Genomic DNA, 57379 nt, shown 5'->3' on the forward strand with positions numbered 1-57379 from the left:
GGGCGATGCAGGATCAGCTCAACGGGCGGCCGAGGGAGACGCTCGGTTGGAAGACGCCGGCCGAGGCGCTACAATCGGAGCTGGCAAACGCCAACCGTGCAATGACCGCCTGACGCCGCCCGGGGATAATGTCACATTCCGCGATGCGTCAAGGCTTCGGCAGACGTATTGGAATGTGACATTATCCCCGTCCCCCTGTCACGTCCCCCTGTCACGTCCGCAGCCTCTCTGGCGCGCCCGCCGTTGCCCGGCCGTTGCCGGAAACCTCCCGCAAGCCTGGCGTCGCTGTGCTATGATGGCTTCCGTAAATGATACTAAAACTATACCAATTAAAGGAGCCACCATGCCCCAGCAGATCGAACTGAAGGTTTCCGGCATCGACGTCGCCATCGCCTACGCCAACGAGTGCGACCAAACGGTTACGCAGCGCGAGATCGAGGCGTACATCGACCGCGCGCACGCCCAGCATCCCGGCCAGGTGCTGCAGTCCCTGAATCTGGACGTCGACGGCGAGGACGTGGGTATCACGTATGGGTTCGAGGCCGTGCCGTTCGACCGCATCCGCCGCATCACGGGCTACCTGGTGGGTACGATGGACCGTTGGAACGATGCGAAGACCGCCGAGGAATCAGATCGCGTCAAGCACGGCCTCGCTCGCGAGGACCGCGCCCTCACCTGCTCGAACGGCTGCTAGCGTTCCCGCAGCGCGCGCGAGCCCCGAGAAGCGGCCGCCCGGCTCCCTCCGGACAGGCGCGCTCTCGGGGCTCGTCGTTTTTTCTGCGGCCTCGCGCGCGGCGCAGGCGAGGGCGGCTTGATTGCTAGCCGAGGATGCGGGCGAACTCCTTCTCGGCATCTTCCTGCAGCTTCTTGTCTATGGCCACGTAGGCGTCGAGCAGCTTGTCGCCGGCTTCGGTCAGGGTGGATCCGTGCGCGCCGTCGCGGTCGAGCAGCTGGATGCCCAGCGCCGCCTCGGTATCCTTCACGATGCGCCACGCCTTGCTGTAGGCCATGCCCATGCCCTTGGCGGACGCGTTGAGCGAGCCCGTCTCGCGCACGCCCAGGCACAGGTTCGCGATGCCGCGCCCGAACAGCGAGCCGCTCTCGGATTCGGGGTTCATGATGGACAGCCTGATCGTCGGCTTCAGGTTCGCAAGTTCGCTCATAGTCTATCCTCGTCCTTTTCTGGTCATGTCCGCCGTCGCTGCGGGGACCGTCAGTCGTTGCGTGCGGGCGTCGTCGCGTCCAGCTTCTCCAGGAAGCGCGCGGCGGCCGCCTCGATGCTGTCCGTGCCTCCCTCTATCACCTCGCCGAAGCGGACGGGCAGCGCATCGAGCTCGGCCAGGCCGCCGGGGATGTCGTCGTGCCCCGTCTCGCGCGCGATGAGCTGGTTCAGCGCGCAGCCGGAGAGCGCGGCAACGTCGTCGGGCAGCGGCGCGCCCGGCTCCAGGCCGTGCAGCGCGCGGTACACGTTGTCGCCGAACTTGGCCCAGTGCGCCGTGCTGGCGATGAGCACGGGATTTTCGCCCCGGAGGTTCTCGGCGGTCTGGTAGGCGACGGCCGTGTGCGGATCCAGCAGGTAATCGTGCTCGTCGAGCACGCGCTTGATGGTATCCAGGCACGTGGCGTTGTCGATGGAGTCGGGGGCGAACAGCTCCCGCACGCGGGCGAACGTTTCCTCGTCCACGCGGAAGCGGCGCTGCTCGCGCAGGTCGGACATCCAGCCGGCGATGGCGGCGGCGTCGCGCCCCGTCAGCTCGAACAGCTGGCGCTCCAGGTTCGACGACACGAGGATGTCCATCGAAGGGGAGGGCGTCAGCACGAAGGGGCGCTCGGAGATGTCGTAGGTGCCCGTGTTGATGAAGTCGGTCAGCACGCGGTTCTCGTTGCTGGCGCAGTACAGCATGCCCAGCGGCACGCCCATGCGCTTGGCGTAGTAGGCGGCCAGGATGTTGCCGAAGTTGCCCGTGGGCACGCACACGTCCAGCTCGTCGCCCAGTCCCAGCTTGCCGTCGGCCACCAGTTGAGCGTAGGCCGACACGTAGTACACGATCTGGGGCATGAGGCGCCCCCAGTTGATGGAGTTCGCGCTCGACAGCGCAACGCCGTGCTCTTCCAGCAGCTGCTCCGCGAACGCTTCGTCGCCGAACACGTTCTTCGCGCCGGTTTGGCAGTCGTCGAAGTTGCCGCGCACGCCCCACACCTGCACGTTGCGCCCGCGCTGCGTGGCCATCTGCTTGAACTGGATGTCGCTCACGCCGCCGTCAGGGTACATCACGCCTATGCTCACGCCGTCCACGTCGCGGAAGCCCTCGAGCGCGGCCTTGCCCGTGTCGCCCGACGTGGCCACGAGGATGAGGAAGTCGTGGTCGAGCTTTCCCTGCTCGCGCAGCTGGGCGGCGCTTGCGGAGAAGAACCGCGGCAGGCACTGCAGCGCCATGTCCTTGAACGCGCTCGTGGGGCCGTGCCACAGTTCCAGCACGTGGGTGTCGGCCGTAAGCGACGTGATGGGGCAGATACGCTCGTCGTCGAAGTTGTCGCCGTAGGCATGGGCCATGAGCTCTTCGATGGTTTCGGCGGGCAGGTCGACGTCGAACGCCCGGTAGATACGCGCCGCGCGCTGGGCGTAGGGCAGCTGCGCCAGCGCCGCGATGTCCTCCAGGGAGAGCTCCGGGACGCGCTCGGGCACGTACAGCCCGCCGCCCGCCGCCAACCCGTCGACGACGGCTTCCGTGAACGTGACGGGCCGGGGTCCAGCGCCCCGCGTGTCGATGTAGAGGTTCAAAGCCTTGTCCTGCGCTTTCTGGTCGAATTCGCACGTTTCGATTATCCATCCTAAGTATACTATGTTCCGAAAACAACCGGCGCGTCGCGAGACCCTGTTTTTCTTCCTGAAAACTCGATTTGACGAGAACCTGTTCGGCACATCGCCCGAGTATTGGTTGAACTTGCAGCGCGACACCGATTTGTGGGAGTCGCTCGACCTCCATCGCGATGATCTTGAGCGCATAGAGCCGCTCGCCTTGGGCATGGTGGGCTGAGCCTCTTTCGCCCGCCCGACCGCCTTGTTTCCGCTGTGCAACGGTTCGCCTCCGCACCCGCGCGATGCCGCTGTCGCGTCCTACCCTGGTGCTCGATAGCGCAGGCAGGGCAACCGATGAAGGCGAGGCGAGGCGGATGGGCGGGCATGACGGCGAACACGAGGATGTGCGGGACGGCTCTTCCGGAAAGGACGCCTCCGGGGGCGGCATGGCGATGCACAGGGCGAACCTCAAGCGGCGGTTCTTCGCGAGCCTCGTGCTCACGGTGCCCATCCTGCTGCTGTCCTCGCCCATGGGGATGGCGCTCCCCATCACGCTCGCGTTCCCCGGCTCGGACTGGGTAGTGGCGGCGCTCGCCACGGTGCTGTTCGTCTACGGCGGCATGCCGTTTCTGCGCGGGGCGGCAGGCGAGCTCAGGCGCCGCCAGCCCGCCATGATGACGCTCGTGGCGCTCGGCATCACCACGGCCTACGCCTACAGCATCTACGCCTTCGTCCAGCGCTCCGTCCTGCATGCGGAGGGCATGCACATGGACTTCTTCTGGGAGCTGGCCACGCTCATCGTCATCATGCTCCTGGGCCACTGGGTGGAGATGCGGGCCGTCATGGGCGCGGGCGACGCGCTCAAGGAGATGGCCGAGCTCCTGCCGGCGCAGGCCCACGTGGAGCAGCCGGACGGCTCCTTCGCCGATGCGCCGCTGTCCGAGGTGCAGGTGGGGCAGACCGTCATGGTGGAGGCGGGCGAGAAGGTGCCCGCCGACGGCGAGGTCGTGCGCGGCGCCTCGCAGGTGAACGAGGCGCTCGTCACCGGCGAGGCGCGCGACGTGGCCAAGGGGGCAGGCGACTCCGTGTTCGGCGGATCGCAGAACGGCGACGGCACGCTGTACGTGCGCGTGACCGGCACGGGCGACTCGGGCTACCTTGCCCAGGTCATGAAGCTGGTGTCGCAGGCGCAGCAGGAGAAGTCGCGTGCCGAGGTGCTGTCGGACAAGGTGGCGCGCTGGCTGTTCTACGCCGCCGTGGGCGTGGGCGTCGCGGCCTTCGCTGCGTGGCTTGCCGTGACGGGCAGCGTGGGCGACGCGCTCACGCGCATGGTCACGGTGTTCGTCATCGCGTGCCCGCATGCGCTCGGGCTGGCCATACCGCTCGTGGCCGCGCGCTCCACGTCCATCGGCGCGCGGCACGGCCTGCTCGTGCGACGCCGACGGGCGCTCGAGGTGGCGCCGCGCGCGAACGTGGTGATGATGGACAAGACCGGCACGCTCACCGAGGGCGACTTCCGCGTGGCGGAGGTGCGTGCGGTGGGAAAGCCGGGCTCCGGCGACGGCAAGGGCGATAATGCCGGAGGGGCCGCCGGCATTATCGCCGGCAATGACGGGAAAAACGGCGGCGCATCCGCCGACGACCGTGCCGACGACCGCGTGCTCGCGATCCTCGCCGGGCTCGAGCAGTCCTCGTCGCATCCGCTCGCGGCGAGCATCGTGGCCGCCGCGCGCGACCGGGGCGTGCGCCCCGTGCCCGTGCGCGACGAGCACGCCGTGGCCGGCGTGGGCGTGGAGGGCACGCTCGAGGATGGGCGGAAGGCGCTCGTTGCGAACGCGCGCCACCTCGACGAGCGGCGCATCGTCTACGACCGCGGCCTGTTCCAGCAGCTCGCAGGCCGCGGCCTCACGGTGAGCTTCCTCGTGATCGACGGCGTCGTGGCCGGCGTGGTGGCCCAGGGCGACGAGGTGAAGCCCACGGCGCGCGAGGCGGTGCGGCAGCTCAAGGAGCGCGGCATCGCGCCCGTCATGCTCACGGGCGACAACGAGGAGGCCGCGCGCGCCGTGGCCCGCGACCTCGGGATCGACGAGTTCCACGCTGGGCTCGTGCCCCAGGACAAGGTGCGCCTCGTGCAGAAGCGCCGCACGGCGGGCGACGTGGTCATGATGGTGGGCGACGGCATCAACGACGCGCCCGCCCTCGCGAAGGCCGACGTGGGCGTGGCCATCGGCGCCGGCACCGACGTTGCCATCGACTCCGCCGACGTCGTGCTCGTGAAGAGCGACCCGGAGGACATCGTGCGGCTGCTCGACCTGGGCACGAACACCACGCGCAAGATCAAGCAGAACCTCTGGTGGGGCGCCGGCTACAACATCGTGGCCATCCCGCTCGCAGCCGGCGTGCTGGCGCCGGTAGGCATCCTGCTGAGCCCCGCCGTGGGCGCCGTGCTCATGAGCCTGTCCACCGTCATCGTGGCCGTGAACGCGATGACGCTCAAGGCCGGCGACGAGGGGTAGGGCCCGGTGGTGTACGCCTCCCGAAAATCGCCTACGGGCCGTTGAGCGGATGCAGACAAAAAAAGAAAAGTTAACCAAGGCTTCCATTTCATGAAAGTTTGCTATAGAATACTTATTGTTATACGAAGCTAACTGATGGGAGCACAGATGGGCAATGCAACGGTAGCGGGCATGGGCGGGCAGGCGGGCGTGCAAGCCCGCGCGCATGCCGGTACGGGTATCGCATGCGCCGATGCGGACGCGGTTCCCAGCGCCTCGTGCCGACAGATGCCGCTTTCGTTCCTCGGGAGCGGCGAGACGGCCACGATAGCGAAGGTGCGCGGCAGGGGCGACCTGCACCACCACCTGGAGAACCTCGGGTTCGTGGAAGGAGCGCGCGTCACGGTGACGGCCGAGGCTGCGGGCGACCTTATCGTGGAAGTCAAGGGCACGCAGGTCGCGCTCAACAAGCAGATCGCGTCCCGTATCATCACGAACGCCGCCGCCTAGGCGCTGCGGTGCGGCGGGGCGCTTGCACGCTGCTTGCAGTTCGCTTGCATGCTCTTGCAGTTTGCTGGCGTGCGGACTGCCGGCTTTCGCCGCTGTTCGTTTTTTCGTACAAATGTTTCACGTGAAACATTCGGAAGCGAAAATTCGGGCAACCGAGAGCCGAATGGTCGACGGTCCGCTTTTCCGGACGCCCCAAAGCTCTGCATGGTCGCAGGCGCCAAGGTTGCAGGTTCGGCCCGCATGGCCAGGTCGCGCATTCGGTACGAGTGCCCAGATCTGCAGGTTTCGCATTCCCTTGAGTTGGCAGAAGAGTTGGCAGGAATCGGGTGCCGGAGGCACCTGGCGAGGAAGAAAGGATCGGCATATGACAGAAGGGCAGGGTAAGACGCTGCGCGACGTCGCCATCGGCGAGTCGGTCACGGTGCGCCGTCTGACGGGCGAGGGAGCCATCAAACGCCATATCATGGACATGGGCATCACGAAGGGCACGGACGTGTTCGTGCGCAAGGTGGCTCCGCTGGGCGATCCCATCGAGGTCACGGTGCGCGGCTACGAGCTTTCGCTGCGCAAGAGCGAGGCGGAGAACATTTTGGTTTCGTTGGCCTGACGGCCGGCGAAACGACGCTGCGGCTTTCCGTGGCACTCCATCTTGCCACGCTGGCTTGAGCTCACGTGCAAAAGCACGCTCGCCCAACCCGTCACGCCAATCTGGAGCACCACGAAAATCCTCGCTGAACTCGATGGACCGGCGGCTTCGTTTTCGCGCGTCGCGCGAACAACCGGAGCCCTGTTTTTTGAGACATAGTTAGTTACAGTTAACTTCACGACGAGGGGACCGGCAATCCCCTTGCAGCGTGAAACGTGTGCAGGACGATGTCGGGAAAGCATCGACCTGCGCAAATGGAACAAGGAAGCCTGCCCGATGCCCAAGGCAACGGGTAGGGACAAGTGGGAAAGGCAGAACATGGGAATTCGCATAGCGCTTGCCGGCAACCCGAACTGCGGCAAGACAACGATGTTCAACGACCTGACCGGCGCCTCGCAGTACGTGGGCAACTGGCCGGGCGTGACGGTCGAGAAGAAGGAGGGCACCTACACGCGCGACAAGGACGTGACCATCACGGACCTGCCGGGCGTCTACTCGCTTTCGCCGTACTCGCCCGAGGAGGTCGTGACGCGCGACTACCTGCTCGACGGCCGCCCCGACGCGGTCATCAACCTCGTGGACGCCACGAACTTGGAGCGCAACCTCTACCTGACGACGCAGATCCTCGATCTGGGCTTGCCGGTAGTGGTGGCGCTGAACATGATGGACCTGGTGGAGAAGAACGGCGACAAGATCGACGTGGCCAAGCTCTCCAAGAAGCTGGGCTGCCCCGTAGTGGAGACCTCGGCGCTCAAGGGTCGCGGCATGGAGGACCTGCTGAAGACCGCCATCGACGCGGCGAAGAAGGGCACGCCGGCCGCGTCTGACCTGCGCTTCACCTCCGAGGTGGAAGAAGCGCTGGGCCGTGTCATCGACGTGCTGGGTACGCGCGTGACCCCGAACGTGGCGCGCTGGTACGCCATCAAGCTGCTGGAGGGCGAGCAGAAAACCATCGACAAGCTGGGCCTGCCTGCCGGTGACCTCTCGGCCGTTGCAAGCATCCGCGAGGCGCTCGAGAACAGCCAAGACGACGACGCCGAGAGCATCGTCACCGGCGAGCGCTACGACGCCATCGGCGACGTGGTGTCGGAGACGGTGAAGAAGTCGCTCAAAGGCGCCACCACCACGCAGAAGATCGACCGCGTGGTCACGAACCGCTGGCTCGGCATCCCCATCTTCATCGTCATCATGACGCTGGTGTACTACATCTCCGTATCCACCGTGGGCACGCTATTCACCGACTGGGCCAACGACGGCGTCTTCGGCGACGGCTGGCTCTACACCGGCACCGAGCAGTACGACGAAGCGGTCGGCGTTTGGGAAGAGAACATGACAGCCGCCGAGGAAGCCGGCGCAAGCGAGAGCGAACTGGCACTCTTAGCCGAAGAGGAGCCCGATCCCGCAGAGTTCGGCTTCTACCTCCCAGGCCTCACCCCCGTGGCCACCGAGGCGCTGGAGTCCATCGGCACGGCGCCGTGGCTCACGAGCCTCGTCGTGGACGGCATCATCGCCGGCGTGGGCGCGGTGCTCGGCTTCGTTCCCCAGATGATCGTGTTGTTCCTGTTGCTGTCCGTCCTGGAGGCCTGCGGGTATATGGCGCGCGTCGCGTTCATCATGGACCGTATCTTCCGCAAGTTCGGCCTGTCGGGCAAGAGCTTCATCCCCATGCTCATCGCGTCGGGCTGCGGCGTCCCCGCCGTCATGGCCACGAAAACCATTGAGAACGAGAAAGACCGTCGCATGACCATCATGACGACGACCATGATCCCCTGCGGCGCGAAGCTGCCCATCATCGCGCTCGTGTTCGGTGCCATCGCCGGCGGCGATGCGGGCACCACCTGGTGGATCGCGCCGGTGTTCTACTTCCTGGGCGTCATCGCTATCATCGTGTCCGGCATCATGCTGCGCAAGACCAGGATGTTCGCCGGCGAGGCCACGCCGTTCATCATGGAGCTGCCGGCCTATCACGTGCCCGCCGTGAAGAACGTGGCCCTGGCCACGTGGGAGCGCGTGAAGAGCTTCATCGTGAAGGCCGGCACGATTATCTTCCTGTCGTCCATCGTCATCTGGTTCCTCATGAACTTCGGCTTCTACGAAGGCGCGTTCGGCCTTCTCGACACGGAGATGGAAGACTACATCCAGTATAGCCTCATGGCCGGTCTGGGCAACGCGCTGGCGTGGGTGTTCGCGCCGCTTGGCTTCGGCAACTGGGAGTCCGCCGTCACGTCCATCACGGGCCTCGTGGCCAAGGAGAACGTCGTGGCCACGGTGGGCATCCTCACCAGCCTGGGAGACGCCGGCGAGGCCGATCCGTCCATGTGGATGGCGTTCGGCGCCCTCATGGGCGGCAGCGTGCCGGCGATCATGGCCTTCTGCGCCTTCAACCTGCTGTGCGCCCCGTGCTTCGCCGCTATCGGCACCATCCGTCGCCAGATGGCGAGCGCGAAGTGGACCTGGTTCGCCATCGGCTACATGACGGTGTTCGCGTGGGCCGTGGGCCTGATGATCAACCAGTTCGGCATGCTGCTGGGCGGTGGCGAGTTCAGCGTGTGGACTGCCGTGGCCGTCGTGGTGCTGGTGGGCATGCTGTTCCAGCTGTTCCGCCCCCTGCCCGAGTACAAGGACAAGGGCGGCGCGCCGCAGGCCGAGGCCGAGCAGGGTGTTGCGTAAGGCTCCTGCAGGAACCGAACGGCGGGCGCATCCTGCGCCCGCCGTTCGGTGCGTTCGGACGCGAGCGCGTGAGGATATTTCTCGCGAATCATCTGTGCGAAAAGCAATGCGCCGGAAAGCGGCGCCGTGGAAAGGAGGCGGCTCGTGCTGCCATTGGAGATAAGTCCGGCAACCGTCATCATCGGCCTTGTTATCGTGGTGTTGGCCGTGCTAGCCGTGCGACGCCTGGTGCGCCGCGGCACCTGCGACTGCCACGACCACGGAGGAGGCCCGGCGAAGGGCGGCTGCGCGGCAGGAGGCTGCGCTGGGTGCACCGGGTGCGGAGTCGCAGATGCCCTGGTCGCCGACATTGAGCGCGCCGCCAAGCAGGGAAGCGCTCGGTAGGCGCTCGGCAGGCGCAGGGAAATCCAATATATGGAGGAATTGTAAACCAAGGAAAACTTTGCCTTGACCATACGTGTAAGTTAGCATAGACTAACAAATGTCAGAAAGCGACAGCGAAACTTTCCCGGCGCAAGGCAGGCGCCAAAGGGGAAGGCTCGAGCTCTCTGCCTCCTCTTCTTGCTGACACGGCGGCGAAGGCTCCTCTCGTCTGGTCATTCGCCGCACAGCATCGCCGACGGGGGATCCCCCCCCCTCTTCCCCCGTCGGCACTCCTCCCTTTCAGCCTCTTCTCATCTTCGCCTTCGGCGTTCTCTCGGATCTGCGTTTTCCTGTGGCAGGCTGTCAAACTTCGCGGCCCACCGTTTCGAGTGCGACCGGCCGCGACACTTTCCGCCTCCCGGCGTGCAACGCTCGGGGACTACCGGGGGGGGGCTGATGCCGCCCTTTCGGAGGGGGCGAGGGGTGTGGTACCATGGGCGAGGCGCGAAGGAGGGTTCCTGTGGAAAAAATGTCCATGTCGCACGAAGATTATCTCGAGGCCATCGTCATGTTGGGCGGTACGACGGAGGCGTCGGTCCGTTCGGTCGACATCGCGACGAAGCTCGGCGTGTCCAAAGCGTCGGTCAACAAGGCCGTGACGTCCCTGAAGGAGAAGGGCCTGGCCGACCAGCCGTACTACGGCGACATCACGCTTACCGAAGAGGGCTACGCCTATGGAACGTCGGTGCTCGACCGCCATCACATGCTGTTCTCGTTCCTCACGAAGGCCCTCGGCATTCCCGAGGAGCAAGCCGAGCGCGAGGCGTGCCTCATGGAGCATGCCATCAGCGACGAGTCGTTCGAAAAATGGAGTTCTTATATTAAGAAGCTCGATCTCTAGCCCTTGAGAACGCCGCCCTCGAGCGGCGTTTTTTACGGTTTCACCCGCGCTTCGGGCCGCGATTCAACGGTTTCTCAACGGGCCGGCTGTGCGCCTGCGTCCGGTGGCGGGGCCCCTGCTTCTGTGGTATCCTTGAGCAAGCTTCTGGCATTACACCCACCATCAACGAACCACGATGCTAAGAGGAGCGCACTCCATTGGGCAACCAGGCGAATATACTTTCGTTTGACGAGGTGAAACGCGATTCGGGCGCAAGGCGCTCGTCTGTCGCTGCGCCTTTGCGGCCCTCGCGGAGGCGCCCTGCCGGCAGCGTGGAGCAGGGCGTTTCCGCATCGGTGCGCCCGGCCGGGCGCGCGGGCGCCTCTGCCCGTTACGCGGCCTCGCGGCCCCTCTCGGATGCCGCGCGCATCTCCGGCACCGCACCGCGCACGGCTTCCCTCGCAAATCCTGCCCGGCCGCGTTCTATCGTCGATGATTTCCCCGCCTCCTCGGCGCGGGCCGCCGTTACCGCGTACGCCGACCGCGGTTCCCGCATCGAACCTGCCGGCACCGCGCCGCGCCGTCGCCGGGGCGCCCATGCCAGGCAATCCTTCGTCGACCTCGACGAGCCCGACGAGCGTTCCGCTGATCGCGGCGAGGCGGAGGACGAAGCCCCCGATAAGCGCTCGCGCCTGCAGGAGTTCCGCCGCAGGCGCCAGAAGGACCGTGCCGACAAGAAGTTCGACAAGCAGTTCGGCGGCAGCCGCGCAACCGATGCGCCGGCCGCGGGATCGCGCGCGGCCGTGTACAAGGGCGAGATGGGCTCCAACCACAAGCGCGCCGCGCGCATGCAGAACGACGCAGCCGGCAAGGCGCGCACGTTCTCGCTCGCATCGCTCAACCCGCTCGCACTGCTCTCCTCGGGAAAACAGTCGCCGAAGGCCATCGCCGGCCTCGGTTTTGTCGCCTGCCTTCTGCTCACGTGCTGGTTTTTGTACACTCCGACGCAGCAGCTGTACCACTCGGTGCGCGAGCACGACCGGCTCCAAGCGGAGTACGCGGCCATCGAGCAGCGCAACGCCTCGCTCGAGTCCGAGGTGGGCACGCTGCAGACGGACGCCGGCATCGAGGACCGCGCGCACGAGCAGTTCGGCTGGGTGCCGGAGGGCGAGCAGACCGCCAACGTGCACGGCCTTGCCGCCGACGCCGGCAACGACGAGGGCTCGAACTTCACGGCGAACATCGTGGCCGGCAGCGTGGAGGCGCCCGAGACGTGGTACTCGCCGGTGCTCGACGCCCTATTCGGCGTGAAATAGCCCCGTATTCGCGCGCGTCCGGCCCGCACGGGGCGGCCCGTGCGACCGAAGCATCCAAGGAGGAAGCGACCCTATGGCAACCCATCTGACGGATCCCGCGCCTACCTGCACGGCCCCCGGCACGCTGCGTCCCGGCCGCTATGCCGCCATCGACATCGGCACGGTGACGTGCCGCATGCTCGTGGCCGACATCGACGAGGCGGGAGCGCTGCACGAGCTGCGGCGCGAGTACGCCATCACGAACCTGGGCGAGGGCGTGGACGCCTCCGGCGTGCTGAAACCCGAGGCCATGCAGCGCGTGGCCGACGTGGTCGCCCGCTACCAGGCCATCCTCGACGCGTGCGAGCCGGAGGACGGCGGCGGCATCACCGTGACGGCCGTGGCCACGTCGGCCTCGCGCGATGCCCGCAACGCCGACGAGTTCGTGGCCCTGCTGGCCGATGCGGGCATCACGCTGACCGTCGTGCCGGGCGAGCGCGAGGCGGCGCTGTCGTTCGCGGGCGCGTCGTGCGACTTCGCGGGCGAGCGCATCCTCGTGGTGGACGTGGGCGGGGGCTCGACTGAGCTCGTCGCCGGGCGGGCAGGCGAGGCGCCCGTTCAGGCGCATTCGTTCGACATCGGGTGTCGCCGCGTGACCGAGAAGTTCCTGGAGGCCGATCCGCCTTCCGACGAGGAGCTCGGCCGTGCCCGCGCGTGGATCGCCGAGGAGATGCGCTCCTACTTCGACGACCTGGGCGCCGGCGGGTTCGCGCCCGAGCGGGTGGTGGCGGTGGCCGGCACGGCCACGAGCGTGGTGGCGGTGCACGAGCGCATGGCGGAGTACGACTCGTCGCGCGTTCATCGGTCCGTGGTGGAGCGCGCCGTGCTGAACGAGGTGTACGCCCAGCTGGCCAGCGTGGGCCTGGACGAGCGCCGCCGCACGGCAGGCCTCGATCCCGGCCGCGCCCCCGTGATCGTGGCGGGCCTTGTGATCTTGCAGGTGGTGCTGGACCTGGCCGGCATGCCGTCGTTCACGGTGAGCGAGTCCGACATCCTTCACGGCATCGTGCTGGAAGCCGCGCGCGCGGCCGTGTAGCATGCGTTGCGGCCGCCTTGCCCCGTCCCGCTGGCGCCGAAAGTTTGCTACCATATACCGTGCGCGCCGCCTGTTCGGGGAAGAGGCGCGCGAAGGCGGAGCTACGTGGGGACGTGGCGGAATTGGCATACGCAGCGGACTTAAAATCCGCCGGCCTCGGTCTTGTGGGTTCGAGTCCCACCGTCCCTACCATTCTCCCGGCCGCCCTCGCCGCTTAGGTGCTTTTCGCGGCCCTCAAGGCTCCATGCACCGGTTTCGCATACTCCACCCCAGCCATGCAGTTTTCACGTAGATGATGCTGCCGGTCGCCTTGCCTGTTCATAGTGCGCGAAAACCTTGTGGTACGATTGCTCAAGCTGTCGCGGCGAGCGCGATGAGCGCGTTTTGGGGCAGAGCCTATCCGTCGAGCGAAGAAAGCGTTATGGACAACATCAACGACATCATCGCGGCCATCGAAGAGCCGCCCGAGACCTTCGAAGAATACCTCACCCGCTACGCCGCCCAGGTGGGAACGCTGGTGAACTCGTACATCCCCCAGGGATCGCACCCCGACATGGACCGCTACCTGTACGAGCCGCTCAACGCGTACAGCCAGAACGGCGGCAAGCGCCACCGTCCGCTCATCTGCTTCGCGGCCTGCCGTGCGGTGGGCGGCGACATGGCGCGCGCCACGAGCGCGGCGGCCGCCATCGAACATTTCCATACGGCGGCGCTTATCCATGATGACATCGCCGACGAGGCCGAGCTGCGCCGCGGCGAGCCCTGCCTGCACCTCACCGAGGGCATGGGGCTGGCCATCAACATGGGCGACCTTGCGCTTTCGTTGGTGAACGGCACGGTCATCAACGACCCGCTGCTCGACGATGCCACCAAGGTGCGCGTGGTGAACGAGCTCATAGAGATGACGCGCCGCACCATCGAGGGCCAGGCGCTCGACATCGGCTGGGCGCGCGACGGCCGCTACGACATTACCCCCGAGGACTACCTCGTCATGGCCACTCACAAGACGGCGCATTACTCCGGCGCCGTGCCGCTGGCCATCGGCGCCATCATAGGCGGCGGCACCGAGGCCGAGATCGAGGCGTTGCGCAACTACGGTCTGGACACGGGCCTGGCGTTCCAGATCCAAGACGACCTGCTGAACCTCATAGGTTCCGAGGAGTCCACGAAGAAGGACTTCCGCAACGACATCACCGAAGGCAAGCGCACGCTCATGGTGGTTCACGCGCTGCAGCACTCCGACGACCGCGACCGTCTCATCGACATCCTGTCGTCGAAGGAGAAGGACCAGGCCGTGCTCGCGGAGGCTGTGGACATCATGGAGACGTCGGGCAGCATCGAGTACGCCCGCAACTACGCCGAGAACCTCACGAGCATAGCGAAGAACCGCCTGGTGGACATGGTGCGCCCGTCCTCCTCGCGCGAGCTGCTCATCTCCATGGCCGACTGGTTCGTGAACCGCTTGAAGTAACGGGTTCCGCGGGCCGACGGCCCGCGCCCTCCCTACAGAAAGCAGCTTGCCACGATGACGATGGCGGTGGTCAGCAGGCCCGACACGGCAATGCTCACGCCGCTCATGGCGCCTTCCAGCTCGCCCATCTCAAGCGCCTTCGTCGTGCCCACCGCATGGCTGCACGTGCCGATGGCCACGCCCTTGGCGATGCCGTCGCGCACGCGGAACAGGCGCGCCATGAGCGGCGCGGTGATGGCGCCCAGGATGCCGGTGACGATGACGGCCGCCACGGTGATGGACGTCACACCGCCCAGCTGCTCCGACACCGCGATGGCGATGGGCGTGGTCACCGACTTGGGGATGAACGACAGCGCCAGCGCGTCGTCGAGCCCCAGCAGCTTGCATAGTGCATAGGCGCTGGTCATCGAAACGATCGATCCCACGAGGCATCCGGCGAAGATGGGAACGAAGTGGTCCTTGAGCGTCTGGCGCTGGCGGTACACCGAGTAGGCCAGCGCCACCGTGGCCGGCCCCAGCAGAAACGAGATGAGCTGCACGCTCTGCTCGTACGACTCCAGCGGGATGCGCAGCGCCACGAGCGCCGCGATGATGAGGGCAACGGTGACCAGCAGGGGGTTGAGCAGCGGAGACTTCACGCGCTCGTACAGCAGCACGGAAAGCTTGAACACCGCGAGCGAGGCTGCGGTTCCCAACAGGAGGGTCAGCCCGAGGTGCGCCATCGCTTCCATGCCGCCTACGCCTCCTCGTCGGCCGTGCGAGCGTCGCGCTTCGCCATCAAGCGCGATACGAGCATCACCGTGTACGCTGTTGCCAGAAACACGAGCACCGTGGTCACCACGCAGACGAGCGCGAACTTCGCCGCATTGCCCTCCAGCAGCGACACGCACCCTAAGATGGCCACACCGGCGGGGATGAAGAACAGCGACATGTTGTCCAGCAGGCAGTCGCAGGCATCGCCCACGTGCCGTGCTTTCAGCAGGCCCGTCCCCAGAAGCACGAGCAAGAGCACCATGCCCACGATGTTGCCCGGCAGGTGGATGGGGAGCGCCGACGCGAGCGCGCAACCGGCGGCGTACACAGCCACCACGACGGCGAGCTGCGCCGCGAACCGTGCGCCCCGCTTGCCGGCGCGCCCGGCCCTCGCGCGCCACGAGGCATCGTTGGGAGAGGGTGCGCAAGCGCACCCGGAGACGCCCGATACGGCGTCGTTCAGCTGTTCCATGACACGGATTCCTCACCAGTAGGCGGGTTGCATGCGGCGCCCCGCCCCGCATGTCCCGCTCGTTTTTCCGTGCTTATTGTACGGCTGCGCAAAAATATATGCGCGGCAGGCGCCCAGAATCCACGTAAAACGAAAGCGACACCGCCGAAACCCGGCGATGCCGCACGCGATCCGATGGCGTTCCTGCGCTAGTCCTTGCCAACCAACGCATTCACCAGGGCCGATACGATGCTGATAACGATGGAGGCCACGAACGCGCTGCCGAACGAGTCGATAACGAGCCCCACCTGGAAGATCCCGTTCGCCAGCCACGCGGCGATGTAGAGCATGAGCGTGTTCACCACGAGGTAGAAGATGCCGAGCGTGATCACGCTGATGGGCAAGCTCAGCACCTGCATGATGGGCTTGATGCTGATGTTGACGAGCGACAGGATCAGGCCGAAGATGGCGATGCCCACCCAAGCGTCCGTGCCGCCGAGGATCTCCATGCCCGGAACGAGCCACACGGCCACGCCCACGGCGACGGCGGTGACGAGCCAGCGGATGATGAAGTTCATGGCGGGTCCTCTTTCTTGATGGTTGCATACGGATTGCACTATAGGCGCGAAAAACGAAGCCGCGCGAAACAGTGGGGAAACCGTTACGCGCGGCTTCTTGGGGACGTCCTCGACCGCCGCCCTGGATTCCCTGCGGGGTTAGAAGCGCAGGCTCAGGCAGCTCAAGCCCCCGTCGAGCTTGCGGTACTCGCTCGTGTCCACGGTGATGGTCTCGTAGCCGGCGTCTTGCACGGCCTTCAACACGGTGGGGTAGCCCTCGGGCACTATGACGGTGCCGTTAACCCAGATGCAGTTGGCGGCATAGGCCTCGTCCTCGGGGATCTCGATGCGGTGGTACTGCTCGAAGTCCGGCTTGGTCACGAACTCGCCGGACACCAGCATGTTGCCGTCCTCCAGGTAGTTCACGCCGGTCTTCAGGTGCAGCACGTGCTCCAGCGGCACCTCGGAGCCCTCGAGGCCCCAGCCCTCCAGGATCTCGAAGAACTGGCGTATGCCCTCCTCGTTCGTGCGGGCGGAGCGCCCCACGTAGAAGTGGTCGCCCACCATCATCACGTCGCCGCCGTCGAGCGTGCCGGGGCTTTCGATGTGCTTCACGCGGCTGTCGTCGAAGAACTGGCGCACGGCGGGCTCTATCTCGTCCTTCTCGCCGTTGCGGCTGGCCGCGCCTGGGTTCGTGATGATGGCGCCGCAGCGCGTGATGACGGCCGGGTCCTCCACGAAGCAGGAGTCGGGGAACTGCTCGAGCGCAGGCAGCACCGTCACTTCCACGCCGCAGTCCTTCAGGGCCGCGATGTAGTCGTCATGCTGCTTGCATGCCAGCTCGTAGTCCGGCTTGCCCAGCTCGGGTGCCGACGTGATGCCCTCCACCATGCTCTTGGCCGGGCGGCGGACGATAACGTTGGTGAACTTGGTCATGTGTGCTCCTTCAGTTGCGCGGTACGGGTATGCGTTTCGATGCGTATACTATAGTGTAGCTTTCCGCGATGACGATAGACGGGTTCGAAAATGACGAAACGGTTGCAAGACGCGCACGCCCTCCACGGTCCCGACCGCCCTCGGAAGGGCTCCGAGGGCGTCGGCGCAGGGACGCCCGTCTGCCCCCATGCCCAAACGTGCGGCGCCTGCCAGCACGTGAACGAGCCCTATGCGGCCCAGCTCGCGCGCAAGGATGCGCGCGTGGCCGAGCTGTTCGGCGGCTTCGAGGGCGCCGAGCTGCGGCCTATCTTGGGCATGGACGACCCGTTCCGCTACCGCAACAAGGTGGTCTCGCCGTATGCGCCGGGCAAGAAGCTGCCGGGTGCCGCGCCGGGTGGAAGGGCCGAGAAGGGCAAGGGCTCGCGCGGCGACCGTGCCCGCGAGGCGCGCGGCCGCCGCACGGCGGGCCGGGCGCGCCATGAGATACTCTGCGGCATGTACGCCGCCCACTCCCACCGCATCGTGCCGACCGATGGGTGCCTCGTGGAGAACGAGCAGGCCAAGCAGATTATCCTGGCCATCCGTTCCCTCATGCCCCGCTTCGGCATCGAGCCCTACCGCGAGGATGCGCACAGCGGCTTTCTGCGCCACGCCGTGGTGCGCGTGGGGCATACGAGCGGCGAGATGCTGGTGACGCTGGTGACGAACGGCCGGGAGTTCCCCGGCTCGCGCGCGTTCTGCCGCGAGCTGGTTAAGCGCTGCGCCGGCATCACCACCATCGTGCAGAACGTGAACGAGCGCCAGACGAACGTGATCCTGGGCGAGCGCGAGCAGGTGCTGTACGGGCCCGGGTTCATCCTGGACCAGCTGTGCGGCTTGAGCTTCCGTATCTCGTCGCAGTCGTTCTACCAGGTGAACGCCGTGCAGACCGAGGTGCTGTACCGGCAGGCCGTGGAGTTGGCGCACCTTGCCGGCGCCGAGCGCGTGGTGGACGCGTACTGCGGCACGGGCACCATCGGCCTCGTGGCCGCCAAGCACGGGGCGGCTCGGGTGGTGGGCGTGGACTCCGTGGCTTCGGCCATCCGCGACGCGCGCGAGAACGCGCGGCACAACGGCGTGGAGAACGCCCGGTTCGTCGTGGGCGACGCGGGCGCTTTCATGCGCGAAGCCGCCGCCGATGGCGAGCAAGTGGACGTGGTGCTCATGGATCCGCCGCGCGCGGGCTCGAGCGAGGAGTTCCTGGAATCGTTGGCTGGGTGCGCGCCCGCGCGCGTGGTGTACATCTCCTGCAACCCGGAGACGCAGGCGCGCGACGTGCGGCAGCTGGAGCGCCGCGGCTACCGCCTGCGCACGCTGCAGCCGGTGGACATGTTCCCCCACACGGACCACATCGAGACGATCGCGCTGCTGGAGCGCGAAGGAGGGCGATAGCATGGACGAGCAGGCGAAGGCGGGCGGTTGGGACGGGGCGTCCGCGGGCGCCGGGCGCGCAGGCGGGGAAAGGGCCGACGCCTACCGGTTCGCGCTCGACACGATCCTCGACGGCATGCGCGCCAACGTGTACGTCACCGACCCCGCCACCGACAAGATCCTCTACATGAACCGCTACATGAGGGAGGACTACGGGCTGGACCGGCCCGAGGGCACGCTGTGCTGGCAGACGCTGCAGCGCAACCTGGACCGCCGCTGCCCGTTCTGCCCGGTGGACAAGCTCGAGGCCGCCGAGCCTGGCCGTTTGGTGGAATGGGAGGAGACGAGCTCGAAAACCGGCCGCGTGTACCGCAACTGCGACAGCCTCATCCGCTGGTTCGACGGCTCGCTCGTGCACCTGCAGCAGTCCGTGGACATCACCGACGTGAAGACGGCCAGTATCGACGAGCTTACCGAGCTGCTCACGCGGCGCGTCGGCAAGGGCCGCCTGCAGGCGCGCATGGACCGCGAGCGCGACGAGGGCGACGTGTTCAGCGTGTGCCTGTTCGACATCAACCGTCTTAAGGAGATCAACGACCGGTTCGGACATGCCGAGGGCGACGTGGTGCTGCGGGCTGCGGCCGACGCGGCGCGCAGCCAGCTCTCGGGCGAAGAGTTCGCCTTCCGCCTCTCGGGCGACGAGTTCGTCTGCGTGGTGGAGGGCGATGCCGCCGAGGCGCGCGGCAAGATGGAGCGTGCCGACGACCTGCTCTCGGGCCGCGTGAAGGGCGATCTAAGGGAGACGGGCTTCTGCTTCGGCATCGTGGAGGTGCAGGGGAGCGACGTCGCCGAGGTCAACGAGGTGCTCACCATGGCCGACGAGCGCATGTACGAGCAGAAGCGCCGCCTGCACATCGGGCGCAGCGAGGCGCGTGCGCAGGAGGCGCTGGAGCGCAACAGCGTCCTGACCGACGAGGACGTGGGCGCGTTCGCGTTCGATGTGGACTTGCTGTACGACGCCCTGGTGGACAGCACCGACGACTACCTCTACGTATGCAACATGAAGACGGGCGTGTTCCGCTACCCGCAGGCCATGGTGGAGGAGTTCGGCCTGCCGGCGCAGGTGGTGGCCGATGCGGCGGCCGTATGGGGCTCGCACGTGCATCCCGATGACCGCCAGGCATTCCTCGAGTCCAACCAGGACATCGTCGACGGGCGCACGACGCGGCACTGCGTGGAGTACCGGGCCCTCAACCGTGCGGGCGAGTACGTGTGGCTGCGCTGCCGCGGCATGCTCATGCACGACGGCGACGGCGAGCCCAGCCTGTTCGCGGGCTTCATCACCAACCTGGAGAAGAAGAACAAGGTGGACCACCTCACCGGGCTGTTCAACAAATTCGAATTCGAGGACGTGGTGCGCCGCGCCTTGGAGGCGCGCCCTGACGAGCGGCTGGGCCTCATGGTGCTGGGGATCGACGATTTGCGCCACATCAACGACCGTTACGACCGCGGCTTCGGCGACGACGTCATCCGCATCATCGCGCATCGCATCCAGAGCGCGCTCGTAGGGCGTGCGTATGTGTACCGCTTGGACGGCGACGAGTTCGCGGTTGTGGCGCGCGGCGACGACGCCGCCACGCTGCCCGACGTGTACCAGGCGCTGCACCAGTCCTTCCGCCGCCAGCAGACGCACGAGGGCAAGAAGTTCTACTGCACGCTCTCGGCCGGCTGCGCCCAGTACCCGGCGGATGCGGAAACCTACGAGGACCTGGTGAAGTTCGCGAACTACGCGTTGGAGTACGCCAAGGCGCACGGCAAGAAGCGCCGCGTGCCGTTCTCGCCCAGCATCCTGGCGGAGCGCTCGCGCACGCTGGAGCTGGTGGAGCGCCTGCGCGACAGCATCGAGCACGATTTCGAGGGCTTCCGGCTGGTGTTCCAACCGCAGGTAAACGCCGCGGACGGGCGCGTGATCGGCGCCGAGGCGCTGGCACGCTGGAGTTGCGACGCCTGCGGGGAGGTGCCGCCGTTGGAGTTCATCCCGCTGCTGGAGGAGAGCGGCCTCATCGTGCCGTTCGGCGCCTGGGTGCTGCGCCGCGCCATGGAGACGGCCGCGCGGTGGCGCGCCTGGAACCCCGACTTCGTCATGAGCGTGAACCTGTCGTACCGCCAGCTCGACGAGGCCAAGCTCGTGCCGAGCATCGCCGAGGCGCTGGCGACCACGGGCCTGCCGCCGGCGAACCTGGTGGTGGAGATGACCGAGAGCTGCTTCGCCAGCAGCAGCGAGGCGGCTCAGAAGCTGTTCGCCGGCGTGCGGGCGCTGGGCGTGCGCATCGCCATGGACGACTTCGGCACGGGCTATGCGGCGCTGGGCATGCTGAAGCAGTCGCCGGCCGACATCGTGAAGATCGACCGCACGTTCGTGCGCGACATCCGCGACAGCACGTTCGACGCCACGTTCATCCGGTTCGTGGTGGAGCTGTGCCATGACGTGGGCATCCGCGTGTGCCTGGAGGGCGTGGAGGTGCCGGAGGAGTACGAGGCCGTGAGCGGCATGGGCCTGGACAGCATCCAGGGCTTCCTGTTCGGCCGTCCCTGCCCTCCGGACGAGTTCGAGCGGAAGTTCCTGGGGAAGGAGTAGGCTTCGGGCGCGCGAGGGCGCGGCAGACGCCGTTTTGCCGGCGGCGGCCTGCGGGCTCTTTCCCGCAGCAGCGACCGGGCGGGCGGATCGCGAAGATTCCGTGGCGGCGTCCTTCTTTCCGCGGCCGGCGTGGTACGATTTCCTAAAACCCAGCAAAACACTAGGAGATAGACATGGCAGACCATATTTCAGAGCTCATCGGCGAGACCCCGCTCGTGCTGCTGGACGCGCTCTCGCAGGAGACGGGCCTTCGCGTGCTCGCCAAGTACGAGGCGGCGAACCCCGGCGCGTCTATCAAGGACCGCGCGGCCCGCTCGATGATCGACCGCGCCGAGGAGCGGGGCGAGATCGCGCCGGGCCGCACGGTGCTCGTGGAGCCCACGAGCGGGAACACCGGCGTGGCCGTGGCCATGATCGGCGCCGCGCGCGGCTACGAGGTGGTCATCGCCATGCCCGAGTCCATGAGCCGCGAGCGGCGCGCGCTCATGGCGGCCTACGGGGCGCGGCTGGAGCTCACGCCGGCGGCGGCGGGCATGGCCGGCGCCGTGGCGCGCGCCGAGGAGATAGCGCGCGAGGTGCCGGGCGCATGGATCGTCGGCCAGTTCACGAACCCGGACAACCCCCGCGCCCACGAGGAGACCACCGGGCCCGAGATCGTGCGGCAGCTGGGCGGCTTCCCCGACTACGTGGTGGCCGGCGTGGGCACCGGCGGCACGCTGTCGGGCGTGGCGCACTACCTGCGCGCGCAGGGCGCTCCCACGAAGTTCTACGCCGTGGAGCCGGCGGAGAGCCCGCTCGTGTCGCAAGCGCTGGCCGGCGAGGAGCTGGCGCCCGCGTCCCACGGCATTCAGGGCATCGGCGCGAACTTCATCCCCGCCACGCTCGATTTGGACGCGTTGGACGGCGCGCTGGCAGTCTCGGTCGACGACGCGCTGGCCGCCGCGCGCGACCTGGCGTCCCGCGAGGGCCTGCTCGTGGGCATCTCGTCGGGCGCGAACGCCGCCGCCGTGCTGAGGCTCGCGGCCGAGCGCCCTGAGGCGCGCGGCGCGACCGTGGTCACGTTCGCGGTGGATACGGGCGAGCGCTACCTGTCCACCCCGCTGTTCGCGTAAGGAGCCCCCATGTCCGCGCCAACCGCCATCGACCGCATGCGGTCCACCCTTGCCGAGCGCGTCCTCGCCGGTCCGGACACGCCGGCGCTGCTCATGGTGTCGGGCGGGTCGGACTCCACGGCGCTCGCGTACCTGGCCGCCGAGTTGCACGAGGCCGGGGAGCTGGGACCGCTGGCCATGCTGCACGTGAACCACCGGCTGCGCGGCGAAGCCGCCGATGCCGACGCGCGCTTCGTGGCGCAGCTGGCCAAGCTGCTGGACATCCCTCTGTTCTCGTGCGAGATCGACATCGCGCGCGAGGCCGAGCTCACGGGCGAGAACGTGGAGGCCGTGGCACGCCGCGAGCGCTACTTGGCGGCGAACGAGGCGCTGGAGAGCCTGTGCCGCCATGCGGCCGCGCCGCTGGTCGACGGCCGCATCGTCACGGCCCATACGGCCGATGACCGGGTGGAGAGCTTCTACATGCGCTCCATCGTGGGCACGGGGCCGGGCGGCTTCCGCGCCATGCGGTACCGCAACGGGCCGGTCGTGCGCCCGCTGCTGGATGCGAGCCGGAACGATCTGCGAGCTTACCTGGTCGAACGGGAGCGGGCGGAAGAGCCGGTGGCCGTGGATGCGGAGGGGAGCCTCTGGCGCGAGGATGCCACGAACGCCCACACGGACCGGTTCCGCGCCTACGTGCGCCACGAGATCGTGCCCCGGGCCAAGGAGCGCAACCCGCAGCTGCTCGACGTTCTGTGCCGCAGCATGAACCTCATCGCCGACGAGGACGACATGCTGGAGGCGCAGGCCGAGGCGCTTGCGAACCGCCATGCGGCGTGGATCGAGCAGTCGGAGGCCCTGGGAATCGACCATGGCGCCGGCTGCGTGCTGGCCCCCGCGCTGGGCGCCGAGCCGCGCCCGCTGCAGCGCCGCGCCGTCCTGCGCGTGCTGGGCCTCGTGCTGGGCGCCGAGGCGCGCGTGGAGGCGGCGTCGGTCGAGGCCGTGCTGGCCGCCTACGACGGCGCCGGCGCTCCCCGCGGCGGCTACGTGGCGAACATCCAGGGAGACCTGGCCGTCAGCGCCAACAAGCGCGGCGTGCGCGTCGAGCCCATGGCCGCGTTCCGCGCACGCCGCAAGCGAGGGTGACGGAAAGACGGGTTCGCGCCCCTCTGCACCCGGCCTTGCGTTACAATACCGGGCATGGATAACGAACAGAACACCCACGAGGCGGCCGCGTGCGGCGCGGAGGCCGCCGCTTCCGGCGGGGAGCCCGTCCCCGACATCATCCTGGCCAGCGGCTCGCCGCGGCGCAAGCAGCTGTTGGAGGACGCCGGCATCGCATTCTCCGTGCGCGTGTCCGAGGTCGACGAGACCCTGGAGCCCGACCTTTTGGCCGACCCGCCCGAGGCGGCGAAGAAGCTGGCCGAGCGCAAGGCCGGCGCCGTGGTGCAGGAGGTGCTGTCGGAGAACTACCTGGGCATGGCGGCCGTGCTGGGAGCCGACACCATGGTCGTGCTCGACGGCGAGATATTCGGAAAGCCCGTAAGCCTCTCGGATGCCAAGCGCATGCTGCGCCGCCTGTCCGGGCGCACCCACGAGGTGATCACGGCCGTGTCGCTGTGGATGGTGGCCGCTCCTGCGATCGAGGACATCTCCGTGGGCTTCCGCACGTTCGTTGACCGTTCCGCCGTCACGTTCCGCTGTCTCACCGACGAGAAGATCGCCGACTACCTGCGGAAGGGCGAGTCGTTCGACAAGGCAGGCGCCTACGCCGTGCAAGGGGAGGGGGCGAGCCTTGTGGAGCGCGTCGACGGCTCCTTGGACTCGGTTATCGGCCTGCCCGTCGGCCGCCTGCTGGACGAGTTCCCGGACCTGTTCGCCGCGCGCTGACGGCTGGCTGACGAAAACGAAACCCCTTGTTTTTTCAACCTATACGCCCTGCTCCCGCGGCGAAATGTAAAAATCGTGGCCCTTGGCCCGGCGTTACCGTCTCGTCTCCTTTTATGAAGAACGCAATGGTACACTAACCGAATCTCAAGGTAAGCGTGACGCCCCCGCTCACGTATCGCGCTTCGGCGCGGAGCGTGGGACGGCGGAGCGCGGATATGACGAAGAGGATGCGAGCTGTGCAGAACGACCTGGCCGAGGTGCTGTTCACCGAAGATGAGATCGCCGCGCGCGTGGCCGAGATCGGCCGCGCCATCACGCGCGATTACGCCTGCACCGCGGACGAGGGCGGCATCGTCCTCATCTCCGTGCTGCGCGGGGCGGCCATCTTCATGGCGGATTTGGCCCGCAAGATCGAGCTGCCGGTGGAGATGGACTACCTGGCCGTCTCGTCGTACGGCAACGGGGCGAAGAGCTCCGGCGTCGTGCGCATCCTGAAAGACCTCACGTCCGAGATCGAAGGGCGCCATGTGATCGTGGCCGAGGACATCCTCGACTCCGGCCTTACCTTGACGTACCTGCTTAAAAACCTGTCGTCGCGTCATCCGGCCTCCCTCGAGGTGGCCACGCTGCTGCGAAAGAAGACGCCCGCGCAGGCGAAGATCGACTGCAAATACCTCGGCTTCGAGTGCCCCGACGATTTCATCGTCGGCTACGGGCTGGACTTTGCGGAGCGCTACCGCAACCTGCCCTGCATCGGCATCTTGAAGCCGGAGATCTACCAATAACGACGTACCCGCGGCGGACGGGCGGCGCACCGACAGGTGGCGGCCGGTTCGCCAGGTAAGCGTGCGGCGGCGGCTCGAACGGGCGGCGGACGGGAAGTCCGCACCGGGTGCCGCGGCCGACCGTTCGGGAAGGAAAGTCAGGCTCCATGGCACAGGATAACAAGAACAGCAACAAGAAGTCGCAATTCCAGCAGCCGAGTCCGCGGACGACCATCATATCGGTCGTCCTGTTCCTGATCGTGGCCTTCTTCGTGGGCCAGCAGTTCATGAACATGTCCAGCACCACGCAGACCGACAGCCTCATCACGTCGGAATTCGTGCAGGCCGTGGAGCAGGACCGCGTGACGAAGGTCGTGTACGACGCCGGCGGCCACACCGTTTCCGGCTCGTACTACCCGGCCGTCACGGCCGGCTCGACGGCAGCCAACGCGTTCAACGACGCGTTCCAAGCGCTCAACGCGCGCATGGCCACGCTCAAGAACCCCGACACCGGCAAGGCGCTGGGCGGCGTGGGCACCACCGACGTCAACGCGGCCACGCTGGGCGACGAGCACAACTTCACGTCCACCTACGTGGGCCAGGACTCGCTCGGCGAGCTCATGGCCGCGCACCCGAACATCCCCTACCAGGTGAACCTGCCGTCCGGCTTCATGGACCTGCTCATCACGCTGCTGCCCATCATCGCCATCGGCGCGCTGCTGTTCTTCTTCTTCAACTCCATGCAGAAGGCGAACAACTCGCAGATGTCGTTCGGCAAGGCCAAGACGAAGAAGTCCATCGAGGAGCGTCCCGACGTGAAGTTCTCCGACGTGGCCGGTGTGGACGAGGCCGTGGAGGAGATGCAGGAGATCAAGGACTTCCTGGCGAACCCGGCGAAGTACCAGTCCATGGGCGCGAAGATCCCGCGCGGCTGCCTGCTGGTGGGCCCTCCGGGCACCGGCAAGACGCTGCTCGCGCGCGCCGTCGCCGGCGAGGCGGGCGTGCCGTTCTTCAGCATCTCGGGTTCCGACTTCGTGGAGATGTTCGTGGGCGTGGGCGCCTCCCGCGTGCGCGACCTGTTCCAACAGGCCAAGGACGCCAGCCCCGCCATCATCTTCATCGACGAGATCGACGCGGTGGGCCGCCAGCGCGGCACGGGCCTGGGCGGCGGGCACGACGAGCGCGAGCAGACGCTGAACCAGCTGCTCGTGGAGATGGACGGCTTCGAGAGCAACGATTCGGTCGTGCTCATCGCCGCCACGAACCGCGCCGACGTGCTGGACCCCGCCCTGCTGCGTCCCGGCCGCTTCGACCGCCAGATTGTGGTGGACGCGCCCGACGTGAAGGGCCGCGAGAAGATCTTGCAGGTGCACTCGAAGGACAAGCCCATCGGCAGCGACGTGGACCTGGCGAAGGTGGCCAAGCTCACGCCGGGCTTCACGGGCGCCGACCTGGCGAACCTCATGAACGAGTCGGCGCTGCTCACGGCGCGCCGTGGCAAGAAGATCATCACGCAGCGCGAGGTGAGCGAGTCCATGGAGCGCGTCATTGCCGGCCCGGAGCGCAAGGGCCGCGTGCTCGACGAGCAGACGAAGCACACCATCGCCTACCACGAGAGCGGCCACGCCCTGGTGGGGCACCTGCTGCCGCATGCCGACCCGGTGCACAAGATCAGCATCATCTCGCGCGGCCGCGCGCTGGGGTACACGCTGTCCATCCCCAAGGAGGACAAGGTGCTCAACTCGCTCGGCGAGATGCGCGACGAGCTGGCCGTGTTCATGGGCGGCCGCGTGGCGGAGGAGATCTTCTGCGACGACATCACCACGGGCGCCAGCAACGACCTTGAGCGCGCCACGAAGATGGCCCGTGCCATCGTCACCCAGTACGGCATGAGCGCCGAGCTGGGCACGCAGGTGTTCGGCCAGCCGAACCACGAGGTGTTCCTGGGCCGCGACTACGGCAACACGCAGGACTACTCTGAGGAGACGGCCAAGCGCATCGACGACGAGGTGGCCCGCATCATGAAGGACGCGCACGACCGCGCCTACGAGATCCTCGTGAGCCATCGCGAGCAGATGGACCTCATGGCCAGCGTGCTCTTGGAGCGCGAGACGGTGGAGGGCGAGGCGTGCCTGGCGCTGCTCGACAACACGTGGGACGACTACCTGAAGCACGAGGGAGAGATCAACGCCCGCAAGGAGGCCGAGGAGCAGGCGGCGCGCGAGCGCGATGCCAAGCTGGCCGACCCGAACTGGAAAGAGGAGCCGGTGGAGCCGGGCGACCAGGATCCGAACCCGCCGTTCCGCGAGCCCTCGGACGAGGATGATGGGGCTGCAGCCGGCGCGCAGGTATCGGGCACAACGGCCCCTGCTGCGCCCGCCGACGGCTCTAAGAGCTTCCTCGACGAGATGGAGAAGGGCTTCCGCGAGATGATGGGCGACGGCAAGGGCGCGCCGCAGGACGGCAAGCCCGCCGACCGCACCGACGATGAGAAAGGCGACGGAGAGCGTAAATGATCTGGCGCTGCGCTGATTTCGAGTTCGACACCAAGATGCCCATCGTCATGGGCATCTTGAACGTTACCCCTGATTCCTTCTCCGACGGCGGCGAGCACGAGGACGTGGATGCCGCGCTCGCGCACGCCGAGCGGATGGTGGAGGAAGGGGCCGCCATCGTGGACGTGGGCGGCGAGTCCACCCGGCCCGGAGCCGCGCCCGTGGGCGTGGACGAGGAGCTGAAGCGCGTGCTGCCCGTGGTGCGCGCGCTCGCCGAGCGCGGGATGTGCGTGAGCATCGACACGCGCCGACCTGCGGTGGCGCGTGCGGCCGTCGAGGCGGGTGCGGCCATCGTGAACGACGTGTCCGGCTTCCGCGACCCGGCCATGGTGGACGCGGCGAGCGGCTGCGACGCCGGGCTCGTGGTCATGCACATGCAGGGAGAGCCGGCCACCATGCAGGACGACCCCGTGTACGGCGACGTGGTGAACGACGTGCGCGACTACCTGCGCGACCGGGCGGCCGCGCTCGAGGCGGCGGGCATCGCGCACGACCGCATCTGCATCGATCCCGGACCCGGCTTCGGCAAGACGCCGAAGCAGACCATCGAGCTCGTGCGCAACTTCCAAGAGTTCGCACGGCTTGGGTACCCGGTGATGGCGGCGCTGTCGCGCAAGAGCTACATCGGCTACGCGTACCGTATCGACGAGCCGCGCGAACGCGACCAGGCGTCCGCTGCCGAGGCGCTCATGGCCTGCGAGCTGGGGGCGAACGTGGTGCGCACGCACAACGTTGCCGAGACGGCCAAGGCGCTCAAGGACCTGCGCCCCTACGCGCTGCTGGGCCTGGGTTGCAACGTGCCGCTCGTAGCCGAGCCGGGCGAGGAGCGCGAGGGCAAGATCGCGCTTCTGAACCAGGCCGTCACCGAGCTGTGCGCGCTGCCGGACTCGCAGATCGTTGACATCTCCAGCTTCTACGAGAGCGAGCCGGCCTACTACTTGGACCAGGACGTGTTCGTGAACGCCGTCGTGCTGCTGCGCACGGGGCTCGCGCCCAAGGAGTTGCTGGGTTACCTGCATGCCATCGAGAACAGCCTGGGCCGTGTGCGCGAGAGAGAGAACGGACCGCGCACCTGCGATATCGATATCATCGACTACCAGCTGTACGTGACGGACAACGACCTGCTCACGCTGCCGCACCCGCGCGCCCTCGAGCGCGACTTCGTGGTGCAGCCGCTGCTGGAGCTGCTGCCGAGCCATGTGCTGGCCGACGGCACCCCTGTGACGTGCGATCGCGTGGCGGTGGGGAAGGCCACACGGCTGTGAGCGAGCCGCTCGCGTTCCGCCTGCGCGTGCTCGACGAGGTTACCTCGACGAACGACGAGGTGAAGCGCGCGTTGGAGGCTGGCGAGCCCGAGGGCCTGGCGTTGCGCGCCCGTCGGCAGACGGGCGGCTACGGCCGGCAGGGTCGCGCCTGGGCGAGCCCCGAAGGCGGCCTGTACCTGTCGCTGCTGCTGCGCCCCTCGGTTGACGCCGCCCTTCTCCCCACCTTGAGCCTCGTGACCGCCCTGGCCGTTCGCTGCGCGGTGGCCGGGCTGCTCCCCGCCGAAGCCGCGGAAAGTGTGCTTGTGAAGTGGCCGAACGACCTGGTGGTTCTTTCGGTTCCGGCGGCTTGTCAGCCGCCGGAACTTCTCGACGCTGCGGCCGCACAGCCCGTCTTCCGCAAGCTGTGCGGTATCTCGCTCGAGGCTCATGCGGGCGGCGTGTGCGTGGGCATCGGCGTGAACGTGGAGCTGCCGGATCCTGCCGACAATGTCGCGGTGGGCGGCAAGAACGTCCCCGTCTACCTACCCGAGCTGGGCTTCGAGGGCGGCATCGACGATGTGGCCGCCGCGGTCCTGCACGCGTACGCGCCGCTGTACCGTGCCTGGCAGGCCAAGGGCTTTGCGCCGCTTGCAGGCGAGTACGCCGCCCATGCCAGCCTCACGGGGCGCAGCGTGCGCATGGTGAACCTTGCGGGCGAGCCGGTGGCCGAGGGGACGGTGGCCTCGGTGGACGCGTTCGGTCGCCTCGTCCTTCGCGCGCCCGATGGATCGTGCGTGCCGGTCGCCTCCGGCGAGGCGCATCTCGTGTAGATCAGCCGCCCGTCGGCGAATAGGCGCCTTTGGCAGCGCTTTGCTGTGGTTGCTTTATGTATCTGTCGACAAGGTATTCTCCTTTCTCTGTGCGCGCGAGTAAAATATCTCGTTCCGCAAAAATGAGAAAGGCATCTCGAGCCATGGCAGCATCCTCAGCGACGAAGACGAAACTCCCCCTCGATCTCAACGAAGAAAGCACCGGCGCACCCCTCGGCAAGGACCCGAAGAATCCTGGTCGCGACAGCAAGGTCAGCCGCATGGGCACGGCATCCATCCCGCGCCTCATCACCGAGTTCGCCATTCCCGCCATCCTCGGCATGGTGGTGAACGGTGCCTACAACGTGGTGGACTCCATCTTCCTCGGGCAGGCCATGGGCGAGATCGGCCTGTCGGCGGCCACCGTGGCGAACCCCATCATGATCGTGTTCATGGCCATCTCCATGCTCATCGGCAACGGCGGCAACGCGCTCGCGGCGCTGCGCCTGGGCGAGGGACGGCGCGTGGACGCCGAGATCAGCTTGGGCAACACGGTGCTGCTGAGCGTGGTGGTGTCGGCCATAGTCGGCATCGCGGCGCTGAACCCCGCTGTCTTGGACGGCCTGCTCACGCTCTCGAGCGCCACCGACGACGTGCGCCCCTATGCGCGGGCGTTCCTGCAGATCATCTGCTTCGGCTTCATCTTCCAGTGCATCGGCATGGGCGTGAACAACTTCATCCGCACGGCCGGCGCGCCCAACCGCGCGCTCGTCACCATGCTCATCGGCCTCGTGGTGTCCACGGCGTTGAACTACCTGTTCGTTCTCCGGCTGGGTTGGGGGGTGGAGGGCAGCGCGCTAGCCACCATCATCGGGCAGGCCGCGTCGTGCGCCGCGGTGCTGTGGTACTTCGTGTTCACGCGCAACGTGCCGCTCAAGCTGCACTTCCGCTACATGGCGCCGCATCTGCGCGTCATCGGCACCATCCTGTCGCTCGGCTTCGCCAGCTTCGCCGTGCAGGCAGGCATGGCCGTGGTGAACTTCGTCATCAATCACCTGCTGGTCCAGTACGGCGCGTTGAGCCCCATCGGAGCGGACGACGCGTTGGCGTCCATCGGCGTGGTGCAGCGCGTGGCCATGTTCACCGTGCTGCCGCTCGTGGGCGTGGCCGTGGCCATCCAGCCGCTGCTCGGCTTCAACTACGGCGCGAAGCTCATCGACCGCGTGCGCAAGACGCTGTGGTACGGCATTGCCGGCGCTACGGTGCTCGGCACGGTCATGTGGCTGGTGGTGCACCTGTTCCCCGAGTTCATCGTGGGGGCGTTCGGTATCACGCACGACGGGCTGGTTGACTTCACCGTGTTCGCGCTCAAGGTGCAGCTGCTCATGCTGCCGTTCGTGGGCTTCCAGATCGTCGGTTCGAACTACTTCCAGGCCACGGGCCAACCCGCGAAGTCCATCGTGCTGTCGCTCACGCGCCAGATCCTGTTCCTCGTGCCGCTGCTGTTCGCGCTGCCCGAGGTCCTGCCGCACATTTTGCCGCAGTTCACGGGGCTCGACGCACTGTACTTCGCCACGCCCATGGCGGACTTCCTGTCCATCTTCGTCACCGTCATCTTCATCATCGTGGAGATGAAGCGCCTGCGGAAGCTGGAGCGCGGGGAGATCACCGCGAAGTTCTAGCAGGGGCCCGTCGGGATTTGCCCGGCGGATGCCGGTTGCGCTGGCCGCGGCGTGCGGTCCCACGGTACTGTGCGCCGCGGTTTGGCCCGGCAGGTGAGCAGCCGACCGTGTGGCCGGTATCCTGCGTATCGCGCGGTTGTCACCCCGATTGTCAACCTGGAAAGAGTCCGCTGGTTTACGCGAACCGGCGGGCTCTTCTATACTGCGACGCGGTCTGACGGAAGCGGCGAGCAAGTCGCATGCAGGAAGGAAGCGCACATGGACGAGCGGGCGGTGCAGGGAAAGAAGACGGCGGGCACGCGGGGGAGTACGCGTTCGATCGCGTTCGTGGCGCTCACGATCGCGCTCATGGGCGTTTCGGCGTGGGTGGCCATACCGTTCGGCCCTGTGATGCTCACGCTGCAGATGTTCGCGCTTATGTTCGCCCTGCTCGCGCTCACGCCGCGCGAGTGCCTGGCGGCGATTGCGGGCTACCTGGCGCTCGGCGCGGTGGGGCTGCCGATGTTCTCGGGCATGCGCGGCGGCATCGGCATGCTGCTGGGCCCCACGGGGGGCTATCTGTGGGGGTATGTGGTGGCCGCGGCCGTGGCGCTCGCTGTGCGGGCGGCGCTGCGCCGCGCGCTTGGCGGCGGCGCAGCTGGCAAGAAGCTTGCAGGAGGGCGCGCGTGGGCCGTCGACCTGGCTGCCTGCCTCGTATTCATCATCGTTACGTACACGTGCGGCTGCGTGCAGTACGCCGCGGTGGTAGGGGTGGATCTTGCCGCCGCGTTCGCCGTAACCATCGCCCCCTTCGCCATCCCCGACCTGGTGAAAGCCGTCGCCGCCGTTGCCTGCGCCCGCGCCGTCACGCGCGCCGTGCCGCGGAGGTAGGGGGTCGATTCTCCTGCGACAGCGTCGGCGAAGCTGTCGGCGAGCGAGGAGGAGCTTTGAGCGCCGGGGGTATCTCGCGTTTGAGGAGCGTTTGGCGGATCAGGCGATGCCGCCGGGCGCGTGTGCCTACGCCTCGTACACCACGGCGCCGCTGGTGAAGCCGCCGCCGAAGGCCACCAGCACCACCTTGTCGCCGGGCTTGATGCGGCCGGCGGTGTACGCCTCGGCCAGCGCCATGGGCAGGCTGGCGGCCGAGGTGTTGCCGGCGTGGGCGATGGAGAGCTGGAACAGGTCCATCGGGCGGTCGAGCTTCTTGGCGGCGTACTTGATGATGCGCTCGTTGGCCTGGTGGGGGACGATGCAGGCCACCTCGTCCAGCGCGATGCCCGCGCGGTCGAGCGCCTGGTTGACGGCGACGGTCATGGCCTCGGCGGCGAACTTGAACACCTTCTGGCCGTTCATGTAGATGGTCTGGCGCGGGCGGCCGTCCTCGATGGCCTCGCGCACGGCGAGCTCGTCGGCGATCTGCGCGGCCGCCGCGTCCGTGTCCGCGACCGCCGGCGCGATGCCGTCGGCGTCGAACGGTTGGGGCGCGTCGTACGTCGCGGGGCAGGACAGCGCGTTCGTCACGTCGTCCTCGTTCACGATGTAGCTGCCCAGGATGCCGGTCCGCTCGTCGCTCCACTCGAGCACGGCCGCGCCAGCGCCGTCGCCGAACAGCACGCACGTGTTGCGGTCGGCCCAGTTCGTCAGGCGGGTCAGGCGCTCGGCTCCCACCACGAGGGCGCGGCGCACGGGGTTGCGCCCGACGGCGCCCGGAGTTTTCGGCGCGCTCGCGGCCATCAGGGCCTCGGCCACGGTCAAGCCGTAGACGAAGCCCGTGCAGGCGGCGTTCACGTCGAAGGCGATGGCGTTCTCGAGGCCCAGGCGGCGGCGCAGCAGGCCCGCCATCGAAGGCACCACCGTGTCCGGCGTGATGGTGGCGAACACCACGAGGTCGATCTCGCCCGCTTCGAGGCACCGCTCGGCGAAGCCGCCTTCGACCCAGCCCAGTGCCTCGCGCGCCGCCTGCTCGGCCAGGTCGGCGTTCGACTCTCCTACGGCCACGTGCCTGCTCTCGATGCCGGTGCGCGTCCTGATCCACTCGTCGTTCGTGTCGACGAGCGCCTTCAGGTCGTCGTTTTGCACCTCAAGCGCCGGAGCCGCCTTGCCGAATCCCACCAATGCACTGCCCACGATGTTTCTCCTGCCTTCGACCAAGATGCGCCTGCCCCACCTACTGCTAACGGGCTTCCGCGTAAGAGTCGACAATACTTCGATAATCAAACTAATTGTCTATTATAGGCTTGCAACTGAGGAAAAGCATGCGGCTCCAAAAAATGCACGAAGCCCCTCGCGCAGTGGATGCTCGGCGCCTCATTGCGAGGGTTTCCAACTGCCCGCTACCCTTGGGAGTGGGCGGATGACGTTCTCGTTGCGTTCTATTGCAGGTTGCCGCATGCGTGCTTGCAGATAGACGGATGAACATCGAGAAGTCGGCATCGAATGGCACAGTAATCACCGGTTTTCTACAACGGGCCCCTCCTTTCTGGCCTCCGTAGGATATTCCAGCAAAATTTGCTTGACAGTGAAGTAACCCCACCTGGGATTTCTCTGATAGAAGCGTTCTCCTTCGCTGTTGATAGGTCTGGCGATGTGGAAAATCGGTGATTACTGTGTCGATGGGTGTCTTTCCGAAAGCCAGTACATGATTGACACCGCCACTTTCCTCGCCACATGCGGCGGGCCGAGACATTGCCCGCATTAGCCGCGGTGAAGGCGTCATCGTGTGGAGCGCCCGACGACGGCCTGCTCATGATGGTGTGCTCGCTCAACGAGGTCGCGACCGTGTGCCGCATCGGAGATTACGACGGCTTGGAAGAGCCTTTGCGTCTTGTGGCGGTCCATCGGCCCCTTTTCCCGGCATACTACCCTCGGCAGTATGCCGCCCTTCGTCCCTCATCAATCCCATATCGTGACGCTTGTGGCGCGATTTCACGTTGCCGCGGCGATTCGCGGTCCCGCCCTGCGCGGCATGCTGTCCCCAGTGCTATTCGACGAGAGAACCAAGGAGGGCGAAGCATGGAGAAATCAGAGGGCATCACCATCCCGCATGAGAAGCCGTGGCGCTACGAGGAAGGCGAGTACACGGTAACGCGCGGCAGCGCGTGGTCGGGGCCGGGATGCCACCTGGGGTGCGGCGTGCTGATGTACACCGACAAGGATGGCAAGCTCGTGAAGGTGGAGGGCGACCCCGAGAACCCGATGACCGACGGCCGCCTGTGCGTGCGCTGCCTGGACATGCCCGAGATCGTGAACCACAAGGACCGCCTCACCTACCCGATGAAGCGCGCCCGCGCCGACCGCGGCAAGAACAGGTGGGAGCGCGTGAGCTGGGACGAGGCCTACGACATCGTGGAGCGCGAGTTCAACGCCATCAAGGACAAGTACGGTGCCGAGTCCGTGGTGTTCATCCACGGCACCGGCCGCGACATCGCGCCGTGGCAGTCGCGTTTGTGCTGGTCGTTCGGCAGCCCGAACTACGGTAACGTGCTCTCGGGCAACGCGTGCTATCTGCCGCGCGTGGCCGGCATGGCCGCCACGACGGGCTCGTTCTGGATCGCCGACGTGGCCCAGCATTTCCCCGATCGGTTCGACCACGAGGGCTGGACCATGCCCGAGGTCATGTTCGTGTGGGGCAACAACCCCCTCATCGCGAACTCGGACGGCTTCTTCGGCCACTGGGTCATCGACCTCATGAAGCGCGGCATGAAGACCGTGGTCATCGACCCGCGTGTGACGTTCCTCGCGGCGAAGGCCGACCTGCACCTGCCCATCCGCCCCGGCACCGACGCGGCGCTGGCGCTCGGCATGCTGAACGTCATCATCAACGAGGAAATCTACGATAAGGAATTCGTCGACTGCTGGTGCTACGGCTTCGACGAGCTGAAGGAGCGCGTGCAGGAGTATCCGGCCGGCCGCGTGGCCGAGATCACCTGGATCCCCGAGGACAAGATCGTGCGCGCCGCCCGCATGCTGGCCGCGGCGAAGCCGGCCACGCTGCAGTGGGGCCTTGCCATCGACATGACGCGCGAGGCGATCCCCGCCGGCCAGGCCATCGCAGCGCTGTTCCAGATCACGGGCAACATCGACTGCCCGGGCGGCCTGGTGCCCCCCGCGGAGATCATGGCGTACTCCGGCGGCTGGGGCCGCGATCTGCTGCCCCCCGAGCAGGAGCCGAAGCGCCTGGGCCTCGACCGCTACCGCCTGCTGCAGATGGGCTTCAAGCAGTCCTCGCCCGACGTGCTCATCGAGACCATGGAGACGGGCGTGCCCTACGAGATCCACGGCGCACACTTCCAGACCACGAACGGCATCGCCTGCATGGGCGCCGACCCTCACCGCGTGTACAACGCGTTCAACAAGTGCGACTTCATCGTGTCGGTCGACCTGTTCATGACGCCCACCATCATGGCGCTGGCCGACGTCGTGCTGCCTGCCGCCACGTTCGCCGAGCGCAACGGCATCCGCGTGGGCGACGGGCCGCAGCGCGGCGAGGTCATCAACAAGGTCACGCAGATCGGCGAGTGCAAGTCCGACATGCAGATCAACCTGGAGTTGGGCAAGCGCTTCAACCCCGAGGCCTGGCCTTGGGAGAAGCCGGAGGAGATGTTCACCGAGCTGTTGAAGCCCACAGGTTACTCGTGGGAGGAGCTGCGCGAGGAGGCGCCGGTGTACCTTCCGGTGGAGTACTACAAGTACAAGACCGGCAAGATGCGCAACGACGGCCAGCCCGGGTTCCAGACGGCCACGGGCCGCATCGAGCTGTGGTCGACGTTCTACAACGCGGCCGAGCTCGACCCGCTGCCGTACTTCGAGGAGCCCGATCCGGGCCCCGGCTCCACGCCGGAGCTGTTCGAGCAGTACCCGCTCGTGCTCACCACGGGCGCGCGCAACTGGAGCTACTTCCACTCGGAGCACCGCCAGATCGAGCGTTTGCGCCGGATGCACCCCGACCCCATCGTGCAGGTGCATCCCGACAAGCTGGCCGAGCTCGGCATGGAGGACGGCGAGTGGGTGTGGATCGAGAACCAGAACGGCCGTGCCAAGATCAAGATCGAGTCGACGCCCATCCTCACCGATCCCCGCATCGTGGCCTGCGACCACGCATGGTGGCGGCCGGAGGGCGACCCGGAGAAGTTCTTCGACGTGTTCGAGTACAACATCAACAACCTCATGGTGTACAGCCCCGGCAAGAGCGGGTTCGGTTCCAACTACAAGACGAGCATCTGCAGGCTCTACAAGCTCGAGGACGGTGAGTAACAATGGCCCAGTACGGAATCTTGGTTGACTACGAATGGTGCACGGGCTGCCATTCGTGCGAGTTCGCATGCCAGATGGAGCACGGCTACCCGGTGGGGCAGACGGGCATCCTGGTGAACGAGATAGGCCCGTGGAAGATCGACGAGGACGTGTGGCAGCTGGCCTACATGCCGGTGCCCACCGACCAGTGCGACCTGTGCGCTGCGCGCCAGGCTCTCGGCAAGGTGCCTACCTGCGTGCAGCACTGCCAGGCGAAATGCCTGGAGTACGGCCCTCTGGAGGAGCTGAACGCCAAGCTGGCCGCCAAGACGAAGCAGGCGGTGTTCGCCCTCGGCGAGTAAGCAAGGGGCCCGCGTCCCGGCTGCGTGCCGGGACGCGGGTCAGCGGCCGGCCGTGAGACTGCGGCCGGCCGAGTCGTCGCATGCAGGAAAGCGGCTGGACATGCGACGCATACCCTCCAAAGTCTGCCAGAATTCGAAAAATCTGATGCGCGGCACGAGGCGGAGAAGGCGTTTTGCGCTGCCGTGACAGAATCTTTGTGTGGAAAGGGGCCGTTGTGGATACCATCGTGCTGCTCGTCGCGGTTGTGGCGGGCCTCGTGGCGTTGGAGCTGCTGGGCATGCGCGCGTACCGTCGCCATCGTGCACGCAAGCAGGCGGCGTTCACGCGGGAGAACGTGGGCGCGGTCTACGACGACCTGCAGGCCGCCCGCGCCCGATGCCTGGCGGAGAAACGCGCGTTCGCCCTGTTGGCCGATGCCGCCCGCTCGGCCGGCCGCCCGGAGGACGGTGCCGTGCTGGACGCGTTGGCGGCTGGCGAGCGGGCTCACCTGGCTGCGATCGAGGCCTTCCGCGGGCCGCTGCATGCCGAGAGCGTCGATCCGGCGGCGTACACGTCCCTGCCGTCGAGCTTGGACGACGCCCTGCGCGTCGCGTCCGGGCGGCTCGATGATTGGAGTACGGGGGCTTGCCGCGACGCCGCCGCGCGCGCCCGCGTGCGCGGCTACCGCGACATCGCGAAGCTCTACCGCCAGCTGCAGGAGGTGGAGCAGGCCGCCGCGTGCCTCTGCCTCGATATGGCCGAGGGCGCCCGTCCTGCCGGGCTCTTCTCGCTCTGCCCGGCCTGCGGCCTCGTCGTGGCCGGCCGTCGTCCCGCTTTCTGCACCGTGTGCGCGAAGCCTGGCTTCGAGTTCGACGACGTGGCGATGCCCGCAATGCCGGAAGCGGCAGCTGCCATGTTAAAACCTGAAGGCGTCGCGTAGCGGCGAGCCAAGGCCCGTGGGGCGGCGCCCGTCAGGCCGAAACCACCATCTCCGCCAGCTCCAGCAGGTTGGATGCCTCGTAATCCGCGCGGACGCCCAGCTCCTCGGGTGGCAGGCCGCGGCGGTTGAGCCAACCCACGGTGAAGCCGAACGCCTTGGCGCCGGCCACGTCCCAGCCGTTCGACGACACGAACAGCAGGCGCTCCCGCGCAACGCCCAGGTGGTCGACGGCCAACTGGTACACCTCGGGCCGCACCTTGAACAGCCCCGCCTCGTCGGCGCTCAGGCAGGCGTCCAGGTGCGCGCCCAGCCCGGAGCGCGCGACGAGCGGCTGGATCATCCCCAGGTTGCCGTTCGTGAGGATGGCCTTCTTGCGCGTGCCGAAACGCGCCATGGCCTCTATGACCTCGGGGTACATCTCCAGCTCCAGATAGGTTGCCATGATGGCCGCTATCTTCCCCTCGTCGCCCTCCAAGCCCAGCTCGGCCAGCGTGTAGCGCAGCGCGTCCTCGGTGACGCGCCAGAAGTCCGCATAGCGTCCCATGAGCGTGCGCAGCCACGAGTACTCCAGCTGCTTCTGGCGCCACAGCCGGCTCATGGCCGCCCCGCTGCCGGGGTACTCCTCCTCGCACTTCCGCTCCACCGAGTACACGTCGTACAGCGTGCCGTACGCATCGAACGCGATAGCCTCTATCATGGCCGTTTCCCTTTCCCCTGAGTATCCCGCCGCAGCCGCCAACGCTGCAGCCTCCTCCATTGTGCGCCGAAACCATCGGCGCGGCAAGCAGAAAAGGACCCGCACCCGTTTTGAGGCGAGCCCCTGCAGTTTGGTCGGATTCAACGAAAGCGACCACAATTATCGGGGTCAAGTTCATAGAGGCGCGGGCCCTTGGGGGAAGGCAGTGCGACGGCGAGGTCGTTGGGGCAGGCGGCGAACCCGCTGTGGCGCTCGGACGGTCTTCGCCCGGGCCCGCACGGCCGGCCGCTCCGGCACCGCTTTCGGAAAAGGGAAGGGCCCGGACCCCTTGCGGGGTCCGGGCCCTGGAAACGCGAGTCCGGAGAGAGCTCGAACGTCGCGAATCAGTACCCCACCAGGCCCACGAGCGGGGCGAGGATGGTGGCGTGGAGGATCATCATGGCGATGGTCGGCGCGATGCCGGCCTTGAAGAACTCGCCCATCTTCCACTGGCCGTGCTTGAACGTCATCATGTTGTTGCTGTCCACGCCCAGAAGGAACGTCGTGTTGGCGTTGAACGCGATGATGATGGCGAACACGGCGGCCGACACGCCCATGGCAGGGCCCATGCCCGCAAGCGGGATGAGGCTGATGGCGATGAGCGCCGGGCCCACCGGGATGATCAGGCGCATGAGCGGCAGCGCCACGGCGGTGGCGGCGACCACGGCGAAGGCCGACACGGCCATCTTGCCCACGGTGGCGCCGAAGAGCCAGCTGGCCGCGCCCTGCTCCTTGATGCCGCCCGCGATGGACTGCACGCAGCCGATGAGCAGCACGATGGCCCACTGCACGCTGGCGATGTACTCTTTCCAGGTAAGCACGTCGATGCCGGGCAGGAAGAACAGCGCCAGGCCCGCAACGGCGATGGCCGTGGCGTCCCATCCCGTCCAATTGCTGGCCACCCAGCATACGATCATGAGCGCCAGAATGGCGAGCACCTTCTTGTCAAACCCGTCGAGCTTGCCCACCGACGCGCCCGATTTCTCGATGGCGAGCATCGTCTCGTCGGAGATACGGTCGGTCTTGAAGATGAACACCACCGACAGCCAGCACACCACCAGCAGGATGAGGGCGATAGGCGCGCAGATGATGACCCAGTCGAGGAACGAGATGGTGAAGCCCGCGTTCGCGCCCAGCATGTTCAGCGTCATGATGTTCAGCGCCGAGCCGGCCGGCGTGATCATGCCGCCCATGCACGAGGCGTACGCGATGCCTATCATGAGCGCCTTGCCCAGGTTGGCGGCGTGCTTCGCGGTGCCGTTCTTCTGCTCCACCTCGATGATGCTGGACATGGCGATGCCCGCGAACAGCGCCGTGCAGGGCAGGTTCGAAACGAAGGCCGAGATCACGGCCGTGGCCACCATGAACATGAGCACCGTGAGCTTCGCGTTGCCCTTCGTGATGTGCATGAGCGTGAACACGATCTTCGTGGGGATCTTCGTCTTCAGCAGCGCCGACGTGATGCCGAACGACGCCAGGATGAAGAAGATCACGTTGCTGATGAAGTTCGCCCATACGCCGGGCGTGCCGTTGTACGGGAAGATGCCGAATCCCGGCATGAGGCACATGAGCGCCAGGCCCGATATGGCCATGGGCACGGGCTCCGTCACCCAGAGCACGATGCCGGACACCATGAGCGCTATGGCCATCTTGCCCGCGTAGGACAGCCCTTCCGGCGTGGGAAGGAAGTGCGCTATCACGATGATGGCCACGGCGACGCCGATAAGCGCCAGCCTCTTGCCGAGCGACGTGCCTTGTTGCTTTTTGTTGTCGGACATGAGATGAATCAACCCCCTTGCTTTTCCAGTTGCTTCCTTGTTCTGTTGGAGCTTCGGTCCATCCCCCTTTCTCCGCTGCGCGCCGTGCAAGGGACGCGCCTCTCCGCCGAATGCTCGCCTCCCACTATCTCCGAGCGCGCGGGATCGTGAATCGAATGGCCGTTGCTAAAACCGGGGGAAGTCATCGAAAAATCCGTATGAAGAACCCGCATGAAGGGGGTCATACGCACAGTAGTATGGCGTTCGTGCGCTTTCCTTTCAGGCGTCCGATTCGTGCCTTGCGGGTTCACGTTATGGTGGGCGCCTGTTCGAGGGCTCGGCGTGCGAGGGGGAGGTATTCGATGGGCGAAAAGGGACGGAGCGCGAAACGAAGCCAGGCGCTGGCAGGCGGTTCGGCGGCCAAGAGGGTCGCCTGCGTGGCGGTGGCGGTGGCGTTGATCGCGGCCGCATGGTTCGGGCCCACGCCGGAGGGGCTCTCCGAGGCGGGGAAGATGTCGCTGGCGCTCATGGTGGCGGGCATCTTCCTGTGGGTGACGGAGCCGGTGCCCGTGGCCATCTCGGGCCTCGTCATGATGGTGCTCATGCCCGCCTTCGGCGTGCTGGAATTCAACGGGGGCGTGTGGAGCGGGTTCATCAGCAGCGTGATCTTCTTCATCCTGGCGTCGTTCGGTATCACGGCGGCGCTGCTCAAGACGAAGCTGCCCACGAAGATCGTGTTCGCGCTCATGCGCCTGACGAAGGGCAACGCGCGGGCCACCGTGGGCGCGTTCATGGTGTCGGCCGCCGTGCTGTCGTTCTTCATCTCCGACCTGCCTTGCACGGCGCTGTTCGCGGGTATTGCGGTATCGAGCATTCTCAAGATCGAGGGGTGCGAGCCCGGCAAGTCCAACCTGGGGCGGGCGCTCATGATAGGCATCACGTACGCGTCGGTGGTGGGCGGGCAGTCCATCCCGTCGGGCAGCGCCATGAACATCATGGCCATGAACGTGCTGGCCGCCAACACCGGCATAGAGATATCGTTCCTGGACTGGACGGCCATCTGCATGCCCATCGCGCTCGTGCTGCTGGTTGCGTGCTGGCTGTCGGTGACGCTCGTGTTCCGCCCGGAGCCCATCTCGGCGGCCACCATGGCCTGCATCGAGGAGAAGGGGCGCGCCGTGGGCAGGCTGGAGGCGCTTGACTGGAAGGTGCTCGGCGTCATGGGCGTGACGTTCGCGCTGTGGATCGCGAGCAACTGGACGGGCTGGGATGCCACGGCCATCGCGGTGCTGTGCCTGGTGCTGTTCTTCCTGCCGGGGCTCGACGTGCTCACGTGGCGCGAGTACACGGCGTCGGTGTCGTGGAACATCGTGCTGCTCATCGGCTGCGTGCAGTCGCTGTCGGGAGGCGTGAAGGAACAGGGGGCGGCCAGTTGGCTCTTTGGCTCCACGGTGGGCAAGCTCGCGGTGAGCGGCACGGCCATCGTGGGCGCCACGGCGGCGCTGCTGCCGCTGCTGCGCCTGGTCATACCCGTGGGACCGGCGTTCATCGCCATCTGTCTCATACCGCTCGCGTCGCTGTCCGCCGCGTTCGGCGTGAGTCCTGTCGTGTTCACGGTCATCGTGGCGGTGAACGCATCCACCACGTTCCTCATGGGCGTGGACAGCAACAACATGTTGTCGTTCCGCTACGGCTACTGGAAGATGACCGACTTCTTCAAGGCGGGCGTGCTGCCCACGCTGGCCATGATGGCGCTGCACGCCACCGTGCTCGCCCCGCTCGTGGCAGCCGTGGGATACTAGGGTAGCTGGGGCGTCAGCTGGCAGGCGCCGTTCGCCCGCCGGAACGCCGCGCCCGACGAACCCGGCGGCGCCTTACTGGTACACGACCTCCGTGGAGTCCACGATGCTGATGAGCTCCTGCTGCGAGTTGATGCCCATCTTCTGGTAGATGTGGTACACGTGCGTCTTGGCCGTGTACGCCGAGATGTTCAGCTCGTCGGCGATGAACTGGGCGTTGCGCCCCTTCGCCAGGTAGTACAGGATCTCGCCTTCTCGGTTCGACAGCTTGTACGTTTGCGCTGCCTGGTTGCAGCGCTGCTTGAAGTAGCCTCCCTCCACGATCTCGGCCTTCACCGTTTTGTCGGCGAACGTGTTGTCCTTGAACGGCACGAACGCGGCCAGCAGCGCCAGCGCCAACAGCAGGCCGAGCGCCAGGTAGGGCACGTAAGCGAACAGGCTCGGATTCGCATACTCGATGGCCATGCACAAACTCCAGCTTACGATCATGCCCGCCGGCAGCACCAGCTGGCCGCGGGCGATGCGCCAGAACGGCGAGGGATGGCCGCTCGCGAAGCCCACGAGCGCGCTCAGGTTCGAGAAGTCCAGGTACACGTACACGCCGACGATGAACAGGCAGCATGCCAGCATGAGCCCCGGTCCGAGGAACGCGAGTCCCAGAAAGCCCACCACCAGCAGCAGAAGCGCCACCTTCTCCGCGGTGCCGAACGGCACGTAGCGCTTCACCAGAACGCTCAGCGCCAGGTGCAGCCCGGCGCCGCACGCGACGGCCGCCGCGACGGCCAGCGGGTCCACGGCGTCCAGGTTCGCGCACAGCAGGTACAGCGCGATGCCGAACAGCGCGCCGAACACGGCCACGGTGAATCCGGTAAGCGGGAACAGGCGCGTCTGCTCGAGCGGCGAGTCGGGCTCCTGCTCGCTGCCCACGATGTGGGTGCGCACATAGTGGAGCACGGCCAGCGATGCCAGCGGCAGCAGCACGAGCGCAACGTCACCGTAGGGCGGCAACAGCTCGCAGGCGAAGAGGTAGACCACGGCCCCCGCCAAGGCGCTTGCCGACAAGTACGCCCCCACGTCCTTTTGCCAACCCACCATGAACACCTTGGTCCAGAGAAGGAAGATGAGCGAGAAGCCGCACCCGCCCAGGAACCAGGCGGCGAAGAACGCAGCCGGGGGAACGGCCGCGTAATGGGCGACGAGGTTGAGCAGCCCAAGCGGAAGGGATAGCAGGGCTGCCGCCCAGGGAAGCGGGTCGTGCTCCGTCCGGCTGAAAAGGTCGCGCTTCAGGTACACGAGCAAAAGCACGGCCAGGACGCCCACAAGGAACGCGAGCTTCAAAACGAGCGACAGGTCGCCGGCGTGGCTTGCCGGATAAGGGCTCAAGAGCACGAGGTAGAACCAGGCCCAGAAAGAGGCGAATCCTGCCGAGGCAACCGGAAGCATGGTTCTCACATGCGCTTTCTTCACTTTCATAGTGCGCTGCCTTCCCCTGAATCTTTGCATAGGCCGCCTTACGCCGGCGGCGCGTCGTTCCATTATAGGCAAACCGCTGCGGTGAATGGCGCAGACCGTGGCTGCGGGCTGCGTTGTTCCGGCGCCGTTGCGCGGCGGTGCTCCGCCGCCCTAGGCTTTCCCCGGGACTGCCTCCGCTGGGATGGAGGGGAGCGCCACGATGAAGCAGGCTCCTCCCTCGGGCAGGTTGATGGCCTCCACCGTGCCGTCGTGCGCTTCCACCACCGATTTCACAATGGCCAGCCCCAGGCCCGTGCCGCCCGTTCCGCGGCTGCGCGAGGCATCGGCACGGTAGAAGCGGTCGAACAGCAGCTTGGGGTCGGCGTCGCCGAAGCCGGGGCCGTCGTCCTTCACGGCCAGGATGGAGTTGCCGCGCAGGCCGAACAACTCGATGACGATATGCCCGCCGGGGTCGATGAAGCGGCTTGCGTTCTCCACGAGGTTCGTCACGGCCTGCTTGAGGCGGTCGGGGTTGCCCAGCACGTCGGGCGCTTCGCCCACGATCTCGGTGTTCGCCTCGCGGTCGCGCAGGATGGGCTCCAGCGCGTCGAGCACGCTGTGGGCCAGGCTGTTCAGGTTCACGCGCGAGAGCTCGAACGGGGTATGGTCGTTCTCGATGCGCTGGAGGGCCAGAAGGTCGTTCGTCAGGCGGCTCAAGCGCTCGCTCTCGCCCACGATGATGGAGCAGAACTTGTCGTGCAGCTCGGGCGGCAGGTCGGGGTCGGAGAGCATCTCGGCATTGCCGCGGATGGCCGTGAGGGGCGTGCGCAGCTCGTGGGCCACGTCGCTCACGAATGCCGACTGGCGGCGCTCCTTGAGCGCGAGGTCGATCTGCTGGGACTTCGTCTTCTTCACCAGCGAGTCGATGGTCTTCGACAGCTCGTCGGCCTCGTGCAGGCGCCCGTCCGGGGCCAGCGACACGTCGGCGCCGGAACGGACGGCCTCGGTTTTCTTCACCAGCACGTTCAGCGGTTCGGCCAGGAAGTGGCCGATGATGAGGCTGAGCACGAACGTGACCAGCCCCGTGGGTATGAGAAGTAGAAACGCCTTCGGCGGAGTGCCGAAGGCGATGAAGCAGGTGAGCACGATGATGGCGCCGGCGAGCAGCATGAGCAGCGTTGCCAGCAAGGAGAAGTATGTCTGCAGCCTCTTTATTGTCTGAACCTGTACCCGTATCCGCGAACCGTCTCCACCAGGCCGGGATCGTACCCGGCGCCCTCAATCTTATCACGGAGGCGCTTGATGTGGGTGTCGACCGTCTTGGTTTCCGTCAAGTATTCCCAACCCCACGCATCGCGCAGCAGGTCCTCGCGCGACACCACCTTGCCGGCGTTCTTCATCAGGCTGGCCAAGAGCTCGAACTCGCGCGGCGTGAGGTCTATCTCGCCGTGCTCGCCCGATGCCGTGTGGGCGTCTTCGTCCAGCGTGATGCCGCTGGCCGTGATGGCGTGGTTCGCGCCGGGGAAGTCGCCGCCGGAGCCGCGGCGCAGGAGCGCGCGGACGCGGGCGATGAGCTCGCGCACGCCGAACGGCTTGGCAAGGTAGTCGTCCCCGCCGATCTCCAAGCCCACCACCTTGTCGAGCTCCGTGTCGCGCGCCGACAGGAACAGCACCGGCACGGTGGTCTTGGAGCGCAGGCGGCGGCACAGCTCGTAGCCGTCCATGCCGGGCAGCATGATATCGAGCACGAACAGGTCGTAGGGGTTCTTCGTCGCCAGAGCCAGGGCCTCCTCGCCATTGTCTACCACGTCGGTGTAGAAACCCTCCTTCTTCAAGGCGTAGCTGACGAATTCCGTGATGGAAGGCTCGTCGTCCACGACGAGGATGCGGTTCGGTGTATCGTTCATGTGATACCTTTCTACGAGTGCGTAGTCAGATAAAGGCGGCGGGCGACCGCTTGGTATAATGATCAACCGCAACTATATCCGCTCCCGTCCGTTTCGCCTGCGTCCGAGGGGGTTTGTCAAAAACATGTTACTTGCCATCGATGTGGGGAACACCCAGACCGTCGTGGGGGTGTACGAGGGCGAGGTGCTCGCCCACATGTGGCGCGTGGCCACGAACAAGAGCCATACGTCCGACGAGCTGCGCGTGAAGGTGCTGCCGCTTTTGGACTCGGAGGGCATCGCCCCGGGCGACCTGCAGGGGGCGGCGCTCGCCTCCGTGGTGCCGCAGCTCACGCAGGCGTGGTGTGCGGCGCTGCACCGCATGCTGGGCATCGACGCGCTCGTGTGCACGGCTGCCTCGGCCGGGGAGCTGTTCCCCACCACGTACGCCAACCCCGGTGAGATCGGCGCCGACCGCGTGGCCGACGCCGTGGCCGCGCGGTCGCTCTACGGCGCGCCCGTGGTGGTGGTGGATTTCGGCACGGCCACGAACATCGAGGTGGTGGACCGCGAGGGGCGTTTCATCGGCGGCGTCATCGCACCGGGCGTGGACACGAGTGCCGCGGCCCTGTTCTCGCGCGCCACGCGCCTGGCCGCCATCGACCTGGTGGACCCGCACACGGCCATTGGCGGCAGCACCGAGCAGGCCATCCAGGCCGGTATCGTGTACGGCGAGGCCGACCGCGTGGACGGCCTCGTGCGCCGCATCTTCGCCCAGCTGGGCTACGAGGCCCCCGTGGTGGCCACCGGCGGTTTGGCCCCCCGCGTGGCCGAGCTCTCCCAGACCATCACCGTCACGAACCCGGAGCTCACGCTGGAAGGATTGCGCCTGATACACGAGGCGCAGGGGAAGAGCACGGGGGTTTAGACGCCGACCGCAGCCTTCGGGTACTGGCCGTCGGTGGTCCATTCGGTCGAAGCCCCGCGCGGCGGTGCTGGGTGGAGGGGTATCCCGTGTAGGCCTTCAGTGCGAGAGCTTCGTCCAGCTCGTTGTCGAACAGGTTGTAAGCGGCGAACGTGCCCGCGAACCCTTCGGGAACCACCCAGTACGCGTCGTTGATCGAAAGGCCCAGGCACACGTCGATGATGCCCATGGTGTCGCCGGGGGTCAGCCCTGCTTGGGCGAGGATCTTGTCCGCGAATCGTCGGTTCTTCGGCACGACGCGCGTATCGAGCCACTCTTTGAGGGAGTTCTGTCTCAGGTCGCGCATCAGGGGGGGGGGGAAGAGGCTGCGCGCGTCATCGTCACTGTCGAGGACGGAGAACGACACGTTTCCGAACGCGTCGGCCATCGCAGAGAAGACGAGCAGCGCCCGGTCGTAAAGCCGCAGTTCGTAGCGCTTTGCTTGGTTGACCATGAGCGCTCTTTCCCCGTGTCGCATTTGCCCTGGATCGCCGGCCGAGCGTCTCGATTATACCTGAAGCCTCCGGGAAGGTTAACGCGGGCCGCCGCTCCGTTGCTGCCGCGAAGATCAAGCGGATGCGCAGCAGCGTTTCCTCGGCTTCGGCATGAAGGGCGTCGCTGCGATGCGAAGCTCATCTGCATCGGCGCGAAGCCGCTGCGCCGAAAGGGCCAAGGCGGCGAGCTCGCCCTCTAGGTACTCGCCGGTTTCCTCGGGGTTCGACCTCACGGCGGCATTCGCGAAGAGAAGAGCTTGTTCGAGTTCCTGCGCCTCCCACTTGACGAGATCGATGTGATCGACGATGCGGATGGGGATGCCCCTTCGAGATGCGTGCTTGTTTTTGGCCACGAGTAGCGTCCTTTCGCCTATTGTTATTACACGCAGTGTACACAATCATTATTGTGTACACAAGTATTACTAGGCGTTTTTGTGCCGGGTTTCTCTTTTCCCATATCATTTCGAGGAAAGAGGAGGCTCTATGAACGCAAACGAAGCCATAAGGGAAATGATTGATCGCTCGGGATTGAGCCAGCGTGCTGTGTCGATGGAGTTGGGACATTCGCCGAATTGGGTTAATTCAACGTTGCAGACAACGGGAAGCTCAACATGCAACACGATGGCGGCAATCGGTCGCGTAACTGGCTACAAGCTTGTTTTGGTGCCGGAGGATAGTCCTCTGCCGGTCGGCTCTTTGGTGATCGACCCGCCGAGCGACAACGCGTGAAAATGTCCCAAAAGGGGACAGGCGCCTTTTGGGACATGCTGTGGTGCGCTCAAATTCGCTCTCCGTTCAAGATGGGCGGGTGCCGTTCTGCGTGCATAGCGCGAACGGCACCCGCCTCCTCTTCCGATTCTGAGCTCGGGACGAGCGGCCCGAGCTCCCCCCGGTTGCTGGTATTTGATGGCCCTTGCGGAAAACAAGGTGGTCACGGGCCGAAAAACCAGTAGAATGCAGGAAAGCGCACCGACGAGGAAAAGGGAGGGCCCCACGTGTTGAGCGACATCGAGATTGCCCAGGCGACGAAGCCGCAGCCTATCAGCGCCATCGCCGAGAAGGCGGGCGTGCCGGAAACGTACCTGGAGATGTACGGCACCAACAAGGCGAAGGTGGACTACAACCTGCTCAAGGACGTGGAGCACGAGCCGGGCAAGCTCATCCTGGTAACGGCCATCAACCCCACGCCGGCCGGCGAGGGCAAGACCACCACGACGGTGGGCCTGGCCGACGCGCTGGCGAAGCAGGGCAAGAACGTGGTCGTGGCGCTGCGCGAGCCGTCGCTCGGCCCCGTGTTCGGCATCAAGGGCGGTGCGGCCGGCGGCGGGTACGCCCAGGTCATCCCCATGGAGGACATCAACCTGCACTTTACGGGCGACTTCCACGCCATCGGCGCGGCCAACAACCTGCTGGCGGCCCTGCTTGACGCGCACATCCACAACGGAAACGAGCTGGGCATCGACGTGCGCAAGATCACGTGGAAGCGCGTGGTGGACATGAACGACCGCCAGCTGCGCAACATCGTGGACGGCCTGGGCGGCAAGGCCCACGGCGTGCCGCGCGAGGACGGTTTCGATATCACGGTGGCCTCCGAGGTCATGGCCATCTTCTGCCTGGCCACGTCCATCACCGACCTCAAGGAGCGCCTGGGCCGCATCGTGGTGGGCTACACCTACGACGACAAGCCGGTCACGGCGCACGACCTGCACGCGGAAGGCGCCATGACGGCCCTGCTCAAAGACGCGCTCAAGCCCAACCTCGTGCAGACGCTCGAGGGCACGCCCGCGTTCGTGCACGGCGGCCCCTTCGCCAACATCGCGCACGGCTGCAACTCAATCATGGCCACGCGCATGGCCATGGCGCTGGGCGACTACTGCGTGACGGAGGCCGGCTTCGGCGCCGACCTGGGCGCGGAGAAGTTCCTGGACATCAAGTGCCGCCTCGCCGGGCTCAAGCCCGACGCGGTGGTCGTGGTTGCCACGGTGCGCGCCTTGAAGAATCACGGCGGCGTGGCGAAGGCGGACCTCAACGAGGAGAACCTCGAGGCCCTGGAGGCCGGCCTGCCCAACTTGCTGCAGCACGTGGAGAACATCACGCAGGTGTACAACCTGCCGTGCATGGTGGCCATCAACGCGTTCCCCACCGACACGAAGGCCGAGCTCGACCTCGTGGAGGCCAAGTGCCGCGAGCTGGGCGTGAACGTGGCGCTGTCCGAGGTGTGGGCCAAGGGCGGCGAGGGCGGCCAGGCGCTGGCCGACGAAGTGGTGCGCCTGTGCGCCGAGGGCGACGCCGAGGGCCGCAGCGCCGAGACGTTCGAGTTCTCCTACGGCGACGACCTGACGCTGGCCGAGAAGATCGAGGCCATCGCCAAGCGCATCTACCACGCAGACGGCGTCGTGTTCGAGCCGGCCGCGAAGAAGGAGCTGGCCCAGCTGGAGGCGCTCGGCTTCGGCGCCATGCCCGTGTGCATGGCCAAGACGCAGTACTCCTTCAGCGACGACGCGTCCAAGCTGGGCGCGCCGCGCGGCTTCACCGTGACCGTGCGCCAAGTGAAGGTGTCGGCCGGCGCCGGCTTCGTGGTGGCGCTCACGGGTTCGATCATGACGATGCCGGGCCTTGGGAAGGCCCCGGCGGCGTTCAAGATCGACGTGGACGAGAACGGCAAGATCAGCGGGTTGTTCTAAGGCTGACGAACGCGTGATCGGGGCCCCTGGCGGCATGCGTCGCCGGGGGCCGTTTTGCCAGGCCGCATTGCGCCCGCGGAGCAACTTCGGAGTTTTATCTGCCGGTTGGCTAGGGGCGCAGGCAGGTGATAGGCACCACCAGAACGCCGTCTTCGCGTCGGTAGGCGTACCCTCCGGGCGTGATGACAGCGCAGAACGACGGGGCGCCCATGATGCTTGCGTCGATCTTGCCGGCGAGCTTCCTGAGGTTTGCCGCGCCTTCGTCAACGAGGCGCGCGCTCATCTTCACTTCCAGCAGGGCGTAACGGCCGTCGTCCAGCGCGATGACGCAATCGGCTTCGAGACCCGTGTTGTCGCGGTAGTGCAGGACCTTTCCGCCGAGGGGTTCGGCATACACGCGCAGGTCGCGTACGCAGAGGTTCTCGAAAAGCAGACCGTAGGTTGACATGTCGCGCAACAGAAGCTCGGGGCTCGCTCCAAGGGCCGCGGCTGCAATGGACGGATCGGTGAAGAAGCGAACGGGCGTGGTGGTAATGCGCGATCTCGCATGCAGAGAAGGCGTCCATGCCGAGACATCCTCGATCACGTAGAGACGTCGGAGCGCTCCGACGTAGGAGTCGACGGTTTCCCTCGACAGCCCGCTGCCGCGCGTCTTTAGATTGCCGCGCACCGTGCCCATGTCTGCTTGGGTTGCCGAGCAGCGAGCGTAGGCTTGCATGATGAGGCGTGCGTATTGGGAATTGCGGCTCACGCCGTCTACCCGCGAGATATCCTCCTCTGCGATAGCCGACAGGTAATCGCGTGACATCTTAAGTGCGGCGTTTTCGTTAGCGATGGTGATCGCGCGAGGCCAACCGCCGCGGCAAATCAAGTAGGAAAGGCTCTCAACGTCCTGCTCCGAGTGGCCTTCCACGTGAGTTTCGTCATTCGGGATATGGTCGCCTTGCCCGAACAACTCGCCCAGGCTCACTTCTCCCGTGGATTCGCCCGACTCGAAGAGCGACATCGTGCGCATATCGAGGAAGGAGAACCGACCCGTGCCCGTATGCTGGGGTTGGGCCGTTGGCGTTGCCGAGCCCGTGAGCATGAACTGCCCGGGCTCGTCGCTGCGGTCCACAGCGAAGCGTACGGCGTCCCAGAGTTGGGGTGCTTCTTGCCATTCGTCGATGAGCCGGGGCTTTTCTCCACGTAGCAGCAAGGAAGGCTTCGCCTCGGCCATCGCCATGTTGTTGGCCCGCTCGTCGGGGTCTTGCATGAAAGCGACGCTCTTAGCACGCTGCAATGCCGTGGCTGTTTTCCCGCACCATTTTGGCCCGCGGATGACGACGGCTCCTGCGTAGGAGAGCCTTTCGACCAGCTCGCTATCGACGACGCGCGGTAGATATGTTGCCATAACCCGCTCCTTGCAATGAGTTTAACCTACACTTAACAACGATATTAACATACACTTTGCAATAATTACAACCAGCAGTTTGCAATTTGATAAAAGGAAGCCGCAAAAAGCTTTGCCGAAGGCTTCCGTAGCAACACCAGACGGCCCGACAGCTAACTCTACGTGAAGGGTTCGTGCAGGGGTGCCGGGTTGGTCTTGGCAGTTTGTGGCCGCACGTCGAGGGTTCGTGCATGTTTCGCGGGGCGTATGGGGTTATTGCGGGCGGTGGGCTATCATACGGAATGCCGGACGTGCGGCGTGTTCGCAGCGGCCGGCCATCCCGATCACACTTGACGCTCGCGCAAAGGGAGGCGCCATGTACGACACCTCATTCATCGACGAGCTGGCCAGCGCGGCGCCCACGCCGGGCGGCGGCGGGGCCTCGGCCTACGCGGGCGCGCTCGCGGCGGCGCTCGCCTCCATGGTGGGCAACCTCACGGTGGGGAAGAAGACCTACGCCGACGTGGAGGACGAGGTGCGCGCCTCGCTTGCGCGCCTCGACGCGCTGCGCGCCCGCCTGGTGGAGCTCGTGGACGAGGACGCCCGCGCGTTCGAGCCCCTGGCCGCCGCCTACCGCCTGCCGAAGGCCACGCCGGATGAGCAGGCCGCCAAGAACGCGGCGCTCCAGCAGGCGCTCGTCGGCGCGAGCGACGTCCCCCTCGCCATCATGCGCGCCGTGGCCGACGTGGTGGACGAGGCCGACTACCTGGCCCATCACGGCTCCAAGATGGCGCGCTCCGACGCGGGCGTGGCCGCCGCGTTCGCCCGGGCCGCCTCCGACGGGGCCAGCCTCAACATCTTCATCAACGCCGCCTCCATGGACGACGCTGCCCAGGCCGCGCGCTACCGCGGCGAGGCCGAGTCGCTGGCCGCGCGCACGCGTGAGCGCTGCGACGAGCTGTTCGACTTCGTGAAAACGTCCGTCTCGTAAACCCTCGAAGGAGCGAATCACTCCCATGGCAACCCTCCTCACCGGAAAGCCCGTTGTCGACCGCTTGGCGCAGGAGCTCGCGCCGCGCATCGAGGCGCTCGGGCTCGCCGGCATCGTGCCCGCGCTCGCCATCGTGCGCATGGGCGAGCGCCCCGACGACCTGTCCTACGAGCGCACCGCCCAGAAGCGCGCCGAGTCGCTCGGCATCGCCGTGCGTTCGTTCGTCCTGCCCGAGGACGCCCCGCAGGAGGTCCTCGAAGCCGCGCTCGCCGAGGTGAACGCCGACGCCTCCATCCACGGCTGCCTGCTGTTCCGCCCGCTGCCCGTGCACATCGACGAGGCGCGCGCCTGCGAGCTGCTGTCCCCCGAGAAGGATGTCGACGGCATCACGCTCGCCTCGCTGGCCTCGGTGTTCACCGACGGCGCCACGGGCTTTCCGCCCTCGACGGCCGCCGCGTGCCTCGAGCTGCTCGACCATTACGGAGTGCCGCTCGAAGGCAAGCGCGTGGCGGTGGCGGGCCGCAGCCTGGTGGTGGGCAAGCCCGTGTCCATGATGCTGCTGCGCCGCAACGCCACGGTGACGCTCTGCCATAGCAGGACCGAGAACCTTGCCGAGGTCGTGTGCGCCTCCGACGTCGTGATCTGCGCCACCGGCCGTGCCCGCATGTTCGGCGCGGAGTTCTTCCGCCCCGGGCAGACGGTGCTCGACGTGGGCATCAACTTCGACGCCGACGGCAACCTCTGCGGCGACGTGGACTTCGACGCGGCAGAGCCGGTGGTGGACGCCCTCACGCCCGTGCCGCGCGGCCTGGGCACGGTGACCACCAGCGTCACGATGGCCCACACCGTGGCCGCCGCCGAGGCCGCGCTCGCCGCGCGCGAAGGAGGGCGGTGAGCTTGCGCGCAGCGACGCCTGCCGGCAGGAAGTTCATCATCGCCGACCCTTCGGTCTGCATCGGCTGCAAGACGTGTATGGCGGCCTGCCTCATGCGCCATGACGCCCCCGGCGACGTGGCGGTGCCGCGCCTCACGCTGGTCACGACGCGCACCATATCGGCGCCCGTGGGCTGCCATCACTGCGCCGAGGCGCCGTGCGTGGACGCGTGCCCCACGGGCTGCCTGTTCAGCGACGACGAGCATGTGGGCGTGCACCCCGAGAAGTGCATCGGCTGCCGCAACTGCGTGCTGGCCTGCCCTTACGGCGCCGTGGAGATCGTGACCGAGAAGCTGCCGCCCGAGCCGGAGCCCACGCCCGAGGAGGCGGCCGCGGCCGACGCGGCGGCCAAGGACGACAAGTCCGCCAAGGGCGCGCGGGCGCGGGCCCGGGCGAAGAAGCGCAAGCGCACGCGCTCGACGGTGGTGAAGTGCGACCTGTGCACGGGATGCGCGGGCGGTCCGGCGTGCGCGAAGGCGTGCCCGACCGACGCGCTGCGCCTGATAGACGCCGACTTCATGGAGCGCGCGCGCCAAAGCAAGCGCAAGGCGGCGGCCCGCGCCACGGCGTCGTTCGCCAGCATGAAGCTCAACGCGAGCCTGGACGAGGGGGAGTAGCCTCATGGAGAAGCATATGGCGGTGTGCCCGTACTGCGGCGCGGGTTGCAAGATGAATCTGGCGGTGGAGAACGGCCGGGTCATCGACGCGGAGGGACTGGACGGCATCACGAACGAGGGCGAGCTGTGCCTCAAGGGCCTCTACGGCTACGACTTCGTCAACGACACGCGCATCCTCACGCCGCGCATCTACCACCCGATGATCCGCCGGCGGAAAGGCGCGCCGCTCGAGCGCGTGACCTGGGACGAGGCGCTCGATTTCACGGCCAGCCGCCTGCGTGCCATCATCGAGGAGAGCGGTCCCGAGGCCGTCATGCTCACGGGGTCGTCTCGCGGGGCCGGCGACGAGGCCAACTTCGTCATGCAGAAGTTCACGCGCGCGTGCCTCGGCACCAACAACATCGACAACTGCGCACGCACCTGCCACGCGGCCAGCGTCATCGGCCTCATGGAGTGCGTGGGCTCGGGCGCGATGAGCGTGAGCATCCCCACGCTCGAGGAGACGGACTGCATCCTGCTCATCGGCTACAACCCGGCGGCCAGCCATCCCATCGTGGCGCGCCGCATCGTGAAGGCGAAGGAGCGCGGCGCCGAGCTCATCGTGTGCGACCCGCGCGTCATCGAGAGCGCCCGCATCGCCGACCTCTACCTGCCGCTCGCGAACGGCTCGAACCTCGCCTTCGTGAACGCGCTCGCGTACACCATCGTCGACGAGGAGCTGGCCGACTTCGACTTCATCGACGAGCACACCGAGGGCTTCGACGACTGGTGGGAGATCGTGCAGGACTACGCGCCGGAGGACGTGGAGGGCGTGTGCGGCCTTCCTGCCGAGCTCATCCGCCAGGCCGCGCGCCGCTACGCAACGACCGAGACGGCCATCGTGGGCTGGGGCATGGGCGTGACCCAGCACGCGCAGGGCGTGCAGACGGTGCGCGCCATCGCCGCGCTCGCGCTCATCACGGGCCACATCGGCAAGCCCCGAAGCGGCCTCGCGCCCGTGCGCGGGCAGAACAACGTGCAGGGCTCGTGCGACATGGGCATGTGGCCGAGCCTCTACCCCGGCTACCAGCGCGTGGACGACCCCGCCGCGCGCGCGAAGTTCGCCGCCGCCTGGGGTGTTCCCGAGGAGCGCCTGTCGCTCAAGCCCGGCTGGAAGCTCACCGACCTGCCGCACGCGGTGGAGGAGGGGAAGATCCGCGCGTTCTACAACTTCGGCGAGGACCCGCTGCAAACCGAGCCCGACACGGCGCAGATGCGGCGCACGCTGGAGAACCTCGACCTCCTCATCAGCCAGGACATCTTCATGACGCAGACCACGGCGCTGGCCGACGTGGTGCTGCCCGCCACGTCGTGGGCCGAGCACGACGCCGTGTACACCGCGTCGGACCGCTCGTTCCAGCTGACGACGGCCGCGCTGCCGCCGAAGGGCGAGTGCCGCCACGACTGGGAGATCTTCGCCGACCTCTCCACCCGCATGGGTTATCCGATGCGCTATGAGAGCACGCGCGAGATCTGGGACGAGGTGCGCAGCCTCTGCCCGCAGTTCGCCGGGGCCACCTACGAGAAGATGGCGGGCACGGGATACGCGCAGTGGCCCATCCGCGCCGAGGCGGCCGACGACCCCGACAACCACGGCACGCCGGAGCTCTACGCCGGCGGCGCGTTCACCACGCCAAACGGCAAGGGGCGCCTGGTGGCGGCGCACTGGCGTCCTCCCACCGAGAAGCCCGACGACGCCTGGCCGCTCGTGCTGTGCACGGTGCGCGAGGTGGGGCACTACTCGTGCCGCTCGATGACCGGCAACTGCAAGGCGCTGGCCGCGCTGGCCGACGAGCCCGGCTACGTGAGCATGAGTCCGGCCGACGCCGACGCGCGCGGCATCGAGGAGGAGCAGCTGGTGTGGGTGCGCTCGCGCCGCGGCAAGGTGCTCGCGCGCGCCGCGGTGGACGAGCGCGTGAACGAGGGCGCGGTGTACATGACCTACCAGTGGTGGATCGGCAAGTGCAACGAGCTTACGCTGCACGCGGTGGACGGCGAGTCGGGCACGCCCGAGGACAAGTACAGCGCCTGCGAGGTGGAGGCGATCGCCGACCAACGCTGGGCGGAGGATCACCTGGTGGAGCGCTACGCCTCCCTCAAAGCCGAGCTGGCCGCCGAGGCCGACCGCCAGAACCCTCCGGAGCCGGAGCCGGAGGCGGCCGCCGAGCCCGCCGCGGCTGCGTCCGAGCCTTCCGACGAAGCTCCAACCCCCGCCGCCGCCTTCGCCCCCCACGAGGCCGAGGTGGCGGGCCGGGCGCTCTACGCGAACGGCGAGGAGGAGACGCTCGTATGAACCGCTTCGTCGTGTCCGACCCCGCGCGCTGCATCGGCTGCGGCGCGTGCCGCGTGACGTGCAGCGAGGCGCACCGCAAGCGCGCGCTGCGCCCGGCGTCGCGCCTCTCGCTCGTGAAGACCCGCGAGGTGTCGGCCGCGGTGACGTGCCACCAGTGCGAGGGCGCGCCCTGCCTGGCGGTGTGCCCGGAAGGGGCCATCTACCAGGAGCGCGACCGCCTGCAAGTTGACGAGGGCCGCTGCACGGGCTGCCTGCTGTGCGCGCTCGCGTGCCCGTTCGGGGCCGTCTACCCCTCGGCTCCCTCCACCGCGCACGTGAAGGCCGCGCCGTACAGCCGCGCGTCGTCGGCGCGCTCGGCGGGGCTGCTGCGCCAGAAGGAGACGGGCGCGTACACGAGCGTGGTGGTGTGCGACCTGTGCGCGAAGTCGCCCGACGGGCCGCGCTGCGTGGAGGCCTGCCCCACGAAGGCGCTCGCGCTCGTAGACGAGGAGATGCTCGAGGCGCTGGGGAAGAACCGCCGCATCGAGGCCGTCGAGCGGGCTGAAGCAGCCCTGCGCGGCGGGCTTCCCGACGATGCGTTCGCGGGAATGTTCGATCTGCTCGAGGAGGTCGATCGCTGATGGCGAACGTGAAGCCCCGCACGTCGAACCCCATCTCGAGCCGCGACCGCGCGACGGGGGTTCGGCGCGCCTCGAGCGTGGTGGAGGGCAAGCCGCGCCACGACTTCTCCGCCTGCATCGCATGCGCCGCCTGCGCGGCGGCCTGCGACGCGAACGCCATCCGCATCTTCATCGACGAGGACGAGGGCCTGCTGGTGTGGACGCTCGACCTGTTCGACTGCACGCAGTGCGGCCGCTGCGTGCCTGCGTGTCCCACCGGGGCCATGGACGTCATCGAGGGGGCCGACTTCGCCGACGAGCCCGAGCTGCCCAAGCGCTGCCTGTTCACGCTGGCGGAGTGCGAATCGTGCGGGCGCTACTACGCCACGAACAAGGAGATAGCGTTCGCGAACGCTCTGCTAGAGCAGGAGGAGCACGCCGACGCCGCCCGCGCCCGCGCGCTCATGGCCACCTGCCCCGACTGCAAGCGCACGCATGACGCCAAAGCCGCCGCCCGCCGCGCGGGGATGAAGCGGCGCCTGTAGGTCGAGCTTCTTGATGTGTCGTTCGACCGGCGAGGCAGCTGCGAGCCGCCGGTCGAACGACGGGGGGCGAATAGGCGCGCCGGGTCTCCCGCGCTAACACGTGGGCCTGTTACCCCAGTACCTCCAGCTCGTGGGGGTAGCTGTTGAGCACCTCGCAGCCGTCCTCGGTTACGATGACCAGGTCCTCGATGCGCACGCCGAACTCGCCGGGCAGGTATATGCCGGGTTCGATGGAAAAGCACATGCCCACCTCCACCGGGGCCTCGTGAACCGACGAAACGTCGCCCGGCTCATGCACGTCCAGGCCGATCTGATGTCCCAGGCGATGAGTGAAGAAGGGGCCGTAGCCCGCCTCCTCGATGACTTCGCGGGCGGCGCGGTCGATGTCGCAGAAGCGCACGCCGGGGGCGACAACGCGCTGGGCGGCCTCGTTGGCCCGCCGCACCGTCTCGTACACCTCGCGCTGCTTGTCGGTGGGCTCGCCGAAGAAGAACGTGCGCGTCATGTCGGCGCAGTACTCGCCCTGACGGCAGCCCACGTCGAACAACACCACATCGCCGGCGGTCAAGGGCGTGCCGTCGGGCTCGTGATGCGGATCGGCGGCGTTTGCGCCGAAGCTGACGATGGGCGCGAACGAGTGGCCCTGCGCGCCCAGCTCGCGGTAGATGCCCTCCAGCTGCCCGGCCACTTCGGCCTCGGTCGCGCCTTCGCGCAC

Annotated in this window: 51 protein-coding genes and 1 tRNA gene (1 of these 52 cut by a window edge); 36 read left to right on the forward strand and 16 right to left on the reverse strand. The window is 67.0% G+C overall.

Annotation, left to right across the window (positions count from 1 at the left end; translation table 11 throughout):
• Positions 1–343 precede the first annotated feature (343 nt).
• A complete protein-coding gene (gene nrdD, locus K9U15_RS11885) occupies positions 344–694 on the forward strand; it encodes an anaerobic ribonucleoside-triphosphate reductase (RefSeq protein WP_087190016.1) in 351 nt (116 codons plus the stop codon).
• Between the two features lie 124 nt (positions 695–818).
• Here the strand turns inward: nrdD and K9U15_RS11890 are convergent, their stop codons facing one another.
• Together K9U15_RS11890 and thrC are read right to left on the reverse strand one after the other, a co-directional pair.
• Positions 819–1163 carry a winged helix-turn-helix domain-containing protein gene (locus K9U15_RS11890; protein ID WP_087190015.1) on the reverse strand — a complete coding sequence of 115 codons (345 nt, stop codon included), beginning with the start codon at positions 1161–1163 and terminating at the stop codon, positions 819–821.
• Between the two features lie 50 nt (positions 1164–1213).
• On the reverse strand, positions 1214–2782 hold the full coding sequence (gene thrC / locus K9U15_RS11895; protein WP_301156192.1) for a threonine synthase: 1569 nt from the start codon (positions 2780–2782) through the stop codon (positions 1214–1216).
• Positions 2783–2843: 61 nt separating this feature from the next.
• Here thrC and K9U15_RS11900 point away from each other — a divergent pair, with 61 nt between their 5' ends.
• From K9U15_RS11900 to K9U15_RS11950, 11 genes are all read left to right on the forward strand, one after another.
• Positions 2844–3038, forward strand: a complete 195-nt coding sequence (locus K9U15_RS11900) for a hypothetical protein (protein ID WP_241557672.1) — start codon at positions 2844–2846, stop codon at positions 3036–3038.
• 136 nt (positions 3039–3174) lie between these two features.
• Positions 3175–5316 carry an HAD-IC family P-type ATPase gene (locus tag K9U15_RS11905; RefSeq protein ID WP_123673378.1) on the forward strand — a complete coding sequence of 714 codons (2142 nt, stop codon included), beginning with the start codon at positions 3175–3177 and terminating at the stop codon, positions 5314–5316.
• 147 nt (positions 5317–5463) lie between these two features.
• Complete coding sequence (locus K9U15_RS11910; RefSeq protein WP_096227741.1) at positions 5464–5805, forward strand: FeoA family protein; 342 nt, start codon at positions 5464–5466, stop codon at positions 5803–5805.
• Positions 5806–6169: 364 nt separating this feature from the next.
• A complete protein-coding gene (locus K9U15_RS11915; RefSeq protein ID WP_087190012.1) occupies positions 6170–6412 on the forward strand; it encodes a FeoA family protein in 243 nt (80 codons plus the stop codon).
• Between the two features lie 357 nt (positions 6413–6769).
• Positions 6770–9121: a ferrous iron transporter B gene (locus K9U15_RS11920; RefSeq protein ID WP_154270097.1), complete on the forward strand. Its 2352-nt coding sequence runs from the start codon at positions 6770–6772 to the stop codon at positions 9119–9121.
• Positions 9122–9265: 144 nt separating this feature from the next.
• Entirely contained in the window at positions 9266–9505 is a 240-nt protein-coding gene (locus tag K9U15_RS11925; protein ID WP_096227742.1) for a hypothetical protein, read from the forward strand.
• Between the two features lie 499 nt (positions 9506–10004).
• Entirely contained in the window at positions 10005–10385 is a 381-nt protein-coding gene (locus K9U15_RS11930; RefSeq protein WP_041239223.1) for a metal-dependent transcriptional regulator, read from the forward strand.
• A 311-nt stretch (positions 10386–10696) separates the two neighbouring features.
• Positions 10697–11680 carry a septum formation initiator family protein gene (locus K9U15_RS11935; protein ID WP_241557665.1) on the forward strand — a complete coding sequence of 328 codons (984 nt, stop codon included), beginning with the start codon at positions 10697–10699 and terminating at the stop codon, positions 11678–11680.
• Positions 11681–11753: 73 nt separating this feature from the next.
• On the forward strand, positions 11754–12755 hold the full coding sequence (locus K9U15_RS11940; RefSeq protein WP_096227743.1) for an exopolyphosphatase: 1002 nt from the start codon (positions 11754–11756) through the stop codon (positions 12753–12755).
• Between the two features lie 107 nt (positions 12756–12862).
• Positions 12863–12947 (forward strand) — tRNA-Leu (locus tag K9U15_RS11945).
• A gap of 229 nt (positions 12948–13176) precedes the next feature.
• A complete protein-coding gene (locus K9U15_RS11950; protein ID WP_015539437.1) occupies positions 13177–14226 on the forward strand; it encodes a polyprenyl synthetase family protein in 1050 nt (349 codons plus the stop codon).
• A gap of 32 nt (positions 14227–14258) precedes the next feature.
• Here the strand turns inward: K9U15_RS11950 and K9U15_RS11955 are convergent, their stop codons facing one another.
• The 4 genes from K9U15_RS11955 to K9U15_RS11970 all read right to left on the reverse strand — a co-directional run bounded on the left by K9U15_RS11955 (position 14259) and on the right by K9U15_RS11970 (position 16923).
• Entirely contained in the window at positions 14259–14957 is a 699-nt protein-coding gene (locus tag K9U15_RS11955) for an LrgB family protein (protein ID WP_087190008.1), read from the reverse strand.
• A gap of 5 nt (positions 14958–14962) precedes the next feature.
• The gene (locus K9U15_RS11960) at positions 14963–15451 is read right to left on the reverse strand and encodes a CidA/LrgA family protein (protein WP_096227744.1); all 489 of its coding nucleotides are present in this window, start codon (positions 15449–15451) and stop codon (positions 14963–14965) included.
• 188 nt (positions 15452–15639) lie between these two features.
• The gene (locus K9U15_RS11965) at positions 15640–16008 is read right to left on the reverse strand and encodes a phage holin family protein (RefSeq protein WP_087190006.1); all 369 of its coding nucleotides are present in this window, start codon (positions 16006–16008) and stop codon (positions 15640–15642) included.
• Positions 16009–16146: 138 nt separating this feature from the next.
• The gene (locus K9U15_RS11970; protein WP_096227745.1) at positions 16147–16923 is read right to left on the reverse strand and encodes a dimethylarginine dimethylaminohydrolase family protein; all 777 of its coding nucleotides are present in this window, start codon (positions 16921–16923) and stop codon (positions 16147–16149) included.
• A gap of 90 nt (positions 16924–17013) precedes the next feature.
• On the opposite strand from K9U15_RS11970, the gene rlmD reads away from it, so the two are divergent.
• The 11 genes from rlmD to K9U15_RS12025 all read left to right on the forward strand — a co-directional run bounded on the left by rlmD (position 17014) and on the right by K9U15_RS12025 (position 31879).
• The gene (rlmD, locus tag K9U15_RS11975) at positions 17014–18354 is read left to right on the forward strand and encodes a 23S rRNA (uracil(1939)-C(5))-methyltransferase RlmD (RefSeq protein ID WP_301156195.1); all 1341 of its coding nucleotides are present in this window, start codon (positions 17014–17016) and stop codon (positions 18352–18354) included.
• Between the two features lies 1 nt (position 18355).
• The gene (locus tag K9U15_RS11980) at positions 18356–20971 is read left to right on the forward strand and encodes a bifunctional diguanylate cyclase/phosphodiesterase (protein ID WP_096227747.1); all 2616 of its coding nucleotides are present in this window, start codon (positions 18356–18358) and stop codon (positions 20969–20971) included.
• A gap of 173 nt (positions 20972–21144) precedes the next feature.
• Positions 21145–22083, forward strand: coding sequence for a cysteine synthase A (cysK, locus tag K9U15_RS11985; RefSeq protein ID WP_096227748.1), 939 nt, complete (start codon positions 21145–21147; stop codon positions 22081–22083).
• A gap of 9 nt (positions 22084–22092) precedes the next feature.
• Positions 22093–23211 carry a tRNA lysidine(34) synthetase TilS gene (gene tilS / locus K9U15_RS11990; protein ID WP_096227749.1) on the forward strand — a complete coding sequence of 373 codons (1119 nt, stop codon included), beginning with the start codon at positions 22093–22095 and terminating at the stop codon, positions 23209–23211.
• Between the two features lie 54 nt (positions 23212–23265).
• Positions 23266–23955, forward strand: coding sequence for a nucleoside triphosphate pyrophosphatase (locus K9U15_RS11995; RefSeq protein WP_123673366.1), 690 nt, complete (start codon positions 23266–23268; stop codon positions 23953–23955).
• 215 nt (positions 23956–24170) lie between these two features.
• Positions 24171–24740, forward strand: coding sequence for a hypoxanthine phosphoribosyltransferase (gene hpt, locus K9U15_RS12000; RefSeq protein ID WP_227115076.1), 570 nt, complete (start codon positions 24171–24173; stop codon positions 24738–24740).
• Positions 24741–24886: 146 nt separating this feature from the next.
• Positions 24887–27235, forward strand: coding sequence for an ATP-dependent zinc metalloprotease FtsH (gene ftsH, locus K9U15_RS12005; protein ID WP_123673364.1), 2349 nt, complete (start codon positions 24887–24889; stop codon positions 27233–27235).
• Positions 27232–28539, forward strand: coding sequence for a dihydropteroate synthase (gene folP, locus K9U15_RS12010; RefSeq protein ID WP_123673362.1), 1308 nt, complete (start codon positions 27232–27234; stop codon positions 28537–28539). Before ftsH ends, folP begins: the two co-directional genes overlap by 4 nt.
• Entirely contained in the window at positions 28536–29348 is an 813-nt protein-coding gene (locus tag K9U15_RS12015) for a biotin--[acetyl-CoA-carboxylase] ligase (protein WP_123673360.1), read from the forward strand. The genes folP and K9U15_RS12015 overlap by 4 nt, the downstream gene beginning before the upstream one ends.
• Before the next feature lie 143 nt (positions 29349–29491).
• Positions 29492–31009, forward strand: coding sequence for an MATE family efflux transporter (locus K9U15_RS12020; RefSeq protein WP_087189997.1), 1518 nt, complete (start codon positions 29492–29494; stop codon positions 31007–31009).
• A 258-nt stretch (positions 31010–31267) separates the two neighbouring features.
• On the forward strand, positions 31268–31879 hold the full coding sequence (locus K9U15_RS12025) for a biotin transporter BioY (protein WP_096227754.1): 612 nt from the start codon (positions 31268–31270) through the stop codon (positions 31877–31879).
• A 126-nt stretch (positions 31880–32005) separates the two neighbouring features.
• Here the strand turns inward: K9U15_RS12025 and K9U15_RS12030 are convergent, their stop codons facing one another.
• A complete protein-coding gene (locus tag K9U15_RS12030; protein WP_123673358.1) occupies positions 32006–33115 on the reverse strand; it encodes a 3-oxoacyl-ACP synthase III family protein in 1110 nt (369 codons plus the stop codon).
• A gap of 885 nt (positions 33116–34000) precedes the next feature.
• On the opposite strand from K9U15_RS12030, the gene K9U15_RS12035 reads away from it, so the two are divergent.
• The 3 genes from K9U15_RS12035 (at position 34001) to K9U15_RS12045 (ending at position 37502) form a co-directional block, all read left to right on the forward strand.
• Entirely contained in the window at positions 34001–36241 is a 2241-nt protein-coding gene (locus tag K9U15_RS12035; RefSeq protein ID WP_301156201.1) for a molybdopterin-dependent oxidoreductase, read from the forward strand.
• Between the two features lie 2 nt (positions 36242–36243).
• The gene (locus K9U15_RS12040; RefSeq protein WP_087189993.1) at positions 36244–36582 is read left to right on the forward strand and encodes an oxidoreductase; all 339 of its coding nucleotides are present in this window, start codon (positions 36244–36246) and stop codon (positions 36580–36582) included.
• Between the two features lie 215 nt (positions 36583–36797).
• Complete coding sequence (locus K9U15_RS12045; protein WP_096227757.1) at positions 36798–37502, forward strand: hypothetical protein; 705 nt, start codon at positions 36798–36800, stop codon at positions 37500–37502.
• A gap of 31 nt (positions 37503–37533) precedes the next feature.
• Here K9U15_RS12045 and K9U15_RS12050 read toward each other — a convergent pair whose 3' ends face one another.
• Positions 37534–38199, reverse strand: a complete 666-nt coding sequence (locus K9U15_RS12050; protein WP_096227758.1) for a haloacid dehalogenase type II — start codon at positions 38197–38199, stop codon at positions 37534–37536.
• Positions 38200–38582: 383 nt separating this feature from the next.
• The gene (locus K9U15_RS12055; RefSeq protein ID WP_096227759.1) at positions 38583–40016 is read right to left on the reverse strand and encodes an SLC13 family permease; all 1434 of its coding nucleotides are present in this window, start codon (positions 40014–40016) and stop codon (positions 38583–38585) included.
• Between the two features lie 341 nt (positions 40017–40357).
• Here K9U15_RS12055 and K9U15_RS12060 point away from each other — a divergent pair, with 341 nt between their 5' ends.
• Complete coding sequence (locus K9U15_RS12060) at positions 40358–41797, forward strand: SLC13 family permease (RefSeq protein WP_161959722.1); 1440 nt, start codon at positions 40358–40360, stop codon at positions 41795–41797.
• Between the two features lie 72 nt (positions 41798–41869).
• Here the strand turns inward: K9U15_RS12060 and K9U15_RS12065 are convergent, their stop codons facing one another.
• From K9U15_RS12065 to K9U15_RS12075, 3 genes are all read right to left on the reverse strand, one after another.
• Positions 41870–43267 carry a LuxR C-terminal-related transcriptional regulator gene (locus tag K9U15_RS12065; protein WP_301156207.1) on the reverse strand — a complete coding sequence of 466 codons (1398 nt, stop codon included), beginning with the start codon at positions 43265–43267 and terminating at the stop codon, positions 41870–41872.
• Positions 43268–43417: 150 nt separating this feature from the next.
• Complete coding sequence (locus tag K9U15_RS12070; RefSeq protein ID WP_227115073.1) at positions 43418–44434, reverse strand: cell wall metabolism sensor histidine kinase WalK; 1017 nt, start codon at positions 44432–44434, stop codon at positions 43418–43420.
• A gap of 23 nt (positions 44435–44457) precedes the next feature.
• Positions 44458–45153 (reverse strand): response regulator transcription factor, encoded by a 696-nt coding sequence (locus K9U15_RS12075; RefSeq protein WP_015539450.1) that lies wholly within the window; start codon positions 45151–45153, stop codon positions 44458–44460.
• 124 nt (positions 45154–45277) lie between these two features.
• Here K9U15_RS12075 and K9U15_RS12080 point away from each other — a divergent pair, with 124 nt between their 5' ends.
• Entirely contained in the window at positions 45278–46060 is a 783-nt protein-coding gene (locus K9U15_RS12080) for a type III pantothenate kinase (protein ID WP_301156208.1), read from the forward strand.
• On the opposite strand, the gene K9U15_RS12085 is transcribed toward K9U15_RS12080, so the two are convergent.
• Positions 46002–46550: a hypothetical protein gene (locus K9U15_RS12085; RefSeq protein ID WP_301156209.1), complete on the reverse strand. Its 549-nt coding sequence runs from the start codon at positions 46548–46550 to the stop codon at positions 46002–46004. The genes K9U15_RS12080 and K9U15_RS12085 overlap by 59 nt on opposite strands.
• 114 nt (positions 46551–46664) lie before the next feature.
• On the reverse strand, positions 46665–46943 hold the full coding sequence (locus K9U15_RS12090; RefSeq protein ID WP_301156211.1) for a hypothetical protein: 279 nt from the start codon (positions 46941–46943) through the stop codon (positions 46665–46667).
• Between the two features lie 130 nt (positions 46944–47073).
• Between K9U15_RS12090 and K9U15_RS12095 the strand changes: the two genes are divergently transcribed.
• Both K9U15_RS12095 and K9U15_RS12100 read left to right on the forward strand, forming a co-directional pair.
• Positions 47074–47319, forward strand: a complete 246-nt coding sequence (locus K9U15_RS12095; RefSeq protein WP_301156212.1) for a hypothetical protein — start codon at positions 47074–47076, stop codon at positions 47317–47319.
• 266 nt (positions 47320–47585) lie between these two features.
• Complete coding sequence (locus tag K9U15_RS12100; RefSeq protein ID WP_301156213.1) at positions 47586–49274, forward strand: formate--tetrahydrofolate ligase; 1689 nt, start codon at positions 47586–47588, stop codon at positions 49272–49274.
• Positions 49275–49383: 109 nt separating this feature from the next.
• On the opposite strand, the gene K9U15_RS12105 is transcribed toward K9U15_RS12100, so the two are convergent.
• Positions 49384–50667 carry an ATP-binding protein gene (locus K9U15_RS12105; RefSeq protein WP_301156215.1) on the reverse strand — a complete coding sequence of 428 codons (1284 nt, stop codon included), beginning with the start codon at positions 50665–50667 and terminating at the stop codon, positions 49384–49386.
• 355 nt (positions 50668–51022) lie between these two features.
• Between K9U15_RS12105 and K9U15_RS12110 the strand changes: the two genes are divergently transcribed.
• Genes K9U15_RS12110 through K9U15_RS12135 form a run of 6 tightly spaced genes read left to right on the forward strand, consistent with a single transcriptional unit; the run spans position 51023 to position 56664 of the window.
• The gene (locus tag K9U15_RS12110; RefSeq protein WP_096227767.1) at positions 51023–51637 is read left to right on the forward strand and encodes a cyclodeaminase/cyclohydrolase family protein; all 615 of its coding nucleotides are present in this window, start codon (positions 51023–51025) and stop codon (positions 51635–51637) included.
• A gap of 25 nt (positions 51638–51662) precedes the next feature.
• On the forward strand, positions 51663–52532 hold the full coding sequence (locus K9U15_RS12115) for a bifunctional 5,10-methylenetetrahydrofolate dehydrogenase/5,10-methenyltetrahydrofolate cyclohydrolase (protein ID WP_301156217.1): 870 nt from the start codon (positions 51663–51665) through the stop codon (positions 52530–52532).
• Positions 52529–53188, forward strand: coding sequence for a 4Fe-4S dicluster domain-containing protein (locus K9U15_RS12120; protein WP_224767814.1), 660 nt, complete (start codon positions 52529–52531; stop codon positions 53186–53188). The genes K9U15_RS12115 and K9U15_RS12120 overlap by 4 nt, the downstream gene beginning before the upstream one ends.
• A 4-nt stretch (positions 53189–53192) precedes the next feature.
• Positions 53193–55520 carry a formate dehydrogenase subunit alpha gene (gene fdhF, locus K9U15_RS12125; protein WP_301156219.1) on the forward strand — a complete coding sequence of 776 codons (2328 nt, stop codon included), beginning with the start codon at positions 53193–53195 and terminating at the stop codon, positions 55518–55520.
• A complete protein-coding gene (locus tag K9U15_RS12130; protein WP_096227770.1) occupies positions 55517–56140 on the forward strand; it encodes a 4Fe-4S dicluster domain-containing protein in 624 nt (207 codons plus the stop codon). The genes fdhF and K9U15_RS12130 overlap by 4 nt, the downstream gene beginning before the upstream one ends.
• Complete coding sequence (locus K9U15_RS12135; protein ID WP_096227771.1) at positions 56140–56664, forward strand: 4Fe-4S dicluster domain-containing protein; 525 nt, start codon at positions 56140–56142, stop codon at positions 56662–56664. Before K9U15_RS12130 ends, K9U15_RS12135 begins: the two co-directional genes overlap by 1 nt.
• Before the next feature lie 109 nt (positions 56665–56773).
• Here the strand turns inward: K9U15_RS12135 and K9U15_RS12140 are convergent, their stop codons facing one another.
• On the reverse strand, positions 56774–57379 hold the 3' portion of the coding sequence (locus tag K9U15_RS12140) for a Xaa-Pro peptidase family protein (protein WP_301156223.1). 471 nt of this gene lie beyond the right edge of the window; 606 of the gene's 1077 nt are visible here — the last part of the coding sequence; the start codon falls outside the window, past its right edge; it ends in the stop codon at positions 56774–56776.

The organism is Gordonibacter sp. RACS_AR68 (assembly GCF_030418485.1).
Classification (GTDB): domain Bacteria; phylum Actinomycetota; class Coriobacteriia; order Coriobacteriales; family Eggerthellaceae; genus Gordonibacter; species Gordonibacter urolithinfaciens.

Excerpts from the sequence above, each read along its gene's own strand:
- nrdD (WP_087190016.1), top strand. The coding sequence starts at position 344 with ATGCCCCAGCAGATCGAACTGAAGGTTTCCGGCATCGACGTCGCCATC.
- K9U15_RS11890 (WP_087190015.1), bottom strand. The coding sequence starts at position 1,163 with ATGAGCGAACTTGCGAACCTGAAGCCGACGATCAGGCTGTCCATCATG.
- K9U15_RS11900 (WP_241557672.1), top strand. The coding sequence starts at position 2,844 with ATGTTCCGAAAACAACCGGCGCGTCGCGAGACCCTGTTTTTCTTCCTG.
- K9U15_RS11905 (WP_123673378.1), top strand. The coding sequence starts at position 3,175 with ATGGGCGGGCATGACGGCGAACACGAGGATGTGCGGGACGGCTCTTCC.
- K9U15_RS11910 (WP_096227741.1), top strand. The coding sequence starts at position 5,464 with ATGGGCAATGCAACGGTAGCGGGCATGGGCGGGCAGGCGGGCGTGCAA.
- K9U15_RS11915 (WP_087190012.1), top strand. The coding sequence starts at position 6,170 with ATGACAGAAGGGCAGGGTAAGACGCTGCGCGACGTCGCCATCGGCGAG.
- K9U15_RS11920 (WP_154270097.1), top strand. The coding sequence starts at position 6,770 with ATGGGAATTCGCATAGCGCTTGCCGGCAACCCGAACTGCGGCAAGACA.
- K9U15_RS11940 (WP_096227743.1), top strand. The coding sequence starts at position 11,754 with ATGGCAACCCATCTGACGGATCCCGCGCCTACCTGCACGGCCCCCGGC.
- K9U15_RS11950 (WP_015539437.1), top strand. The coding sequence starts at position 13,177 with ATGGACAACATCAACGACATCATCGCGGCCATCGAAGAGCCGCCCGAG.
- K9U15_RS11955 (WP_087190008.1), bottom strand. The coding sequence starts at position 14,957 with ATGGAAGCGATGGCGCACCTCGGGCTGACCCTCCTGTTGGGAACCGCA.
- K9U15_RS11960 (WP_096227744.1), bottom strand. The coding sequence starts at position 15,451 with ATGGAACAGCTGAACGACGCCGTATCGGGCGTCTCCGGGTGCGCTTGC.
- K9U15_RS11965 (WP_087190006.1), bottom strand. The coding sequence starts at position 16,008 with ATGAACTTCATCATCCGCTGGCTCGTCACCGCCGTCGCCGTGGGCGTG.
- K9U15_RS11970 (WP_096227745.1), bottom strand. The coding sequence starts at position 16,923 with ATGACCAAGTTCACCAACGTTATCGTCCGCCGCCCGGCCAAGAGCATG.
- rlmD (WP_301156195.1), top strand. The coding sequence starts at position 17,014 with ATGACGAAACGGTTGCAAGACGCGCACGCCCTCCACGGTCCCGACCGC.
- K9U15_RS11980 (WP_096227747.1), top strand. The coding sequence starts at position 18,356 with ATGGACGAGCAGGCGAAGGCGGGCGGTTGGGACGGGGCGTCCGCGGGC.
- cysK (WP_096227748.1), top strand. The coding sequence starts at position 21,145 with ATGGCAGACCATATTTCAGAGCTCATCGGCGAGACCCCGCTCGTGCTG.
- tilS (WP_096227749.1), top strand. The coding sequence starts at position 22,093 with ATGTCCGCGCCAACCGCCATCGACCGCATGCGGTCCACCCTTGCCGAG.
- K9U15_RS11995 (WP_123673366.1), top strand. The coding sequence starts at position 23,266 with ATGGATAACGAACAGAACACCCACGAGGCGGCCGCGTGCGGCGCGGAG.
- hpt (WP_227115076.1), top strand. The coding sequence starts at position 24,171 with ATGACGAAGAGGATGCGAGCTGTGCAGAACGACCTGGCCGAGGTGCTG.
- ftsH (WP_123673364.1), top strand. The coding sequence starts at position 24,887 with ATGGCACAGGATAACAAGAACAGCAACAAGAAGTCGCAATTCCAGCAG.
- folP (WP_123673362.1), top strand. The coding sequence starts at position 27,232 with ATGATCTGGCGCTGCGCTGATTTCGAGTTCGACACCAAGATGCCCATC.
- K9U15_RS12020 (WP_087189997.1), top strand. The coding sequence starts at position 29,492 with ATGGCAGCATCCTCAGCGACGAAGACGAAACTCCCCCTCGATCTCAAC.
- K9U15_RS12025 (WP_096227754.1), top strand. The coding sequence starts at position 31,268 with ATGGACGAGCGGGCGGTGCAGGGAAAGAAGACGGCGGGCACGCGGGGG.
- K9U15_RS12035 (WP_301156201.1), top strand. The coding sequence starts at position 34,001 with ATGGAGAAATCAGAGGGCATCACCATCCCGCATGAGAAGCCGTGGCGC.
- K9U15_RS12040 (WP_087189993.1), top strand. The coding sequence starts at position 36,244 with ATGGCCCAGTACGGAATCTTGGTTGACTACGAATGGTGCACGGGCTGC.
- K9U15_RS12050 (WP_096227758.1), bottom strand. The coding sequence starts at position 38,199 with ATGATAGAGGCTATCGCGTTCGATGCGTACGGCACGCTGTACGACGTG.
- K9U15_RS12055 (WP_096227759.1), bottom strand. The coding sequence starts at position 40,016 with ATGTCCGACAACAAAAAGCAACAAGGCACGTCGCTCGGCAAGAGGCTG.
- K9U15_RS12060 (WP_161959722.1), top strand. The coding sequence starts at position 40,358 with ATGGGCGAAAAGGGACGGAGCGCGAAACGAAGCCAGGCGCTGGCAGGC.
- K9U15_RS12065 (WP_301156207.1), bottom strand. The coding sequence starts at position 43,267 with ATGAAAGTGAAGAAAGCGCATGTGAGAACCATGCTTCCGGTTGCCTCG.
- K9U15_RS12075 (WP_015539450.1), bottom strand. The coding sequence starts at position 45,153 with ATGAACGATACACCGAACCGCATCCTCGTCGTGGACGACGAGCCTTCC.
- K9U15_RS12080 (WP_301156208.1), top strand. The coding sequence starts at position 45,278 with ATGTTACTTGCCATCGATGTGGGGAACACCCAGACCGTCGTGGGGGTG.
- K9U15_RS12085 (WP_301156209.1), bottom strand. The coding sequence starts at position 46,550 with ATGGTCAACCAAGCAAAGCGCTACGAACTGCGGCTTTACGACCGGGCG.
- K9U15_RS12095 (WP_301156212.1), top strand. The coding sequence starts at position 47,074 with ATGAACGCAAACGAAGCCATAAGGGAAATGATTGATCGCTCGGGATTG.
- K9U15_RS12105 (WP_301156215.1), bottom strand. The coding sequence starts at position 50,667 with ATGGCAACATATCTACCGCGCGTCGTCGATAGCGAGCTGGTCGAAAGG.
- K9U15_RS12110 (WP_096227767.1), top strand. The coding sequence starts at position 51,023 with ATGTACGACACCTCATTCATCGACGAGCTGGCCAGCGCGGCGCCCACG.
- K9U15_RS12115 (WP_301156217.1), top strand. The coding sequence starts at position 51,663 with ATGGCAACCCTCCTCACCGGAAAGCCCGTTGTCGACCGCTTGGCGCAG.
- fdhF (WP_301156219.1), top strand. The coding sequence starts at position 53,193 with ATGGAGAAGCATATGGCGGTGTGCCCGTACTGCGGCGCGGGTTGCAAG.
- K9U15_RS12130 (WP_096227770.1), top strand. The coding sequence starts at position 55,517 with ATGAACCGCTTCGTCGTGTCCGACCCCGCGCGCTGCATCGGCTGCGGC.
- K9U15_RS12135 (WP_096227771.1), top strand. The coding sequence starts at position 56,140 with ATGGCGAACGTGAAGCCCCGCACGTCGAACCCCATCTCGAGCCGCGAC.